Origin of the sequence: Erwinia sp. PsM31 (assembly GCF_030433775.1) — a bacterium.
GTDB classification, from domain to species: Bacteria; Pseudomonadota; Gammaproteobacteria; order Enterobacterales; family Enterobacteriaceae; genus Erwinia; species Erwinia aeris.
Genome location: NZ_JARUWZ010000029.1, coordinates 1 through 55,800, shown reverse-complemented (window position 1 = coordinate 55,800; position 55,800 = coordinate 1). Strand labels below are relative to the sequence as shown.

At 57.7% G+C, this 55,800-nt stretch carries 50 protein-coding genes, 1 tRNA gene, 1 other RNA gene and 1 pseudogene; 18 read left to right on the top strand and 35 right to left on the bottom strand.

All coding sequences use genetic code 11. From position 1 onward, the window contains the following. Nucleotides 1-110: 110 nt before the first annotated feature. From hemG to pepQ, 4 genes are read right to left on the bottom strand one after another with little or no spacing between them, the layout of a single operon-like run. Nucleotides 111-647: a menaquinone-dependent protoporphyrinogen IX dehydrogenase gene (gene hemG / locus QCD69_RS18560; protein WP_253457320.1), complete on the bottom strand. Its 537-nt coding sequence runs from the start codon at nt 645-647 to the stop codon at nt 111-113. 15 nt (nt 648-662) lie between these two features. After that, nucleotides 663-2,114, bottom strand: coding sequence for a Trk system potassium transporter TrkH (trkH, locus tag QCD69_RS18555; protein WP_125290673.1), 1,452 nt, complete (start codon nt 2,112-2,114; stop codon nt 663-665). 26 nt (nt 2,115-2,140) lie between these two features. Then, nucleotides 2,141-2,752, bottom strand: a complete 612-nt coding sequence (locus QCD69_RS18550; protein ID WP_301253063.1) for an IMPACT family protein — start codon at nt 2,750-2,752, stop codon at nt 2,141-2,143. After that, complete coding sequence (pepQ, locus tag QCD69_RS18545) at nt 2,752-4,083, bottom strand: Xaa-Pro dipeptidase (RefSeq protein WP_301253065.1); 1,332 nt, start codon at nt 4,081-4,083, stop codon at nt 2,752-2,754. Before pepQ ends, QCD69_RS18550 begins: the two co-directional genes overlap by 1 nt. Before the next feature lie 179 nt (nt 4,084-4,262). Between pepQ and fadB the strand changes: the two genes are divergently transcribed. Then, nucleotides 4,263-6,446: a fatty acid oxidation complex subunit alpha FadB gene (gene fadB, locus QCD69_RS18540; protein ID WP_301253061.1), complete on the top strand. Its 2,184-nt coding sequence runs from the start codon at nt 4,263-4,265 to the stop codon at nt 6,444-6,446. A gap of 10 nt (nt 6,447-6,456) precedes the next feature. After that, nucleotides 6,457-7,620, top strand: coding sequence for an acetyl-CoA C-acyltransferase FadA (gene fadA / locus QCD69_RS18535; RefSeq protein ID WP_301253060.1), 1,164 nt, complete (start codon nt 6,457-6,459; stop codon nt 7,618-7,620). Between the two features lie 45 nt (nt 7,621-7,665). On the opposite strand, the gene fre is transcribed toward fadA, so the two are convergent. Together fre and ubiD are read right to left on the bottom strand one after the other, a co-directional pair. Next, a complete protein-coding gene (gene fre / locus QCD69_RS18530) occupies nt 7,666-8,367 on the bottom strand; it encodes an NAD(P)H-flavin reductase (protein ID WP_301253058.1) in 702 nt (233 codons plus the stop codon). A gap of 21 nt (nt 8,368-8,388) precedes the next feature. Further along, nucleotides 8,389-9,891, bottom strand: coding sequence for a 4-hydroxy-3-polyprenylbenzoate decarboxylase (gene ubiD, locus QCD69_RS18525; RefSeq protein ID WP_253457306.1), 1,503 nt, complete (start codon nt 9,889-9,891; stop codon nt 8,389-8,391). 290 nt (nt 9,892-10,181) lie between these two features. On the opposite strand from ubiD, the gene rfaH reads away from it, so the two are divergent. Continuing rightward, nucleotides 10,182-10,670 carry a transcription/translation regulatory transformer protein RfaH gene (gene rfaH / locus QCD69_RS18520; protein ID WP_253457303.1) on the top strand — a complete coding sequence of 163 codons (489 nt, stop codon included), beginning with the start codon at nt 10,182-10,184 and terminating at the stop codon, nt 10,668-10,670. Nucleotides 10,671-10,672: 2 nt separating this feature from the next. Here rfaH and tatD read toward each other — a convergent pair whose 3' ends face one another. The 9 genes and pseudogenes from tatD to udp all read right to left on the bottom strand — a co-directional run bounded on the left by tatD (nt 10,673) and on the right by udp (nt 19,164). Continuing rightward, the gene (gene tatD / locus QCD69_RS18515; RefSeq protein ID WP_253457301.1) at nt 10,673-11,461 is read right to left on the bottom strand and encodes a 3'-5' ssDNA/RNA exonuclease TatD; all 789 of its coding nucleotides are present in this window, start codon (nt 11,459-11,461) and stop codon (nt 10,673-10,675) included. 65 nt (nt 11,462-11,526) lie between these two features. Further along, nucleotides 11,527-12,276, bottom strand: a complete 750-nt coding sequence (tatC, locus tag QCD69_RS18510; RefSeq protein ID WP_253457299.1) for a Sec-independent protein translocase subunit TatC — start codon at nt 12,274-12,276, stop codon at nt 11,527-11,529. 401 nt (nt 12,277-12,677) lie between these two features. After that, nucleotides 12,678-13,187: pseudogene (gene tatB, locus QCD69_RS18505) on the bottom strand (Sec-independent protein translocase protein TatB); the annotation flags it as partial. 3 nt (nt 13,188-13,190) lie between these two features. Next, nucleotides 13,191-13,436: a Sec-independent protein translocase subunit TatA gene (gene tatA / locus QCD69_RS18500; protein WP_125290683.1), complete on the bottom strand. Its 246-nt coding sequence runs from the start codon at nt 13,434-13,436 to the stop codon at nt 13,191-13,193. A gap of 99 nt (nt 13,437-13,535) precedes the next feature. Beyond that, nucleotides 13,536-15,173: a ubiquinone biosynthesis regulatory protein kinase UbiB gene (ubiB, locus tag QCD69_RS18495; RefSeq protein WP_253457296.1), complete on the bottom strand. Its 1,638-nt coding sequence runs from the start codon at nt 15,171-15,173 to the stop codon at nt 13,536-13,538. Beyond that, the gene (gene ubiJ, locus QCD69_RS18490) at nt 15,170-15,775 is read right to left on the bottom strand and encodes a ubiquinone biosynthesis protein UbiJ (RefSeq protein WP_301253056.1); all 606 of its coding nucleotides are present in this window, start codon (nt 15,773-15,775) and stop codon (nt 15,170-15,172) included. The genes ubiB and ubiJ overlap by 4 nt, the downstream gene beginning before the upstream one ends. Nucleotides 15,776-15,787: 12 nt before the next feature. Further along, a complete protein-coding gene (gene ubiE / locus QCD69_RS18485) occupies nt 15,788-16,543 on the bottom strand; it encodes a bifunctional demethylmenaquinone methyltransferase/2-methoxy-6-polyprenyl-1,4-benzoquinol methylase UbiE (protein WP_125290686.1) in 756 nt (251 codons plus the stop codon). Nucleotides 16,544-16,617: 74 nt separating this feature from the next. Continuing rightward, nucleotides 16,618-18,150: a DNA recombination protein RmuC gene (gene rmuC / locus QCD69_RS18480; protein WP_301253054.1), complete on the bottom strand. Its 1,533-nt coding sequence runs from the start codon at nt 18,148-18,150 to the stop codon at nt 16,618-16,620. Nucleotides 18,151-18,402: 252 nt separating this feature from the next. Further along, entirely contained in the window at nt 18,403-19,164 is a 762-nt protein-coding gene (gene udp, locus QCD69_RS18475; RefSeq protein ID WP_253457286.1) for a uridine phosphorylase, read from the bottom strand. Nucleotides 19,165-19,432: 268 nt separating this feature from the next. Between udp and QCD69_RS18470 the strand changes: the two genes are divergently transcribed. Beyond that, on the top strand, nt 19,433-20,260 hold the full coding sequence (locus QCD69_RS18470; RefSeq protein ID WP_253457283.1) for a dienelactone hydrolase family protein: 828 nt from the start codon (nt 19,433-19,435) through the stop codon (nt 20,258-20,260). Nucleotides 20,261-20,642: 382 nt separating this feature from the next. Here the strand turns inward: QCD69_RS18470 and metE are convergent, their stop codons facing one another. After that, on the bottom strand, nt 20,643-22,913 hold the full coding sequence (gene metE, locus QCD69_RS18465) for a 5-methyltetrahydropteroyltriglutamate--homocysteine S-methyltransferase (RefSeq protein ID WP_301253053.1): 2,271 nt from the start codon (nt 22,911-22,913) through the stop codon (nt 20,643-20,645). Nucleotides 22,914-23,048: 135 nt separating this feature from the next. Between metE and metR the strand changes: the two genes are divergently transcribed. Together metR and QCD69_RS18455 are read left to right on the top strand one after the other, a co-directional pair. Then, entirely contained in the window at nt 23,049-23,990 is a 942-nt protein-coding gene (gene metR, locus QCD69_RS18460) for an HTH-type transcriptional regulator MetR (RefSeq protein WP_253457277.1), read from the top strand. Nucleotides 23,991-24,148: 158 nt separating this feature from the next. Beyond that, on the top strand, nt 24,149-24,628 hold the full coding sequence (locus QCD69_RS18455; protein ID WP_301253051.1) for a DUF1456 family protein: 480 nt from the start codon (nt 24,149-24,151) through the stop codon (nt 24,626-24,628). Nucleotides 24,629-25,069: 441 nt separating this feature from the next. On the opposite strand, the gene QCD69_RS18450 is transcribed toward QCD69_RS18455, so the two are convergent. After that, a complete protein-coding gene (locus QCD69_RS18450; RefSeq protein ID WP_253457272.1) occupies nt 25,070-25,921 on the bottom strand; it encodes a carboxylate/amino acid/amine transporter in 852 nt (283 codons plus the stop codon). Nucleotides 25,922-26,250: 329 nt separating this feature from the next. Here QCD69_RS18450 and glpT point away from each other — a divergent pair, with 329 nt between their 5' ends. Both glpT and glpQ read left to right on the top strand, forming a co-directional pair. Next, complete coding sequence (gene glpT, locus QCD69_RS18445; protein WP_253457269.1) at nt 26,251-27,594, top strand: glycerol-3-phosphate transporter; 1,344 nt, start codon at nt 26,251-26,253, stop codon at nt 27,592-27,594. 14 nt (nt 27,595-27,608) lie between these two features. Then, nucleotides 27,609-28,637: a glycerophosphodiester phosphodiesterase gene (gene glpQ, locus QCD69_RS18440; protein WP_436830544.1), complete on the top strand. Its 1,029-nt coding sequence runs from the start codon at nt 27,609-27,611 to the stop codon at nt 28,635-28,637. A 40-nt stretch (nt 28,638-28,677) separates the two neighbouring features. Here glpQ and yigL read toward each other — a convergent pair whose 3' ends face one another. Next, entirely contained in the window at nt 28,678-29,478 is an 801-nt protein-coding gene (gene yigL, locus QCD69_RS18435) for a sugar/pyridoxal phosphate phosphatase YigL (protein WP_253457265.1), read from the bottom strand. A gap of 49 nt (nt 29,479-29,527) precedes the next feature. After that, nucleotides 29,528-30,508, bottom strand: a complete 981-nt coding sequence (gene pldB, locus QCD69_RS18430) for a lysophospholipase L2 (RefSeq protein ID WP_301253049.1) — start codon at nt 30,506-30,508, stop codon at nt 29,528-29,530. 103 nt (nt 30,509-30,611) lie between these two features. Here pldB and rhtB point away from each other — a divergent pair, with 103 nt between their 5' ends. Beyond that, on the top strand, nt 30,612-31,235 hold the full coding sequence (gene rhtB / locus QCD69_RS18425) for a homoserine/homoserine lactone efflux protein (RefSeq protein ID WP_125290699.1): 624 nt from the start codon (nt 30,612-30,614) through the stop codon (nt 31,233-31,235). Nucleotides 31,236-31,312: 77 nt separating this feature from the next. Here rhtB and recQ read toward each other — a convergent pair whose 3' ends face one another. Together recQ and pldA are read right to left on the bottom strand one after the other, a co-directional pair. After that, on the bottom strand, nt 31,313-33,139 hold the full coding sequence (gene recQ, locus QCD69_RS18420; RefSeq protein ID WP_253457261.1) for an ATP-dependent DNA helicase RecQ: 1,827 nt from the start codon (nt 33,137-33,139) through the stop codon (nt 31,313-31,315). A gap of 50 nt (nt 33,140-33,189) precedes the next feature. Continuing rightward, nucleotides 33,190-34,068, bottom strand: coding sequence for a phospholipase A (gene pldA / locus QCD69_RS18415; protein ID WP_253457259.1), 879 nt, complete (start codon nt 34,066-34,068; stop codon nt 33,190-33,192). A gap of 161 nt (nt 34,069-34,229) precedes the next feature. On the opposite strand from pldA, the gene QCD69_RS18410 reads away from it, so the two are divergent. The 4 genes from QCD69_RS18410 (at nt 34,230) to mdtI (ending at nt 36,670) form a co-directional block, all read left to right on the top strand. After that, nucleotides 34,230-34,703, top strand: a complete 474-nt coding sequence (locus tag QCD69_RS18410; RefSeq protein ID WP_125290702.1) for a thioesterase family protein — start codon at nt 34,230-34,232, stop codon at nt 34,701-34,703. Nucleotides 34,704-34,731: 28 nt separating this feature from the next. Further along, nucleotides 34,732-35,631 (top strand): EamA family transporter RarD, encoded by a 900-nt coding sequence (rarD, locus tag QCD69_RS18405; protein WP_253457257.1) that lies wholly within the window; start codon nt 34,732-34,734, stop codon nt 35,629-35,631. Nucleotides 35,632-36,003: 372 nt separating this feature from the next. After that, nucleotides 36,004-36,354, top strand: a complete 351-nt coding sequence (gene mdtJ / locus QCD69_RS18400) for a multidrug/spermidine efflux SMR transporter subunit MdtJ (protein ID WP_253457255.1) — start codon at nt 36,004-36,006, stop codon at nt 36,352-36,354. Beyond that, nucleotides 36,341-36,670 carry a multidrug/spermidine efflux SMR transporter subunit MdtI gene (gene mdtI / locus QCD69_RS18395; RefSeq protein WP_301253047.1) on the top strand — a complete coding sequence of 110 codons (330 nt, stop codon included), beginning with the start codon at nt 36,341-36,343 and terminating at the stop codon, nt 36,668-36,670. Before mdtJ ends, mdtI begins: the two co-directional genes overlap by 14 nt. A 37-nt stretch (nt 36,671-36,707) precedes the next feature. On the opposite strand, the gene corA is transcribed toward mdtI, so the two are convergent. From corA to QCD69_RS18355, 9 genes are all read right to left on the bottom strand, one after another. Beyond that, the gene (gene corA / locus QCD69_RS18390) at nt 36,708-37,661 is read right to left on the bottom strand and encodes a magnesium/cobalt transporter CorA (RefSeq protein ID WP_253457251.1); all 954 of its coding nucleotides are present in this window, start codon (nt 37,659-37,661) and stop codon (nt 36,708-36,710) included. Nucleotides 37,662-37,780: 119 nt separating this feature from the next. Then, the gene (gene ysgD, locus QCD69_RS22900; protein ID WP_367317867.1) at nt 37,781-37,837 is read right to left on the bottom strand and encodes a YsgD/CorL family protein; all 57 of its coding nucleotides are present in this window, start codon (nt 37,835-37,837) and stop codon (nt 37,781-37,783) included. A gap of 194 nt (nt 37,838-38,031) precedes the next feature. Beyond that, on the bottom strand, nt 38,032-40,194 hold the full coding sequence (gene uvrD / locus QCD69_RS18385; RefSeq protein WP_253457248.1) for a DNA helicase II: 2,163 nt from the start codon (nt 40,192-40,194) through the stop codon (nt 38,032-38,034). A 54-nt stretch (nt 40,195-40,248) separates the two neighbouring features. Further along, the gene (yigB, locus tag QCD69_RS18380; RefSeq protein WP_301253045.1) at nt 40,249-40,965 is read right to left on the bottom strand and encodes a 5-amino-6-(5-phospho-D-ribitylamino)uracil phosphatase YigB; all 717 of its coding nucleotides are present in this window, start codon (nt 40,963-40,965) and stop codon (nt 40,249-40,251) included. Next, nucleotides 40,965-41,870, bottom strand: a complete 906-nt coding sequence (gene xerC / locus QCD69_RS18375; RefSeq protein ID WP_253457242.1) for a tyrosine recombinase XerC — start codon at nt 41,868-41,870, stop codon at nt 40,965-40,967. The genes yigB and xerC overlap by 1 nt, the downstream gene beginning before the upstream one ends. Further along, the gene (locus tag QCD69_RS18370; RefSeq protein ID WP_253457239.1) at nt 41,867-42,568 is read right to left on the bottom strand and encodes a DUF484 domain-containing protein; all 702 of its coding nucleotides are present in this window, start codon (nt 42,566-42,568) and stop codon (nt 41,867-41,869) included. Before QCD69_RS18370 ends, xerC begins: the two co-directional genes overlap by 4 nt. Then, a complete protein-coding gene (dapF, locus tag QCD69_RS18365) occupies nt 42,565-43,389 on the bottom strand; it encodes a diaminopimelate epimerase (RefSeq protein ID WP_253457236.1) in 825 nt (274 codons plus the stop codon). Before dapF ends, QCD69_RS18370 begins: the two co-directional genes overlap by 4 nt. 27 nt (nt 43,390-43,416) lie before the next feature. Further along, entirely contained in the window at nt 43,417-43,626 is a 210-nt protein-coding gene (lptM, locus tag QCD69_RS18360; protein ID WP_253461191.1) for an LPS translocon maturation chaperone LptM, read from the bottom strand. Between the two features lie 156 nt (nt 43,627-43,782). Then, on the bottom strand, nt 43,783-44,103 hold the full coding sequence (locus QCD69_RS18355) for a cupin domain-containing protein (RefSeq protein WP_301253042.1): 321 nt from the start codon (nt 44,101-44,103) through the stop codon (nt 43,783-43,785). A gap of 264 nt (nt 44,104-44,367) precedes the next feature. Here QCD69_RS18355 and QCD69_RS18350 point away from each other — a divergent pair, with 264 nt between their 5' ends. Continuing rightward, the gene (locus tag QCD69_RS18350; protein ID WP_253457230.1) at nt 44,368-45,180 is read left to right on the top strand and encodes a helix-turn-helix domain-containing protein; all 813 of its coding nucleotides are present in this window, start codon (nt 44,368-44,370) and stop codon (nt 45,178-45,180) included. Nucleotides 45,181-45,191: 11 nt separating this feature from the next. Here the strand turns inward: QCD69_RS18350 and QCD69_RS18345 are convergent, their stop codons facing one another. The 3 genes from QCD69_RS18345 to QCD69_RS18335 form a co-directional block, all read right to left on the bottom strand. Beyond that, nucleotides 45,192-46,490 (bottom strand): BNR repeat-containing protein, encoded by a 1,299-nt coding sequence (locus QCD69_RS18345; RefSeq protein WP_301253041.1) that lies wholly within the window; start codon nt 46,488-46,490, stop codon nt 45,192-45,194. 3 nt (nt 46,491-46,493) lie between these two features. Beyond that, a complete protein-coding gene (locus QCD69_RS18340; protein ID WP_253457226.1) occupies nt 46,494-47,756 on the bottom strand; it encodes an MFS transporter in 1,263 nt (420 codons plus the stop codon). A gap of 168 nt (nt 47,757-47,924) precedes the next feature. Next, a complete protein-coding gene (locus QCD69_RS18335; RefSeq protein WP_253457223.1) occupies nt 47,925-50,474 on the bottom strand; it encodes a class I adenylate cyclase in 2,550 nt (849 codons plus the stop codon). 287 nt (nt 50,475-50,761) lie between these two features. Here QCD69_RS18335 and hemC point away from each other — a divergent pair, with 287 nt between their 5' ends. Genes hemC through hemY form a run of 4 tightly spaced genes read left to right on the top strand, consistent with a single transcriptional unit; the run spans nt 50,762 to nt 54,784 of the window. Continuing rightward, complete coding sequence (gene hemC / locus QCD69_RS18330; protein WP_125290718.1) at nt 50,762-51,703, top strand: hydroxymethylbilane synthase; 942 nt, start codon at nt 50,762-50,764, stop codon at nt 51,701-51,703. Then, nucleotides 51,700-52,440 carry a uroporphyrinogen-III synthase gene (hemD, locus tag QCD69_RS18325; RefSeq protein ID WP_253457220.1) on the top strand — a complete coding sequence of 247 codons (741 nt, stop codon included), beginning with the start codon at nt 51,700-51,702 and terminating at the stop codon, nt 52,438-52,440. The genes hemC and hemD overlap by 4 nt, the downstream gene beginning before the upstream one ends. 23 nt (nt 52,441-52,463) lie before the next feature. Beyond that, a complete protein-coding gene (gene hemX / locus QCD69_RS18320; protein WP_253457216.1) occupies nt 52,464-53,591 on the top strand; it encodes a uroporphyrinogen-III C-methyltransferase in 1,128 nt (375 codons plus the stop codon). Between the two features lie 2 nt (nt 53,592-53,593). Further along, entirely contained in the window at nt 53,594-54,784 is a 1,191-nt protein-coding gene (hemY, locus tag QCD69_RS18315) for a protoheme IX biogenesis protein HemY (RefSeq protein WP_253457214.1), read from the top strand. A gap of 667 nt (nt 54,785-55,451) precedes the next feature. Here hemY and QCD69_RS18310 read toward each other — a convergent pair. Together QCD69_RS18310 and QCD69_RS18305 are read right to left on the bottom strand one after the other, a co-directional pair. After that, nucleotides 55,452-55,565: non-coding RNA, RtT sRNA (locus QCD69_RS18310), on the bottom strand. Between the two features lie 35 nt (nt 55,566-55,600). Next, nucleotides 55,601-55,677, bottom strand: a tRNA-Pro gene (locus QCD69_RS18305). Between the last annotated feature and the right edge of the window lie 123 nt (nt 55,678-55,800).

The window sequence follows — 55,800 nt, the reverse complement described above, 5'->3', positions numbered from 1 at the left end:
GCCGTTGTGCCGTCTCAGTGGTTGCGCATTATAGGGAGTTCTTGACGGCTGACAAGCGTTTATTACAAATAAATGAACGACAGCCGTATTTTTCAACAAAGCGTCCGTTTTTACTTCACATTGCCTGATAAAGCGGCAAATTCATGGGCAAAACGCGTCACCTGCTCCCAGTCGGTATACTCCACTTCTTTACTGGCATCCGTTTCGCCGCCGGTCATCCGCATAATCAGCTGAATCATAAAGCGGTCGAAGAAGCCGTAACGCGGATAGCGCAGCGCGCCCGCGAACACGGCGCAGCAGTCTGGCTGCCACGGCGAGTTCAGTAGGAACTTACGCGTGTAGGCGTTTGTCTGCGGCGTACGCTTCTCCGGCTTGCGCGCGGTAAGGTTAACCGAGAAGAATCCCGAAGGCCTTTTGGTAAGCTCGTTCAGATGCTGCTTAACAAACTTGTCGACCTTAGGATGGAAGTGGCCATAGCGAATAGAAGCGCCGATAAGTACCCTGTCGTACCTGGCCCATTCGATGTTATCCGCCTGAAGGATATTGATCGTATCGCATTCCTGATGCGCTTTGAGCTGGTTAGCTATATAAGCCGCGATTTCACGAGTCTGCCCGTCACGGCTGGAATAAAGAATAAGTGCTTTCATAAGATCCAACTTTTGTTATTCGCGCCAGAAGGTTGGCGTAAACAGAACCAACAGCGTGAAGACTTCAAGACGACCAAACAGCATTGTCAGAATCAAAATCCATTTCGCCGTATCATTCATAGTAGTGAAGTTATCCGCTACTACCCCTAAGCCCGGCCCCAGATTGTTCAGCGTTGCGGCGACGGCGGCAAAGGCTGAAAAATCGTCCACGCCCGTGGCGATAATGGCCAGCATGCTCAGCAGGAACACCAGCGCGTAGGCGGAGAAGAATCCCCATACCGCTTCCAGTATTCTTTCCGGCAGCGCCCGCTGCCCCAGCTTAATAGTGTAAACGGCATTGGGATGCACCAGCCGCTTCAGTTCGCGCGACCCTTGTTTGAACAGCAGCAGGATGCGGATCACCTTCAGGCCGCCGCCGGTCGATCCCGCACAGCCGCCGATAAAAGCAGAGCAAAGCAGCAGTACCGGTAAGAAGAGCGGCCAACGGGCGATGCTGTCGGTAGTGAAGCCTGCCGTCGTCGCCATGGAAACCACCTGGAAAAAAGCCTGGTTCAGCGTCTGCAGCCCGCTTTGATAGACATTGTGCGCCCAAAGCACCAGCGTGCAGATGATAACCAGCGTGAACTGCACCCCGATAAACATACGGAATTCCGGGTCGCGCCAGTAAACACGCAGATTACGTCCGCTGAGCAGCGTGAAGTGCAGGCCGTAGTTACAGCCGGAAATCAGCAGGAAAATGGCAATAATGCTGTTAATGGTTGGGCTGTGAAAATAGCCGATACTGGCGTCATGTGTGGAAAAGCCGCCGATAGCTATAGTAGAAAAGCTGTGGCCGATGGCGTCAAACAGCGGCATCCCGGCCAGCCAGAGCGCCAGTGCGCAAATGACGGTTAACAGCACGTAGATCAGCCAGAGCGTTTTTGCCGTTTCGGCAATTCTGGGCCGCATCTTGTTATCTTTCAGCGGGCCTGGCATCTCCGCACGGTAAAGCTGCATCCCGCCGACGCCCAGTATAGGCAGGATAGCCACTGCCAGCACGATGATCCCCATCCCGCCCAGCCATTGCAGCATTTGCCGGTAGAACAGAATGGCTTTGGGCAGGGAATCCAGCCCCACCAGCGTCGTGGCGCCCGTGGTGGTCAGGCCGGAGAAAGATTCAAAGAACGCGTCGGTTAACGACAGGTTAGGATGTTCGGCAAAGATAAAGGGCATCGCCCCGACGCTGCCCAGCACCGTCCAGAACAGCACGACGATCAAAAAGCCTTCTCGCGGCTTCAGCTCGCTTTTCTGCTTGCGGTTCGGCCACCACAGCAGCGAGCCGATCAGTAACGCCATAAAGAAGGTTTGCGTAAAGGCTCGTCCGGCGCCGTCACGGTAGATTAGCGCCACCAGGCCCGGCACGATCATGGTGCCCGAAAACAAAATGACCAGTAAACCCACGATGCGGGTGATGGCACGAAAATGCATGTAGCCTTTCCTTTCCTGACAAGGTGTTAGTCGGTCGGGGCCAGATGGAGCGCCCCTCTGCTGAAATCGGTGAGATTGCGCGTGAAGCCTGCGACCTGCGCATGGGGCAGCGCCAGCGTCAGCGAGATGCGCTGTAAAAACTCGCTGTGCAGCAGCTGACCGTTAAAACGGGCGACCATCCTTTCTATTTCCGCCAGCTGCGCATAGTCGCAAACCAGCGTAAAGGTCAGCATGGGCACCTTCCGCGCACGAGGCAGCAATTTTAATGCCTGCTGCACGCCGCCGCCGTAAGCCTTAACCAGCCCGCCGGTGCCCAGCTGTATGCCGCCGTAATAGCGCACCACTACCGCCGTTATCTCGCCCACGCCGCTGCCCATCAGCTGGGCCAGCATCGGTTTGCCCGCCGTGCCGGAAGGCTCGCCGTCATCCGAGAAACCCAGCTGCTGCGAATCGTCAGGCGCGCCCGCTACCCAGGCCCAGCAGTGATGCCGGGCGGCAGGATGCTCGCCTTTCACCTGCTGCACAAAAGCGCGCGCCGCCTCCACGCCTTCGGTATGCGCCAGCAGCGTGATAAAGCGGCTTTTTTTTATTTCCTCGCTGAAGCTGAAGGTTTCAGCGGGGATCTCCCAGGCGTCCATTAATCCAGCTTCAGATCCCGGGTCATGTTTTCCACGCCCTGTTCATGGATCACCACGTTATCTTCGATTCGGATCCCGCCATAAGGCTTCAGTGCCTCAATGCGCGCCCAGTCGAAGTGCTGGCTGAACTTGCCTTCGCGCCATGGCGCGAGCAGCGACTCGATAAAGTAGATGCCGGGTTCAATCGTCAGTACCATGCGCGGTTCAAGGATGCGCGTGCAGCGTAAAAAGGGATACTGCTGCGGCGCGGCCAGATGGGTGCCGCTGTCATCCTGCATAAAACCGGCGACGTCATGCACCTGTAGGCCAAGCGGATGACCCACGCCGTGCGGCATAAACGGCCCGGTAAGGTTTTCCGCCACCATCGCCTCTTCGCTCAGCCCTTTGACCAGCTGATGTTTCAGCAGCAGTTTCGCCAGCCGCTGATGCATCTGCTGATGGTAGTCGGTATAGCGCACGCCCGCCTTCAGCGTGGCAATCAGCGCCAGCTCTTCTTCATTCATATCCTGAATAAGCGTCGCATAGTCGCTGGCGGGATCGTAAGCGTAGCTGCGCGTCAGATCCGCTGCATAACCGTTATATTCCGTGCCTGCATCCAGCAGAAAGCTGCGCGGCTGTTCCGGCGGCAATTGATCAAGCTTAGTGTAGTGCAGCACGGCGGCATGTTCGTTCAGCGCGACGATATTGCCGTAAGGCACGTCGATATCGCGATGGCCGGTAGCGCTGAGGTAAGCAATATTAATATCGAACTCGCTCATGCCGGAAAGAAAGGCTTCCTTCGCTGCGCGATGACCGATCACCGCCGTCTTTTGCGCTTCGCGCAGGCAGTAAAGTTCGTAATCGGTTTTATAAGAGCGATGATAATGCAGAAAGTCGATCACCCCTTTTGGGTTGATCGCGGCGGCGTTGATGCCAAGCTGGGCGGCACGCTGCGGCACCGGGCCGATATAGGCAACGTTTTCACGGTTTGTCGGCAACAGCTGGCCGATTTCATCCGCTTTTTTCAGCGCCGTAATCTCCATGCCGTCCGTCCAGAAGCTTTGCGGCAGCGGCTCGACGTTGTGCCAGTAATCCACCGGCGAATAAAACCAGAGCTTCGGCTTGTTCACGCCGTCGACCCACAGCCAGCAGTTGGGCACGGTGGTCACCGGCAGCCAGGCTTTAAACTGCGGGTTTACTTTGAAAGGGTAGTCGTGGTCATCCAGAAAAACCGTCAGCAGTTCGCCGGAATGGATCAGCATGGCATCCAGCTTAAAGCGGGCCAGCACCTGCTGCGCGCGCGCCTGTAGCGTCTTCAGATGCTCATGATAAAGGGCGCTCAACGAGTCCATCACTTTACCTCCGTTAATCACGTAATCAGGCGCATCTTAGCACGGCGAGATCGTTTTGCCGCGCCTGTGATCTTGTTTGCAAATAAGCAAACTCTCGTTTGCAAATAATTAACATCAACTCCACACTCTCGATCATCTGGTATGACCAGATCCCTTTAGCGCGGCAGCAGGAGAGAAGAATGCTTTACCAAGGCGACACCCTGACCCTGAACTGGCTGGAAAATGGTATTGCTGAACTGGTTTTTGATGCGCCCGGTTCAGTTAACAAACTGGATACGCAAACCGTCGCCAGCCTGGGCGAGGCGATAGCCGTGCTGGAGCGGCAGCCGGATCTGCAGGCGGTTCTGCTCAGTTCGCGCAAACCGGCGTTTATCGTCGGCGCGGATATTACCGAATTTTTATCGCTGTTCGCCGCCCCGGAGGAACAGCTGACGCAGTGGCTGCATTACGCCAACGCTATCTTTAATCGGCTTGAGGATCTGCCGGTGCCGACCTTGTCGGCCGTACAGGGCTATGCGCTGGGCGGCGGCTGTGAATGTATCCTGGCAACGGACTTCCGTATCGCCACGCCGGACGCGCGTATTGGCCTGCCGGAAACGAAGCTGGGGATCATGCCCGGCTTTGGCGGCTCGGTGCGCCTGCCGCGTCTGCTGGGCGCCGACAGCGCGCTGGAAATTATCGCCGCCGGAAAAGATGTCGATGCGCAAAAAGCGCTGGCGCTGGGCCTGGTGGATGCCGTTGTGGCGGCTGATAAGCTGCGCGATGCGGGCATCGCCATCCTGCGCGAGGCCATTAGCGGCAAACAGCCGTGGCGCGAACGTCGCGAGCCGAAGCTGCAACCGCTGAAGCTCAGTAAAATTGAGGCGATGATGAGCTTCACTACTGCCAAAGGCGTGGTGCTGCAAACCGCGGGCAAACACTACCCTGCTCCGCTGACGGCGGTAAAAACGATTGAGGCCGCTGCTGCGCTGGGCCGTGATGAAGCTTTGCTGCTGGAAACGCAGGCTTTTGTCCCGCTGGCCCGTTCCGACGAGGCGCGTGCGCTGGTCGGCCTGTTCCTTAACGATCGCGCGCTGAAGGCGAAAGCGAAAAAGCTGGCGCAGAATAGCGCGCTACCGAAGCAGGCTGCCGTATTGGGCGCGGGCATTATGGGCGGCGGCATCGCTTATCAGGCGGCCAGCAAAGGCGTACCGGTATTAATGAAGGATATCAATCCGGCCTCGCTGGAACTCGGTATGACCGAAGCGGCCGGGCTGCTGAATAAGCAGCTGACGCGAGGGAAAATTGACGCGATGCAGCTGGCGGGCATCATCGGCGCTATCCATCCAACCCTGAGCTATGAAGGATTTGAACGTGCCGATATGGTCGTCGAGGCCGTGGTGGAAAACCCGCGCGTTAAGGCGGCGGTGCTGGCGGAGACGGAACAGCATCTTCATCAGGATGCCGTTCTGGCTTCCAATACCTCGACTATTCCCATCAGCCAGCTTGCTGATGCGCTGCAGCGCCCGGAAAACTTCTGCGGAATGCACTTTTTTAATCCGGTGCACCGCATGCCGCTGGTTGAAGTGATCCGGGGTGCAAAAACCTCGGACGCCACGCTGGCGAAAGTGGTGGCCTGGGCCGACCAAATGGGCAAGACGCCCATCGTGGTGAACGACTGTCCCGGTTTTTTCGTCAACCGCGTGCTGTTCCCCTATTTTGCCGGCTTCAGCCTGCTGCTGCGCGACGGTGCGGATTATCGTCAGATAGATAAAGTCATGGAAAAGCATTTCGGCTGGCCGATGGGGCCTGCCTGGCTGCTGGACGTGGTTGGCATTGATACCGCGCATCACGCGCAGAGCGTAATGGCTGACGGTTTCCCGAACCGTATGAAAAAGGATTACCGTGATGCCATCGACGTGCTGTTCGAGGCGAAACGGTTCGGACAAAAAAATCAGGCCGGGTTTTATCGCTGGGAGAAGGACAGCAAAGGCAAACAGAAGAAAATTGTCGATCCCGAAGTCGATAAACTGCTGCAAAGCGTCAGCCAGCCGCAGCGCGTTTTCAGCGATGAAGAAATTGTGGCCCGAATGATGATCCCGATGGTTAACGAAGTGGTGCTCTGCCTGGAAGAAAACATTATCGCCACGCCGGCCGAAGCGGATATGGCGCTGGTTTACGGGCTGGGCTTCCCGCCGTTTCGCGGCGGCGTTTTCCGCTATCTGGATACGCAGGGCAGCGCCCGCTTTGCCAGCCAGGCGGCCTTCTTTGCCGCGCTCGGCCCGCTTTATCAGCTGCCGGCCAGCCTGCAGGAAAAAGCGCAGCATAAAACACAGTGGTATCCGCAGGTTCAACCGGCCGATGACGTCCTGAAAACGGCGTAAGGAAAGAGAAATGGAAAAAGTCGTAATTGTTGATGCCATCCGCACGCCGATGGGCCGCTCCAAAGGCGGCGCTTTTCGCCATGTCCGGGCGGAAGATCTCTCGGCGCATCTGATGCGCTCGCTGCTGAGCCGCAACCCGGCGCTGGCGGCGGCAAGCCTGGATGATATTTACTGGGGCTGCGTGCAGCAAACGCTGGAGCAGGGTTTTAACATCGCCCGTAATGCCGCCCTGCTGGCGGAAATCCCGCATCGGGTGCCCGCTACCACCGTCAACCGCCTTTGCGGCTCCTCGATGCAGGCGATGCACGATGCCGCGCGCGCCATCATGGTTGGCGACGCCAGCGCCTGCCTGGTGGGCGGCGTGGAGCATATGGGCCACGTGCCGATGAGCCACGGCGTTGATTTTCATCCCGGCCTGGGCAAAACCGTGGCGAAAGCCGCCGGGATGATGGGCCTGACGGCGGAAATGCTGGCGCGTATGCACCAGATCGGTCGGGAAAGGCAGGATGAATTTGCCGCCCGCTCGCACCAGCGCGCCTGGGCCGCCACGCAGGCGGGCCACTTTGCTGCGGAGATCGTCGCGACCAGCGGCCATGACGGCGACGGCGTGCTCAAGCGCTATGATTTTGATGAAGTGATCCGTCCCGATACCACCACAGCGGGTCTGGCCGCGCTGAAGCCCGCCTTCGATCCGGTTAACGGCACGGTAACGGCGGGCAGCTCCTCGGCGCTCTCCGACGGCGCGGCGGCGATGCTGCTGATGAGCGAATCACGCGCTCGTGAGCTGGGCCTGAAAGCGCGGGCGCGGATCCGCTCGATGGCGGTTGTCGGCTGCGATCCGTCGATTATGGGCTTTGGCCCGGTGCCCGCCTCCCGGCTGGCGCTGAAGAAAGCAGGACTGAACGTCAGCGATATCGATCTGTTTGAGATGAACGAAGCGTTCGCCGCGCAGGTGCTGCCGTGTATTAAGGAGCTGGGATTGATGGAGGAGCTGGATAACAAAATCAATCTGAACGGCGGCGCTATCGCGCTGGGTCATCCGCTGGGCTGTTCCGGCGCGCGGATCGCCACGACGTTGTTGAACCTGATGGAGCGACGCGACGCACAGTTTGGTCTGGCGACCATGTGTATCGGTTTGGGACAGGGCATCGCTACCGTACTGGAAAGGGTTTGATGCAGCCGCCCGTGACGGGCGGCTTTTTTACGCAATCGTTCCGGCTCAGATAAAGGCGAAGGCGTCGCCAAACATCTGTTCCGCTTTCGCCTCGCGCTCGGCACAGAAGCGTTCGCGCGCGATTTTCGCCATTTCAAAACGGCCCGCGATATAGATCTCGTACTCGGCCAGGCTGCGGTGGTCGTTCATAACCGCCGTCAGCACGGTGCCGCTACGCCCTTCCCAGCCCGGCTCAGGCTGTTCCACCACCGGGATCACCTTCAGGTGCGGGTGCTTCACCGCCAGCGCTTCCAGTTCGTCCATATCGTAGAGGTGCTTCAGTTCACGGCCGCCCCAGTAAATTTCGATATGACGCTCCGGCCGCTGCGCCAGCGCGGTCAGCAGGATCGAACGGGCGTAGGAGAAGCCCGTGCCGCCCGCAATCAGGATCAGCGGACGGTCGCTCTCTTCACGCAGCCACGCGTCGCCGTGCGGAATATCCACGGTAATGCTGCGCTGCTCCTGGATCCGTTCCATCACCGCCATCGCGTAGAGATTGAGTTCCGAAGCGCCAATATGCAGCTCAATAATCTCTTTTTCCATCGGCGTGGAAGCCAGCGAGAACGGGCGTTTGTCGCGCTCGTCCATCACTACCATCAGATACTGACCGGCCCGGAAGCTGAAATCAGCTTCCGGCACCATACGGACTCGGTAAACGGTATCGGTTATCGCCTCTACCGAGATCACTTTACAGCTTAACGTTGTCATGCGTTCCCTCTGTCGGGTCGATTATTTGCCGGGCGCGTTTTTGCGCGTGGGCGACTCACTGAAGATGCCTAACTCGTCCCATATGGCATCAATGCGCGCGGTGACGGCGGGATCTTTGCGAATAGGGCGGCCCCATTCGCGCTGGGTTTCTCCGGGCCACTTGTTGGTGGCGTCCAGGCCCATTTTCGAGCCTAACCCGGAAACCGGCGAAGCGAAATCCAGATAGTCGATAGGCGTGTTCTCTACCAGCACCGTATCCCTGGCCGGATCCATCCGGGTCGTAATAGCCCAGATAACGTCGTTCCAGTCGCGCGCGTTCACATCGTCGTCACATACGATAACAAACTTAGTGTACATAAACTGGCGCAAAAATGACCAAACGCCCATCATCACCCGCTTGGCATGGCCTGCGTACTGCTTTTTCATCGTAACGATCGCCAGACGATAGGAACAACCTTCCGGCGGCAGATAAAAATCGACGATTTCCGGGAACTGCTTTTGCAGGATCGGCACGAAGACTTCATTCAGCGCCACGCCAAGCACGGCTGGCTCATCCGGCGGACGCCCGGTATAGGTGGAATGATAGATGGCGTCGCGGCGCTGCGTAATGTGCGTTACGGTAAACACCGGGAAGTTATCGACTTCATTATAGTAGCCGGTATGGTCGCCATACGGCCCTTCCGGCGCCACTTCGCCCGCCTCGATATAGCCTTCCAGCACGATTTCCGCGCTGGCCGGCACTTCCAGATCGTTGGAGACGCACTTCACGACTTCGGTTTTGGTGCCGCGCAGCAGTCCCGCAAAAGCATATTCAGAAAGCGTATCGGGAACCGGCGTGACCGCGCCCAAAATGGTGGCGGGATCGGCGCCCAGCGCGACGGAGACCGGGAAGCGCTCGCCGGGATGCTGCTGCGTCCACTCCTGGAAATCCAGCGCGCCGCCGCGATGCGACAGCCAGCGCATAATGAGTTTGTTCTTACCAATAACCTGCTGGCGATAGATGCCCAGGTTCTGCCGCTCTTTGTGCGGGCCGCGCGTAACCGTCAGGCCCCAGGTGATCAGCGGCGCGGCATCTTCCGGCCAGCACTTCATCACCGGAATGCGGCTCAGATCGACTTCATCGCCCTGCCAGATTTGCTGCTGGCACGGCGCGTCGCGCAGGCGCTTCGTCGGCATATTCAGCACCTGCTTCCACTGCGGCATTTTGTCGAAAAAGTCGCGAAAACCGCGCGGCGGTTCCGGCTCTTTCAAAAAGGCGAGCAGGCGGCCCACTTCACGCAGCGCCTTCACGTCTTCCTGGCCCATGCCCAGCGCAACGCGATCCGGCGTGCCGAAAAGGTTGCACAGCACCGGCATATTATAGCCTTTGGGGTTTTCAAACAGCAGCGCCGGCCCGCCAGCTCGCAGGGTGCGATCGGCAATTTCGGTCATTTCAAGATCGGGATCGATCTCTTGCTTAATGCGTTTTAATTCCCCGCGCTGCTCCAGCAGGGAAAGGAAGTCGCGTAGGTCGTGGTATTTCATGACTTCTCATCAATACGGTCAGTGAATCGGCCATTATAGGGAGGATTAAGCTCTCGTGCTTAGTTTTTCGCGGCAGGAGGTCGGCGCGCTCACGCTGCGACCGCCAAAAATTTTTTCTTCCGGCATCCCGACTCATCAACCGATCCGCTGATAACTACAGTTAATAAGCTTTATGCTTAACGCTGTCCGTTCATTCATCGCGATTTCAGGCGCCTTCTGGCCTGCATGTTGCTATAACTATCACGCTATTTTTGTTATTCTTAGCGACCCTGTAATTGCAAAGTGACGTTATGGAATCCTGGTATTTACTTTATTGCAAACGTGGCCAGCTTACCCGCGCGAAAGAACATCTTGAGCGCCAGGCGGTGCATTGTCTCAGCCCCATGATTGCCTTAGAGAAACTGGTGCGCGGCAAGCGTACTCAGGTAAATGAGCCGCTGTTCCCGAACTACCTTTTTATTGAGTTCGATCCGGAAGCGATTCATACCACGACCATCAGCGCCACGCGCGGCGTCAGCCATTTCGTTCGCTTCGGCAATCTGCCCGCGACCGTGCCGCAGGACGTGATCGAAGCGCTGCAAACGCAGGCGACGGTAACGCTGCCCGCACCGACGCTACCGCAGCCCGGCGACAGAGTATTGATTACCGCTGGCGCTTTCGAAGGCCTGAAGGCAATTTTTACCGAGCCGGACGGCGAGGCGCGTTCTATGCTGCTGCTTAACCTGCTGAATAAGCAGATCGTCCGCAGCCTGGACAATCGGCAGTTCCAGAAACTCTGAGGCTACTGTGCGTTCAGACGGAAAAGCGCTCGCGCATTGCTGTCGCACTGCTGCCCCAGCGTAGCCGCCTCTTCGCCGCGCAGTAGCGCGACCTGTTCCACGATATGCGGCAAAAAGCACGGCTCGTTACGTCGCGATGCAGGGCGGGGACGCATGTCGCGCGGCAGCAAATAAGGCGCGTCCGTTTCCAGCAGCAGCCTGTCAGCAGGAATAAGCGGCATCAGCTCGCGCAGCTCAAGTCCGCGACGTTCATCGCACACCCATCCCGTAATGCCGATATAAAGCCCGGCAGCCAGACAGGCTTCCAGCTCCGCTTTCGTGCCGGTAAAACAGTGTACGACCGCGCCGGGCAGCTTTGGCAGCCAGGGCGTCAGGATAGCGAGAAAGCGATCGTGCGCTTCGCGGCAGTGCAGAAAAACGGGCAGCTGCAGATCGGCCGCCAGCTCAAGCTGAGCATTAAAGGCGTAAGCCTGCTGTTCCGGCCCGCAGATGTTGCGGTTGAAATCCAGCCCGCACTCGCCAATCGCCGCCACTTCCGGGCTTTCCGCCAGCCTTCTTAAGGTGGCGGCCGTTTCCGCCGACCATTCGCTGGCGTGATGCGGATGAACGCCTGCCGTAGACCAGCAGTAGCCGGAACGACGTTTCGCCAGGCTCTGCGCCTGCTGGCTTTCCAGCGCGTTGGTGCCGGTAATCAGAATGCCGGTGACGCCCGCATCAACGGCGCGTTTTACAACCTTGTCGCGATCTTTGGCGAACTGCGTGCTGGTCAGATTGACCCCAATATCAAACATAGCGTGTTCCAAACAGTAACCGCCCTTACGGGCGGTTATTTTTTAATGTGGGCAGGCCTTCGCGGCTACTCCGTCTCCTGGTCACTCTCTTCCCGCCGTAATCCGGTATAGAAACGGGAGAAGAACACGCCGACCTCAAACAGGCAGTACATCGGAATGGCCAGCAGCGTCTGGGAAAGCACATCCGGCGGCGTCAACAGCATACCTACGATAAAAGCGCCGACCAGAACATAAGGCCGCTTCGCCTTCAGTTCCTCCGGCGTGGTCACACCGGTCCAGCACAGCAGCACGATAGCAATCGGCACCTCGAAAGAGACGCCAAACGCCATAAACAACGCCATTACGAAATCGAGATAGTTATTGATATCGGTAGCGATCTGCACGCCGTGCGGCGCGGTTTTAGCGAAGAACCCAAAGGCCAACGGGAAGACAACAAAGTAGGCGAAAGCCATCCCTATATAGAATAGGAATGAACTGGAAATCAGCAGCGGCACCACCAGCCTGCGTTCGTGGCGGTAAAGCGCGGGCGCGATAAAGGCCCAGATTTGGTAAAGGATCACCGGTACCGCAAGGAAGACGGAAACGATCATGGTCAGCTTGACCGGCGCGAAAAAAGGCGAAGCCACGTCGGTCGCGATCATGCTGGCGCCCGCTGGCATCTGCTCGATCAGCGGCGCGGAAACCAGCTGATAAATATCGTTGGAAAAGTACGCCAGGCAAAGGAAAATCGCTACCACGGCGATAATGCAGTTCAGCAGGCGCTTACGCAGCTCAATCAGATGGCTGATAAGCGGTTGGGTATCTTCAACAGCCATGTTTAGCGTTCATCCGGTTGGGTGGTGGAAACAGGCGCACGGCTGGAAAGCGTCGGCGCTTCGTCTTTAACGGCCTTTGGCTTTTCAGGCGCGGCGGCAGGCGCCGTATTCGACGCGGCGTCCGGCTTTCCGGCGGCGGTTTCATAAGGTGCGCTGGCAGCGGCAGGCGCTTCAGCAGCCCTGGCCGTCGCGGATTTTGCTACGGCCGCATCGCTTGCAGCAGACGAAGCAGGTTCAGCGACCTGGGCTACCCCGCTTGCGGCAGGTTCGGCAACGTGAACCGCAGCGGACGGTGCTACAGCCGCATCGCTTGCGACAGGCGAAACAGTTTCAGCAACCTGGGCTACACCGCTTGCGGCAGGTTCAGCAACGCGAACCGTAGCAGGGTGCGCTGCTGCCATATCGCTCGCCGCAGGCGAAACATGCACGACTGGCGTATGCTGTTCCTGCTGCACCGCAGGCTGTGGCGCTGCACTGGTTGCTGCCTCTGGCGCCTGCGCCGGGGCGCTGGCCTGATGATCGGCCGCAGCAGGCGTCACGCCTTCATGAGAATCCTCGGCGTTTTTCACCAGCGGATTGTGGATAGTGTTAGCTTCGTCGTCCGCTTTTTCGTTCTCGCCCAGATAGGTACGCTTCATGGATTCCGCCGACTGCTTCAGCTCTTCCATCGAGGCTTTCAGCTCCGGCGACAGGCTGTTTTTACTGGCCTCTTCCACCTTCTTCAGGCTGTCCTGCAGCTCCTGGAGTTTCAGCTCCTGCGCCAGTTCGTTTTGCACATTAGCCGCCAGCGAGCGCAGCGCGCGGATCCAGCCGACCACGGTTTTTACCGCAACCGGCAAACGCTGCGGACCCAGCACTACCAGCCCGATAATAAACACCAGAATCAGTTCACTAAAACCTATGTCGAACACGGCTTACACCTTGTCGTTCTTAACGTCTTCTTTCTTCGCTTCTGCGTGCTGTTTGTCGGCCAGAGTGGCTTTAAAATCAGCATCGTCGGCATGTGTTTTTGGCTTTTCGTCATCGTCGCTCATGGCTTTTTTAAAGCCTTTGATTGATGAACCGAGATCGGAACCCAGCCCGCGCAGTTTCTTCGTGCCGAAGAGCAGCACAACGATTACGGCAATAATTAACAATTGCCAGATACTAATACCGCCCATAATTTTGCCTCAGATGTCAGTTAATGCAGGTTTCGCAGTATATAAGCCGGGCTGACCGCGCGCAAAGCGCTGCCAGCCCCTCTTTACCTTTCATGACAGTCAGTCGGTTTTACGCCAGCCGACCAGCCAGCTTACCAGACCGCCAGCGACCATAACCGCCGACAGCAAATCCCACTGCGGTCTGGTCAGCAGAATAGCCGTGCCGCTCAGCAGCAGCGTGGCGCCAATACCGAACAGATAGCGCGACTGATGATGCCGCACCCGGTCGTTGCGCAGATCGTAAGAAAGCTTATCGACGCTGTGCTGCAGATGCTTGTGCCGCTTCAGGCTTTCGTAAACCAGCTCCGGCAGCTCCGGCAGTTTTTCCGCCCAGAACGGCGCTTTTTCTTTCAGCGCGCGCACGATAGCCGGAATGCCAATCTGATCTTTGATCCAGTCTTCCAGGAACGGCTTGGCGGTTTTCCACAGGTCTAGCTGCGGATAAAGCTGTCGTCCGACGCCTTCCACATACAGTAGAGTTTTCTGTAACAGCACCAGCTGAGGCTGCACTTCCATGTTGAAGCGGCGCGCCGTATTAAAGAGGTTCAGCAGCACGTGACCGAAGGAGATTTCCGCCAGCGGCTTTTCAAAAATCGGTTCGCAAACGGTACGAATAGCGAACTCGAAATCCTCTACGTTGGTATCCGCCGGCACCCAGCCGGAATCAACGTGCAGCTCGGCAACCTTGCGGTAATCGCGATTGAAGAAGGCGATAAAGTTCTCCGCCAGATACCGCTTATCTTCTTTATTCAGCGAGCCAACGATACCGCAGTCGATACCGATATATTGCGGATCTTCAGGATGCTCATAGCTGACAAAAATGTTGCCCGGATGCATATCGGCGTGGAAAAAGCTGTCGCGGAACACCTGGGTAAAGAAGACCTGCACGCCGCGCTCGGCCAGCAGCTTCATGTTGACGCCGCGCTGTTCGAGCTGCACCACATCGGAGATTGGAATGCCGTAAATGCGCTCCATCACCAGCATGGTTTCGCTACAGTAGTCGGAATAGATTTCCGGCACGTAAAGCATGTTGCTGCCTTCGAAATTACGGCGCAGCTGAATGGCGTTAGCCGCTTCGCGCAGCAGGTTCAGTTCGTCTATCAGCGTTTTTTCGTAATCGGCCACCACTTCCTGCGGACGCAGGCGGCGCCCGTCCGGTAACAGGCGAGGCACCCAGGCCGCCATGCGGTTGATCAGCTTCATATCGGCTTTGATCACCGGCAGGATATCCGGACGAATAACCTTAATGACCACTTCCCTGCCGTTTTCCTTCAGCGTGGCGGTGTGTACCTGCGCGATGGAAGCGGAAGCAAGCGGCGTGATCACAAAGTCATCAAACAGGGTTTCCACCTTGCAGCCAAGCGACATCTCAATCTGTTTTTTCGCCTGTACGCCATCGAAAGGCGCGACCTTGTCCTGCAGCATCGCCAGCTGATCGGCGATATGCGGCGGAAAAAGATCGCGTCGCGTGGACATCATCTGACCAAATTTGATCCACACCGGGCCAAGCTGCTCCATGGCTAACCTGATACGCTCGCCAAGCTGACGCTCTTTGTGCAAATTAGGCATCCAGAACAGCGTCCGGCGCCACAGGCGCAGCGGCAGCGCCAGCCGGGTTTTCGGGATTAGCTCATCCAGTCCATAGCTCAAAAAGATACGGATAATAAAATAGAGACGACGTATTTCTCCGAGGGTCATTTGCCCTCCAGTTGTTTAAGGCGGGTTTCCAGCGCAGCCAGCTCGCGAGCGGCGGCGTCGACTTCTTCAGCAAACCAGGCAAGCTCCAGGCCGCCCGGCGCCAGGCGCCACTCTTCCGTCAGCGCCTGACCCAGATAGCTCTGTTTACGATCAAGATTGCCGCGCACCAGCTGCAACCCGCGACGGGCGGCCTGGCTGATGCCCTGAGCGGCAATATCGCCAATCCAGGGCGCGAGATATTCGGCAGGGTCAAGCTCGGCCAGATCGATCAGCGCGGAGAACTGCTGGACGACCTGTAGATCGCCCTCAACCTCCAGCTCGCCGCTGCGGATCAGGCTGGTTAACTGCTGACGATCGCGCAGCTTGCGCAGCGTCGCCAGACGGGTTTTCACCTTGCAGTCCGGCGTGTCGCACCAGTCGACCAGCACATCGACCTGTTGGTCGCTGAAGATAAAGATCAGCGGCTGCTTAAGCTCGGCCAGCTCAATGGCCAGGCTGCGGCCGTTAAGACGCTGACGCGCGGCTTTCAGGCCGCGATCGCGATAAAGGATCTGATTGAGCGCCGTTTCCAGCCCTGCGGTTAACAGCGGCGTTAAGGTCATTCGCTATCCTGTTCAGAACTTGAATCCGCGGTGCAGCGCAACGATGCCACCGGTAAGATTGTGATAGGTAGTATTCTCGAAGCCGACATCATCCATCATCTGCTTTAACGTATCCTGATCCGGATGCATTCGGATAGATTCGGCCAGATAGCGGTAGCTTTCGGAATCTTTCGCCACCAGCTCGCCGATACGCGGCAGCACGTGGAATGAGTAGGCGTCATACGCCTTGCTTAGCGGCTCCAGCAGCGGTTTGGAAAACTCCAGCACCAGCAGGCGTCCGCCCGGCTTCAGCACGCGGAACATCGAGGCCAGCGCCTTCTCTTTTTCGGTGACGTTACGCAGGCCGAAAGCGATAGTGATGCAGTCGAAATGATTGTCCGGGAACGGCAGCGCTTCGGCGTTAGCCTGCACATAGTTCACGTTGCCGATGATCCCGTTGTTACGCAGTTTCTCACGGCCTACTTTCAGCATGGAGCTGTTGATATCCGCCAGCACCACTTCACCCGTTTCACCTACCAGGCGAGAGAATTTAGCGGTCAGATCGCCGGTACCGCCGGCCAGATCCAGGACGCGCTGTCCGCGACGCACGCCGCTGCAATCGATAGTAAAACGTTTCCAGACACGGTGGATGCCGAACGACATCAGATCGTTCATCAGGTCATATTTGGCCGCAACGGAATGGAAAACATCAGCCACCATTTCAGCTTTGTCGCTTTTCGCTACCGTGCGAAAGCCGAAGTGCGTGGTATCCTTTGATTCATCTGCCATTTGTTTTGCCTGCTCTGCAATCAGTTATCTGCCAAGTGTATCAGAGTCCCGCAGGCCAGGCACAGCCTTGCGGGTTATTCATTAACTCGGGCCGCGCCTGGCCCGGTTTGCGTCGCCAGATACGCGACATCTTCCTCATCTTCGTTCTCTTGCTCGTCAGCCTCATCCGGCATCGCCTGCGCGACCAGGCGGGGATTAATAGGCCGCTTGATGGCCACGCCCAGCTGCCGAAAACTTTCCGTCTGCGCGATCAGGTTGCCCCGCCCTTCCGCCAGCTTCTTCATGGCCTGACGATAGCTTTCGCTGGCCTTATCGAGGCTTTGCCCCATTGCCGACATGTCGTCGACAAACAGGCGCATTTTGTCATAGAGCTTAGCCGCTCTGTCGGCGATGCGCTGGGCATGACGGCTTTGGTGCTCGTAGCGCCACAGGTTATTGATGGTGCGTAGCGCCACCAGCAGCGTGGTGGGGCTGACCAGCATGATGTTTTGACCCAGCGCCTCGTTGATCAGTTCCGGCTGACGGTCAATAGCGACCAGAAAAGCGGGTTCGACCGGAATAAACATCAGCACGTAGTCCAGCGATCGCAGGCCGGGCAGCTGCTGATAATCTTTGCGGCTCAGCAGGCGGATATGGCTGCGAATGGCCGCAACGTGCTCGCCGATGGCCGTTTCGCGCGTGGCTTCATCTTCGCCGTTGAAATAGCGTTCGTAAGCCACCAGCGTCATCTTCGCGTCGATCACCACGTCTTTGCCCTGCGGCAGACGCACAATCACGTCCGGCTGCATACGGGCGTTATGCTCCAGCTGAATATTGACCTGGGTTTCATATTCGTGCCCTTCCCGCAGGCCGGAGGCTTCCAGCACGCGGCTGAGCACGACTTCGCCCCAGTTTCCCTGCATTTTATTGTCGCCCTTCAGGGCCTTGGTCAGGTTAATCGCTTCCTGCGCCATTTGGGCATTGAGCTGTTGCAGATTGCGGATTTCATGAGAAAGCGTATGGCGCTCGCGCGCCTCCTGGCCGAAGCCTTCCTGGACCTGGCGACGAAACCCTTCCAGCTGTTCGCGCAGCGGCGAGAGCAGCCCGTCCAGGCTCTGGCGGTTCTGCTCATCGACGCGGCGGTTGCTGTGTTCGAAAATACGGTTGGCAAGGTGTTCAAACTGCGCGTTCAGCCGCTGTTCGCTGTTGACCAGCAGGCGCTGCTTCTCTTCCGCCGCCATTCTGCTCTCTTCAAGCCGAATGGTGACCTCGCGCAGTTCCGCCTCCTGGGCGCTGTTGATCTCCAGCTGGGTGCGCAGTTCGCGCGCCAGCTGTTCGGCCTCGCCGCGCCAGTGGTCAAGCTGGGTGAGTTTCTCCTGGGTAGCGGCGAGCGTGCCGTGCAGCTGACGCAGCTCCAGCTCCTGCTGTTTTTGCGCCTGCTGCTGCTGGCTCTGTTGCTGCGTCAGGCGATCGCGCTCCTGCTTCAGCTGCTCGCTGGCCTGTTGCAGCAGCCTGCGCTCCGTTTCCTGGTGCGCCGCGCGCTGCTGGCTGTGATACCAGGCGATAAGCCAGCCGACCAGCGCGCCCGCCAGGCCTGAGCCAATGCCGTAACCGATTATTGCATCCACGCGCCTTCTCCCGTCCAGGCTTCTCTGGCAGAAAAGGTAAGGGCAGGCCGTGGCAATGTCGAGTTAAAAAGCGCGATGTAACGGGATCGAGGAGGTTTTCATCAGGATGTCAGAGACGGCTCGAAAAATTTGCCGTGGGTAGCGCAAGGGCGAAACCATTAAGGGAGCCGCGCTCCCTTAATGAAGGCTGAAGAAGTTAGCGAAACTGGTCTCAACGGCCAGGCCAGAGGTTGGCGAGGCCGATCTCAACGTCTAGATCAGACGGCGCGCCGCCTCAACTACGATACGCACCGCATCGCTTTCGGTTTTCTTCATGGTTTCCGCATCGGGAATTTCCTGCTGGGTGCGGTTCACGATCACGCCCGCCACCATGCCGGCACGCAGACCCTGGCTGGCGCACATGGTCAGCAGCGTGGCGGATTCCATTTCGTAGTTCAGCACGCCCATTTGCTGCCACTCTTTCATGGAGTTCTGGAAACGGCTTACTACGCGGCCAGAAAAGGTGTCGTAACGCTCCTGTCCCGGATAAAAAGTGTCGGAAGACGCGGTGACGCCGATATGCGTGGTCGCGCCAAGCGCTTTCGCCGCTTCGACCAGCGCGGTGGTGCAGGTAAAATCGGCCACGGCCGGGAATTCCAGCGGCGCAAAGTGCAGACTCGCGCCGTCCAGACGCACGGAGCCGGTGGTTACCAGCACGTCGCCCACGCTGATGTCAGGCTGGATAGCGCCAGTTGTACCTACGCGCAGAAAAGTACGGATGCCCAGCTGCGCCAACTCTTCTACCGCGATGGAGGTGGAAGGGCCGCCGATACCGGTTGAACAGACGATAACGGCCTTGCCGTCAATGTCGGCGCGCCAGGTGGTGAATTCGCGGTGCGACGCCAGATGAACCGGATTATCCATCAGCGCGGCAATCTTTTTAACGCGCTCGGGGTCGCCTGGCACAATGGCAAGGGTGGCGCCCTGAAGATCGGCTTTGGTTAAACCCAGGTGAAAAACGTCTGACTGTGCCATGACAAGATCCTGTAATTAAAAGGCGATGAAGCGCTTACAGTAGCGCAAAGCTGTGTGAATTTATGTGAGTAAATTCACTCTGAGTAATGAAAGTTACATTTGGAGTCTATTGAATCGTGACGGTAATCACACAAAAAAGCCTTCCCGCACGAATCGCGCTGTCGGAAACCGATAACGCCGTCGAAGATGACAGGCTGACCTTCACCCGATCGAAACGTAATCCTGGCTATAGTTAGCTGATTGCGCTACTGCATGTATGGAGAGGACAATGAAAAGCGACGATAATCCGACTCAAACATTGAGCAATAAGGGATTCGCTCCTGCGGTTTCACCTGCCGCATCGACCACCATCATTACCGACAGCGCCGACATCGTTTCCGGCGAAACGTCAATTCCAACGCAGGGCGAGAATATGCCTGCTTTCCACGCCAGACCGCGTCAGGCCGATGGCCCGCTACCGGTGGTGCTGGTCGTGCAGGAAATTTTTGGCGTGCACGAGCATATTCGCGATATCTGCCGTCGCCTGGCGACCGAAGGCTATCTGGCCGTCGCGCCCGAACTCTATTTTCGCGAGGGCGATCCCGCCGAGTACGATGATATTCCCACGCTGTTTAAAGAGCTGGTCAGCAAGGTGCCGGATAGCCAGGTGCTGGCGGATCTGGATCACGTAGCCAACTGGGCATCGCGCCACGGCGGCGATATGCGCAATATGGCCATTACCGGCTTTTGCTGGGGCGGCCGGATAACCTGGCTCTACGCCGCGCACAATCCTCAGCTGAAAGCGGGCGTTGCCTGGTATGGCAAGCTGACAGGCGATAAAACCTTGCAGCAGCAGAAGCACCCGGTTGACGTCGCAGTTGACCTGAACGCGCCGGTATTGGGGCTGTACGGCGCGCAGGATGACGGCATTCCGTTGGCGAGCGTGGAAACCATGCGTCAGGCGCTGCGGGCGGCGAACGCCAAATCGGAAATCGTGGTTTATCCCGAGGCCGGGCACGCGTTTAACGCCGATTATCGTCCCAGCTATCACGAAGAGTCGGCCAAAGACGGCTGGCAGCGAATGCTGGCCTGGTTCAGGCAGCACGGCGTCAGCTAACGCTCAGGCCCGCCTCAATCGGCGGGCTGAGGTTGCTGACAAACTCAAACTTAGGCCGCTTGCAGATTGATGAAAAGCGGCAGAGGCAGATCGGAACACGGACACGCCGTAGATACGTCCATGTAGGCTCGTTTCGCGCGTCCATGCGCGAAAACGGTCCGCTTATCCGCTCAGCCTCTGCCACTGTGAAACAGCTGGGTTGCTGTAAGAAACACCAGGATGCATCCGCTATTTAGGTTTGTCAGCAGTCTGAGCCCGCCTCAATCGGCGGGCTTTTTTTATGCCACCCTCGCTGCGGGCACAGCGCCAGCTTCATCGCTCGTACATTCCAAACGCCGCTAAATGTCATTAATAAAAGAGAGGCCCACGGGCAACACCACCATCAGACAGCGGCTTTGCGAAGATTGCGGGCCGCCTCCACCATATTAGCCAGCGCCTGACGGGTTTCCGGCCAGCCGCGCGTTTTCAGGCCGCAGTCCGGGTTCACCCACAAACGCTCCACCGGAATACGCTTCGCCGCTTTCAGCAGCAGCGCCTCTATCCATGCCACGCTTGGCACGTTTGGCGAGTGAATGTCGTAAACGCCCGGGCCGATTTCGTTCGGATAGTCAAATTCCTCGAACGATTCCAGCAGTTCCATATCAGAACGTGAGGTTTCGATGGTGATCACATCCGCATCCAGCGCGGCGATAGAATCCATGATGTCGTTGAATTCGCAATAGCACATATGGGTGTGGATTTGGGTAGCATCCTGCGCCACGGCGGCGTTCAGGCGGAACGCGTCTACGGCCCACTCCAGATAGACAGCCCACTCTGACCGCCGCAGCGGCAGGCCTTCACGCAGCGCCGGCTCATCAATCTGGATAATGCCGATACCGGCTTTTTCCAGATCGGCCACTTCGTCCCGCAGCGCCAGCGCGATCTGCTTAGCGATGGTTTCACGCGACACGTCTTCACGAGGGAAGGACCAGCAAAGAATGGTTACCGGGCCGGTCAGCATCCCTTTTACCGGCTTGTCGGTCAGCGACTGCGCGTATTTCGCCCACTCGACGGTGATCGCTTCCGGCCGACTGACGTCACCGATAATCACCGGCGGCTTCACGCAGCGGGAGCCGTAGCTCTGTACCCAGCCGTTTTGCGTAAAGGCAAAGCCGTCCAGGTTTTCGCCGAAGTATTCCACCATGTCGTTGCGCTCCGCCTCGCCGTGAACCAGCACGTCCAGCCCCAGCCGCTCCTGCTCCACGATCGCCTGTTTGATATGTTCAGCAATGCCGGTGCGGTAGCTCTTTCCGTCCAGACGCCCCTGTTTGAAATCCAGGCGCAGGCCACGGATTTCGGTGGTCTGCGGGAAAGAGCCGATAGTGGTGGTCGGCCAGGCCGGCAGCTGAAAGCGCTGGCGCTGGGCTTCGGCACGCGCCTTATAGCTGCTGTGGCGCTCGCTGTCTTTCGCGGTGATAGCGGCCAGCCGTTTGCTGACGGCCTCGTTATGCACGCGCGCAGAGTCCCGGCGGGCGCGGATGGGCGCGCTCCAGGCTTCCAGCGACCGCGCGTCATTGTGGTTTAACGCATGGCTCAACAGCGCCAGCTCCTGGCATTTCTGTAGCGCAAAGGCGAACCAGCTTTTTACTTCTTCATCCAGGCGGGTTTCGGTACTTAAATCGATGGGGCTGTGCAGCAACGAGCAGGAAGAGCCGATCCATAGCCGCTGACGCTTGCCGACCAGCGGCTGTAAACGCTCAAACCAGCTGCTGAGATCGGCGCGCCACACGTTACGGCCGTTGATTACGCCGACGGAAAGCAACCAGTCGGCCGGCACTTTAGCGTTCAGCGCGGCGATATCGTCCTTGCCGTGTACCAAATCAACATGCAGACCCTGAACCGGCAGCTTAACGATAGCGTCCAGGTTGGTGCCGACGCTGTCAAAGTAGGTGGTCAGCAGCAGTTTAGTTTGCCCTTGCAGCGCCTCGTAAGCCGGTTTAAAGGCGTTGAGCCACGCCTGCGGCAGCTCCAGCACCAGCGCAGGCTCGTCGATCTGCACCCATTCGATATCGCGCTTCGCCAGCTCGCTCAGCACCTGCTGGTAAACCGGCAGAATTTCGGTTAAAAGGCTCAGACGGTCGAACGGCTCGCCCTTGACTTTACCCAGCCACAGATAGGTCACCGGGCCAAGCAGCACGGGCTTCACTTTATGGCCCAGCGCCAGCGCTTCGTCCACTTCGTCCAGGATCTGCGTCCAGCTAAGCTTAAACTGCTGCCCCCGGGTAAATTCCGGCACCATATAGTGATAGTTAGTGTTAAACCATTTGGTCATTTCAGCCGCCGCCGCAGGTTCGCCGGTCGGCGCACGGCCACGGCCCAGACGGAACAACGTATCCAGATCGACAGAGCCATCTTTATTTTGATGACGGGCAGGCACGTTGCCCAGCAGCAGGCTGGTAGTCAGCACATGATCGTACCAGGCGAAATCGCCGACCGGTACATAGTCTACCCCAGCCTGTTTCTGCTGTTCCCAGTGGCGGGCGCGCAGTTCGCGGCCTACCGCCAGCAGCGCTTCCTGCGTGCTGTTGCCCGCCCAGTAGCTTTCCTGTGCTTTTTTCAGTTCGCGACGCAGGCCAACGCGGGGGAAGCCGAGCGTATGGTTCAGAATAGTCATCAATGCGTTCCTCAGTTACCGCCCGCTGTCGTGGCAATCGGGCTTTTAGACGTCCAGATGTTTACACATCTATAATCCGCAGGTACTGTATTCACCACAAGCGCAAATTGTTCATTGTCGATGTGAAGGACTCTCATGATCGAACTCAAACACCTGCGGACGCTGCAAGCGCTGCGCAACAGCGGTTCGCTGGCCGCCGCCGCCGCTCAGCTTCATCAGACACAGTCGGCCCTGTCCCATCAGTTCAGCGATCTGGAGCAGCGCCTGGGCTTCCGCCTGTTTGTGCGTAAAAGCCAGCCGCTGCGCTTTACGCCGCAGGGCGAAATCTTGCTGCAGCTTGCCGAGCAGGTGCTGCCGCAGATCCAGCACGCTTTACAGGCCTGCCACGAACCGCATCAGGCCACGCTGCGTATCGCTATCGAGTGCCACAGCTGTATTCAATGGCTGACGCCAGCGTTGAGCAACTTCCGTCAGAGCTGGCCGCAGGTGGTGATGGATTTTAAATCCGGGGTGACTTTCGATCCCCAGCCCGCGCTTCAACAGGGGGAGCTGGACGTGGTGCTCACCTCCGATATTTTGCCGCGCAGCGGGCTGTTCTATTCGCCGATGTTTGATTTTGAAGTTCGCCTGGTGCTGGCGCCCGACCATCCGCTGGCGCAGGTTGATCATATTTCACCGGAAGATCTGGCCAGCGAAGTGCTGATGATTTATCCGGTGCAGCGGCAGCGCCTGGATATCTGGCGGCATTTCTTGCAGCCCGCAGGCGTCAGCCCGGCGTTAAAAAGCGTGGATAATACGCTGCTGCTGATCCAGATGGTGTCCGCGGGCATGGGCATCGCCGCCCTGCCGCACTGGGTTGTGGAAAGCTTTGAGCATCAGGGGCTGGTGGTGACCAAAACGCTCGGCCAGGGTTTATGGAGCCGTTTATATGCCGCCGTGCGCGACGGCGAGCAGCGTCAGGCAGTAGTCGAAGCTTTTATCCGCTCCGCCCGCCAGCACGCCTGCGAGCATCTGCCGCTGGTCAGGGACGCTTCCGCGCCGGGCACGCCGCTGCCGACCTCTTTGCATCATTCCTGAGCGGCCAGTACGGGCGATCGCTTTTGCGCGGTGGCCCTTTTAGCGCAGCCGCGCCCTTATAACGCGCTGGCCGCCTGCCTTTTTGCTGACGGTATTCCTTTATCCAGCGCCATTTGTCTCTATAATGCGGCCAACGATCCTGAACCAATGAGATTTTTATGACCAATAATGACGTTTTGCGCAGCGTGCGCTACATGCTGAGCCTGAGCGATGCTCAGATGGTTGGCATCCTGGCGCTGGCGGAAAGTGAAGTCAGCGAAGCGGAAATGCAAAGCTTCCTGAAAAAAGAAGACGAAGCGGGCTTTCGCGCCTGTCCTGACGTGGTAATGGGCTATTTCCTGAACGGGCTGATTTTTCAGCGCCGTGGCAAAAGCGAAGATGCGCCTGAGCCTTCTGTCGAACGCAAGATGACGAATAATATTATTATTAAAAAACTGCGCATCGCTTTCGATTTAAAAACCACGGATATTATTGACGTGCTTAAGCTGGCGGACTTCGCCGTGGGCCAGTCTGAAATTGGCGCTATTTTCCGGAAGCCAGGGCATAAAAATTACCGTGAATGCGGCGATCAGATTTTAAGGAATTTCCTGAAGGGAATGACAATGAAATTACGCCCTGCCCCTGTTAAAAAAGCTTAAATATTAGTGCAGCCTTCGGGCTGCCTGCTATTTAAAACGCTATCAAAAAATGCATTATTTATATTTGCTTCCTGCCTTTACGGGGTAAGTCACCCCTCATAATATCCGCCTGATATTTACACGTTGTAAATACAGCGAACCATGAAAGTGGATATATTATGAGAGCGCCGTTATCAGCGAAGCAGGTAAAAACCACGACACTACCAAAACTATTTTCGACACGCTTTTTTCTAAAGTTTATAGGCTGCTTTCCCCGTCAGCGCTGAGTTATAGCACCGGGCAGGTAACGACAGCGGGGGAAGATAGCGGTAGCCGTATTGGCAAAACCAGTAAAACGAATGTGAATCTGCTGGTCAGTAAATCACGGCCGCGCCTGGTTCACTAACGAGCCAGGCAAAGGCGTTAAGCAGGGCGTGTCGCGCCCTGCTTTTTATCGTCGTGCTATTTTTTGATCACCCAGTGTCGATGTACCCATAGCGAAGCGAAAATTACCGCTGCGCCAACGATAAAGCTCGGCCAGTGCGGCTGCTGCTGCCAGATTGCAAGGTTAACCAGCAATCCGGCGGGCACGTGCATATTATTCATAATGCCCAGCGTGCCGGCATCAACCTGCGTCGCGCCGTAGTTCCACATAAAATAACCCAGCCCGGAAGCCGCCACGCCCAGCCAGATCAGGATGCTCCACTGTAGCGTGGTGGTCGGCAGCTTCTGCGGATTGCCCCACAGGCACCAGGCGATAATCGCGACGAGCGCCGCGCCCATATAAAACCAGGAAAAGGCGGCGTGCTGCGGCATCGGACGCGTTTCCTGCAGGCGCTTGTAACCCACCATGCCAACGGCAAAGCAAAGGTTGGCAAGCTGCACCAGCAGCAGGCCAAACCAGAAGTGGTCGCTGACCTTGTCGTAGCGAATAATCGCCGCGCCCGCCACCGCCAGCAGCGCGCTCAGTGCATAGCCGGGGCGCACGCCTCTTCCGCTCATCAGGTCATAAATCAGGGTGATATAGAGCGGCGTCATCACCGTAAACAGCAGCAGCTCGGAAACGCTGAGGTAGAGGTAAGCCTCAAAGCTGAACAGATACATAATACCCAGCTGCAGCGCGCCTACGCCCATATAGAGCAGCAGCGTTGATGGCCGATAGCCGCGCCAGCGCAGAAACGGCAGGAAAACCACGGCGGCCAGCAGCAGACGGATCAGCACGGAAAAGACGCTGTCGACCTGGCCTGCCAGATATTCGCCGATCAGGCTGAACGAAAAGGCCCACAGGATAGTGGTGATTATCAGTAAGATCACGATAAAAACTCGCTGGTGAAAAGTGGGCACAGTGTAGCGAAATCAACGTGGACGCGGGGAAATATCTGGTTGACATCTGATTGCAAAATGTACGCTCCTGTTTTTATCCTGCCGTTTGAGTGAGCCTGCTCACACTCCTTGCCGGCATGGCTAAAAGCATTCAGAGAAGCGTGCCGCATAATTCGTTTGATTGTCATAAAAATGTAACCTTTGGGTTCTTCTTCACAGCGAGGCCGCGCGTTTTCTTTTAGGCTCCTTCCGCTACGGATCGCGTTTATCTGTTGCTGCACGACGAAAAAAACGAATATAAATTGCCATTGGAGGCTGTTATGTTATCTGTTTTTAAACCTGCGTCGCATCGAACGCGCGTTGACACCAGCGAAATCGATCCGCTTTATCGTAAATTACGCTGGCAGATATTTTTTGGTATTTTCTTCGGCTATGCTGCCTATTATCTGGTGCGGAAAAACTTTGCGCTGGCGATGCCTTCGCTGATCGAGCAGGGTTTTTCTCGGGGGGATTTAGGCTTTGCCCTTTCAGGTATTTCCATCGCCTACGGATTTTCTAAATTTATTATGGGATCCGTTTCCGATCGCTCGAATCCACGCTACTTTTTGCCCGCCGGTTTAATTCTGGCGGCGGCGGTCATGTTGTTTATGGGATTCGTTCCCTGGGCCACCTCCAGCATTACCGTGATGTTCGTGCTGCTGTTTTTATGCGGCTGGTTCCAGGGCATGGGCTGGCCGCCCTGTGGACGCACTATGGTGCACTGGTGGTCGCACAAGGAGCGCGGCGGTATCGTTTCCGTCTGGAACTGCGCGCACAACGTCGGCGGCGGCCTGCCTCCGCTGCTGTTTCTGCTGGGCATGTACTGGTTTAACGACTGGAAAGCGTCGCTTTATATGCCCGCTTTCGCCGCCATTCTGGTGGCCGTCATCGCCTTTGCGTTAATGCGCGACACGCCGCAATCCTGCGGTCTGCCGCCGATTGAAGAGTATAAAAACGACTATCCGCCTGACTATGATAAAAGCCAGGAAGAGGAGCTGACCGCCAGGCAAATTTTTATGCAGTACGTACTGCCCAACCGGCTGCTCTGGTATATCGCGCTGGCCAACGTATTTGTCTATCTGCTGCGCTACGGCATTCTCGACTGGTCGCCGACTTATTTAAAAGAGGTGAAGCACTTTACGCTGGATAAATCCTCCTGGGCCTACTTTCTTTATGAGTACGCCGGCATTCCCGGCACGCTGCTGTGCGGCTGGATGTCCGATAAGGTCTTCAGGGGCAATCGTGGCGCGACCGGCGTCTTTTTTATGGTGCTGGTGACGATCGCCACCGTGGTTTACTGGCTGAATCCTCCCGGCAATCCGGGCGTGGATATTACCTGCATGATTGTAATCGGCTTTCTGATTTATGGGCCAGTAATGCTGATTGGGCTGCACGCCCTGGAGCTGGCGCCGAAGAAAGCTGCGGGAACGGCGGCGGGCTTCACCGGGCTGTTCGGCTATCTTGGCGGCTCGGTGGCCGCCAGCGCTATTGTCGGCTACACCGTAGATTACTTCGGCTGGGACGGCGGCTTTATCGTGATGATCGGCGGCGGCGTGCTGGCCGTTATCCTGCTGGTTATCACCATGCTGAACGAACACAGGCACAAAAAAGAGGCAACGCAATGAAAAAGCTGATAGCTATGCTGCTGCTGGGCGCTTCGTTCGGCGCAGTAGCCGCGGAAACACACAAGATTGTAATTGCCCATCGTGGCGCGAGCGGCTACCTGCCGGAACACACGCTGCCCGCCAAAGCGATGGCTTACGCGCAGGGATCCGACTTCCTTGAGCAGGATCTGGTGATGACCCGCGACGATCGGCTGGTGGTGCTGCACGATCACTACCTGGATCGCGTAACGGACGTGGCGGAACGCTATCCCGACCGCGCCAGAAAGGATGGACGTTACTATGCCATCGACTTTACGCTGGCCGAAATCAAGGGGCTGAAGTTTACGGAAGGCTTTACGCTAAAAGACGGTAAGAAAGTGCAGACTTATCCGCAGCGTTTCCCGATGGGCAAATCGGACTTCCACGTGCATACCTTTGCCGAAGAAATTGAATTTATTCAGGGCCTGAACCACTCGACGGGCAAAAATATCGGCATCTACACCGAAATTAAAGCGCCGTGGTTTCACCGCCAGGAAGGCAAAGATATCTCCGCCAGGGTACTGGATGTGCTTAAGCAGTACGGCTATAGCTCGAAAAGCGACAACGTCTATCTGCAATGCTTTGACCATAACGAACTCAAACGCATTAAAACGGAGCTGGAGCCGCAAAGAGGCATGGACGTCAAACTGGTGCAGCTGATCACCGAAACGGACTCAAAAGAGACGCAGGAGCAGCAAGACGGGAAATGGGTGAACTACAGCTATGACTGGATGCTGCAACCGGGCGCGATGAAAACGCTGGCCCGTTACGTCGACGGCATCGGCCCTGATTATCATATGCTGATTGCCAACGGCTCGACCAAAGGCGCGGTTCACTTTACGCCGATGGTGAAGGAGGCGCATCAGAATGGCCTGGTCGTGCATCCCTATACCGTGCGGGCCGACCAGCTGCCCGGCTGGGTGGATAACGTGGACGAGCTGTACGATGCGCTCTATAACCAGGCGGGCGTGGACGGCCTGTTTACCGATTTTCCGGATAAGGCCGTGCGCTTCCTGAAGCGGTAAGCGTTGCCGCCTCTGTAACCAGAGGCGGCTTTTACCGGCTTCAGACGTTGTAGAGCTTGCGCAGATAGTTCGGCACCGCGTTATCCGCATTGCTGCCAATCACTTCCAGTTCCGGCAGCAGATCCTTCAGGCGCTGATGCGAGTTGCTCATGATGCAGCCTTTGCCCGCCATGTTCAGCATCTCTTTGTCGTTCATGCCGTCACCAAAAGAGATGCAGTCCGCCAGCGTAAAGCCCAGTAGTCGGGATACCGCGTCCAGCGCGTGACCTTTGGAAACGCCGCCCGCCATCACTTCCAGACAGGTCGGCAGCGAGAAGCTGACGTTAACCCGATCGCCCCAGCGCGCCATCAGCGCCTCTTCCAGCGGGATCAGCAGTTCCGGCTTAGCGCAGGTAAAGAACACTTTGCTGATGCCGTCGGTTGGCAGCGAATCCGGCTGATAGGTCTGGTAGTTAAAATTGGACTCGCGGAAAAAATCCATCTCTTCCGGGCGGTGGCGGTTAAGGAACCACTCTTCATCGCGGTAGACGTTGGTATAGATATCCTGGTGGCTGTGATGCAAAGCAAAAAGCTCACGGGCAATGTCTTCTTCCAGGTTATGGCTGAAGATCAGCTCGCCTGCGGTATTGTGCACGCGCGCGCCGTTCGAGGTGATCATATAGGCATCAATACCCAGGCTGTCACGCATCTGCCCGACATCAATGTGATGGCGACCGGTGGCGAACACAAAATGGACGCCCTTTTGCGTCAGCAGCTGGAGCGTTTCACGGGCGAAAGCGGATAAACGGTGATCCGGCGACAGCAGCGTGCCGTCGAGATCGGAAGCAACAATCGGGTACATAAAACCTCTGTTAATGGTGAGCTACGGTTGCTATATCTGAGCAGTAAAATCAGGGATGCCGGGCAAAAAACGCCGTAATGGCCTCCAGCGCCTCGGCGCGCATGCTGTCTTTTTCAAACAAGATCTCATGACGCGCGCCTGCGATAATCAGCGGGCCCTCGCAGGGGTTTCCCGCCGCTTTCATGGCCTGGCAAAAGAGATCCTGAGCGCGGTTATCCACCACCTTATCCGCGCTGGCCTGTAACAGCAGCAGCGGCGTCTTTATCTCTTTTGCCTGAGCCAGAATGTTTTTGCCGGCCAGAACGCCTTCTCTGACCCAGTGATAAGTCGGCCCGCCGACGCGCAGCCCCGGATCGTCGGCGTAAAAGCGCAGGTTGCGCCGGTAGCGCTCGCGGCTGTGGGTCAGCTGGTTCATCCCGAACGGCCTGGGCTGCCACTGGCCGGTGCCGATCGCGTAACCGTCGCGCACCACGGGACGCTTTTCCGCCCAGTTCAGAATACAGTGCGTCATCCACAGCGGCATCGGCAGGAAGATCCCGAACATCGGCGCGGCCAGCGCCACGGCGTTAAAGGCCTGCGGCTGCCTGGCCAGCATCAGCGTCAGGATCGCGCCGCCCATTGAGTGCGCCAGCGCATAGCGATGCTGATAGTGACGGCTGAGGATCGCTTTCAGATAGAGCGTCTCCAGATCTTCAACATAGTGGTCGAACAGCTCCACATGGCCGCGATGGCTATCCTGCAGCAGCCTGCCGGAACGGCCCTGCCCGCGATGATCGACAATAATCACATCATAGCCGCAGTGAAACAGGTCGTAGGCCAGCTCCGGATATTTTACGTAGCTTTCGATACGTCCGGGGCAAATCAGGATAACGCGGTTGTGTTGCGATGACGTGAAGCGAACGTAGCGAATGGGCACGTTTTCCACGCCGATAAACTCGTCTTCTTCCCTCCGCCGCCAGAAATCCAGCAGCGGGCCGGTGGCGAAAGCGGCAAAAGCTTTTTCACGATTTCGCCAGCCATGCTTTTTCATTGACCCGACCTCCGCTTTTTTCACATTCCGCCCGGCGCCGTAGCCTGCGCAGCCGCAATGGCGTATTGTGTCATACTTCTGTGCTATCAGGGAGTCTGACCCAATGACCATGCAGTGGTGGCTGGCCTATCTGTTAACGACCAGCATCTTAAGCCTTTCGCCGGGTTCCGGCGCAATCAATACCATGAGTACCGGCATCAGCCACGGCTATCGCGGCGCGGCGGCCTCTATTTCCGGCCTGCAGGTTGGGCTGGCGGTGCATATTCTGCTGGTTGGCATCGGCCTGGGCGCGCTGTTTTCCCAATCCGTGCTGGCTTTTGAAGTGCTGAAATGGGCGGGCGCGGCTTACCTGATCTGGCTGGGCATCCAGCAGTGGCGCTCGGCAGGCGCGATAGATCTTCAGGCGGTCGCCAAAGCGATGCCGCGCCGCAGGCTGTTTAAGCGTGCGGTGCTGGTGAACCTGACCAACCCAAAAAGCATTGTTTTTCTGGCGGCGCTCTTTCCGCAGTTTATCATCCCGCACCAGCCGCAGGCGATGCAGTATCTGGTGCTGGGCGTGACGACGGTGGTGGTCGATATCATCGTGATGATCGGCTACGCCACGCTGGCGCAGCGGATTGCGGCCTGGATTAAAGGGCCAAAACAGATGAAGCTGTTAAACCGCCTGTTTGGCGGCATGTTTATGGCGGTCGGCGCGCTGCTGGCTTCCGCCCGGCGTATTGCCTGATGCATTAAAGGCTGGCATGGAGGACGCGCCGTCCATGCCAGCCCGCGTCTTCCCCGTTCTCCGGCCGCACGCCCGGCCTACTCTTCGCCGTCGACGTGCTCGCGGATCATCACCATAAACGGCTTGCCGAAGCGCTCCAGCTTGCGCTGACCAACGCCGTTGACGCTCAGCATTTCTGAGGCGGTCAGCGGCATCTGCTCGGCCATTTCTATCAGCGTGGCGTCGTTAAACACCACGTAAGGCGGAATGTTCTCTTCATCGGCAATGGCTTTACGCAGCTTACGCAGCTTGGCGAACAGCTTGCGATCGTAGTTGCCGCCAAACGATTTCTGATTGCTGTTGCGCGGCTTGACGCTGACCATGCGCGGCACCGCCAGCAGCAGCGGCACTTCGCCACGCAGCAGGGGACGCGCCGCTTCCGTTAACTGAAGCGCGGAATGCATCGCAATATTTTGTGTCGCAAAGCCCAGATGAATAAGTTGACGGATCACGCTTATCCAGTGCTCGTGGCTCTGATCGCGGCCAATGCCGTAAACCGGCAGCTTGTCGTGCTGCATATCGCGAATACGCTGATTGTTGGCACCGCGCAGCACCTCCACCACGTAGCCCATACCAAACCGCTGGCCGACACGATAAATGCAGGAAAGCGCCTTTTGCGCCTCTACCGTGCCGTCGTAACGACGCGGCGGATCGAGACAGATATCGCAGTTGTCGCAGGGCTGCTGCCGCCCTTCGCCAAAGTAGTTCAGCAGCACCAGACGGCGGCAGGTCTGCGCTTCCGCAAAAGCGCCCATCGCGTTCAGCTTGTGGCGTTCAATATCCTGCAACGGCCCCGGCGCTTTCTCTTCCAGACAGCGGCGCAGCCAGGCCATATCGGCCGGATCGTACAGCATCAGCGCTTCCGCCGGCAGGCCATCACGACCGGCACGGCCCGTTTCCTGATAGTAGGATTCGATATTGCGTGGGATATCAAAGTGCACCACAAAGCGCACGTTGGGCTTGTTGATGCCCATGCCGAAGGCGACCGTGGCGACGACGATCTGGAGATCGTCACGCTGGAAGGCTTCCTGCACGCGGGCGCGATGCACGTTATCCATTCCGGCATGATAGGCGCCGACGCTCAGGCCACGGCTTTGCAAACGCGCGGCGGTGTCTTCCACCTTCGCGCGGCTGTTGCAGTAGATGATGCCGCATTTGCCGCGCTGATCCTGCACGTAGCGGATCAGCTGATCCGTCGGCTTGAATTTTTCCACCAGCGTATAGCGGATATTGGGACGGTCGAAGCTGCTGACCTGGATCAGCGGATCGTCAAGCTGGAGCAGGCGCGCGATATCGTTACGGGTGGTTTCGTCGGCGGTGGCGGTCAGCGCCATCACCGGCACGTCCGGCAGCCGCTGACGCAGCTGGCCCAGCGCGCCGTATTCCGGACGGAAATCGTGGCCCCATTGCGAAATACAGTGGGCCTCGTCTACGGCCAGCATCGCCGGATTCCAGTGCGCCAGATTATCCAGGAAGTTATCCATCATCAGGCGTTCAGGCGCGATATAAAGCAGCTTGATCCGGCCCGTGCGGCAGCCGGCGAAGACCTCCTGCTGCTCTTCCCGCGTCTGCGTTGAGTTCAGACAGGCGGCGGCCACGCCGTTAGCCAGCAGCTGGTCGACCTGATCCTTCATCAACGAGATCAGCGGCGACACCACCAGCGTCAGCCCTTCGCGCACCAGCGCCGGGATCTGATAGCAAAGCGATTTGCCGCCGCCGGTCGGCATGACCACCAGACAGTCGCGCCCTTTCAGCGACGCCTGAATAATAGTTTGCTGCCCCGGACGAAATTGCTGATAGCCGAAGGTTTCCTGCAAAACCTGTTGCGTCAGCATCTCCTGATTGATCACTGCAGCCGTAGACACGTGTACTCCAACTTGATGGCGGGCGACGCGTGATGGCCGCCCGGAAAGCATTAAAACAGGTCGTTCAGAATGACGCCGACGCCGACCCTGGTCTGACGATGGTTATAGTCAATCAATGATTCACCATAGCCGCTAAAGACTTGCGTATAGAAACGGACATGTTCGGTAATCGGGTAGCTCCAGCCTGCCTGCGCGCCGCCGAAACCGCTGTTCCAGTTGTAGTTGCCCTGGAGGCTGAAGACGCTTTCGCCCAGCTGATAGCCGACCGTCATGCGATAATACCCCATGTACTTAGTGATATCAGGGTTATCGTCATCATTTTCACCTTCCGGAAGGCGATACCAGGGTTTGGCTTCCACCATCCAGTTGCCGTTCTGCGCCATCAGGCGAGCGTAAACGCGGTTCCAGCTGCGGGAGGTCGGCTCCGATCGGCCATTGGACTGGTGATTCAGGCCCAGCTCCACGTCGCGCAACGTCCAGCCGGCGAAGCTGTAGTCGGTGGCCCAGCCCAGGAAAATCTGCGGCTGATAATCCGTTTCACGGAACGGCGACGAGGCGCCACGGTTAGAGAGCTGCCACCAGGAGGACTGAGTATAAGAGGCGGCAAGCACCGAGTTGTCACCTAAAATGCCCCGCCAGAGAGGAAAGGCCAGGCTCAGCTGGAATTTTACCTCATCGTGCTTCGCCTTATTCGACCAGTTATAGGAATCAATCGCCTCTTTGTTGATGTTGCTGGTATCGGTGTACAGCAGATAGTTGCTTTCATAAGGAAAAAGCACAAAAGGGTTGTCATGCTTTTCCAGAAGATTAGCAATAATACTGCCACGCACCGCGGGCTGGTCATGCACCTCTGTGACCTGAGCCTCTTGCGCCAGGGTCAGACAGGGAAAAAGGAGCGCTGCAGCCAGCGGGCCTTTCAGCATCGACATAAGATTCTCCAGAACTGATAAGGGTGATGGATAAAAAGCACGCCATTCTACACAGAATTGCTGGTCGGCATTAGTGCTGTTTTTGTAAAGTAAACGACCCGTTAACAACGGATAAAAATAGTCAATCTGATAAGCGACTTACGTTGTAAAGGAATTTTGCTATGACTTCATCTGCGCCGCTCGATCGGCAGGCCGCTCGCCGCCTGATTGGCGACATCTTTGTTTATGATATGCCGTTTAACCGCACGCTTGGCCTCACGCTGGATCGGCTGGAGCCGGATTATGCGGAGCTGAGCTTCGCAAACCAGCCGCAGCTGGTGGGCAACATCGCACAAAAGATTCTGCACGGCGGCGTGATTGCGGCCGTACTGGACGTGGCGGCCGGTCTGGTCTGCGTCAGCAGCTCGCTGACCCGCCAGGAAACCATTACGGAAGAAGAGCTGCGGCAGCGCCTGTCGCGCATGGGCACTATCGATCTGCGGGTCGACTACCTGCGGCCCGGCCGGGGCGAACGCTTTATCGCGACCAGTAGCCTGCTGCGCGGCGGCAATAAGGTCGCGGTGGCACGGGTTGAGCTGCATAATGACGCTGGTCTTTATATTGCCAGCACTACGGCAACCTATCTTGTAGGTTGATTTCCCAACATTAACGGAGTGATGTTACATGGATGCGCAGCAAACTCGTCAGGGCATTTTTTATGCCCTCGGCGCTTATTTTATCTGGGGCATAGCACCTGCCTATTTCAAGCTTCTTCAGCAGGTCGCACCGGGCGAAATCATCACCCATCGGGTGATCTGGTCGTTCTTTTTTATGCTGCTGTTGCTGAGCGTCAGCCGCAGCTGGGGCAACGTAAAAGCGATTTTTAAAACGCCGAAGAAGGTGCTGCTGCTGGCGGTTTCCGCCACGCTGGTGTGCAGCAACTGGCTGATCTTTATCTGGGCGGTGAATAACCAGCATATTCTCGAAGCCAGCCTGGGCTATTTTATCAACCCGCTGTTAAACGTGCTGGTAGGGATGCTGTTTCTGGGCGAACGCTTCCGGCGTCTGCAATGGCTGGCGGTGGCGCTGGCCGTCTGCGGCGTGATTATCCAACTCTGGAAATTTGGGTCGGTGCCGGTCATTGCGCTGGGTCTGGCGGTGACCTTTTCGCTGTACGGCCTGATGCGCAAAAAAATCGCCGTCGACGCGCAGACCGGTATGATGATTGAAACCAGCTGGCTGTTGCCCTTCGCCGCTATTTATCTTTTCGGCATTGCGGACAGCAGCACCAGCCATCTGACGCAGAATCCCTCGTCGTTAAACCTGCTGCTGATCGCTGCTGGCGTGATAACCACCGTGCCGCTGATGCTGTTTACCGCCGCCTGCACGCGCCTGCGCCTCTCTACCGTTGGGTTTTTCCAGTATCTTGGCCCAACGCTGATGTTCCTGCTGGCGGTGATCTTTTACGGTGAGAAAATGACGCCGGATAAAGTGGTGACGTTCAGCTTTATCTGGGCGGCGCTGGCCTTATTTATTTTCGATGCGCTTATAACGTTAAAACGCAGGCGGCCCGCCGAGGTCTGACCGTTAATTGCTTTCCCCGGTTTTCCTGGCCGGGGAAAGTAACACTTAAGTAAAAACTTTATAACCTGACGTACCCATCGTAAATCAGTGCAAATCTTTTGGCACAGTACGTCAGGATAATGCCAGAATAGACGCGTGTTTAACTACTGAGGACAATATTCACTCCACCAGGATGAGAAGCAATAGCGTGGATGAGTTGTAAATCTATGGACAGTTTGTTCATTTCCCTGATACTTCCTGCATTTCCCCCCCTCCGGCTTGCCTGCCGTCCCGTCGCTGACCAGCACTGGCGTTTCGCGCTGTAGCGCACTCTTTACGGATTTTCTGCCGCGCATCGATTGCGCTCATTATTTCAGTTTCCGGAGAGAGAAAATGTTTTATTGGTTATTATTGGCGCTTGCCATCGTTTTTGAAATTGTTGGCACGCTGGCCATGAAATGGGCCAGCCTTAACGGCCACGCTGCCGGTTATTTTTTTATGCTGGCAATGATCGCCCTTTCTTATATTACTTTGTGTTTCGCCGTTAAAAAAATTGCGCTGGGCGTGGCCTATGCTATTTGGGAAGGCGTCGGCGTGCTGTGTATTACGCTGTTCAGCGTCATGCTGTTTGACGAGGCGCTGCCCCTGATGAAAGTGGCCGGACTGGCGACGCTGGTGACCGGTATTGCCCTGGTGAAGTCGGGGACGATAAGCCGCAAGGAGGCCAGCCATGCTGCCGCTTAACGGGACGCATATTGCCTGGCTGGTGCTCGCCGTGGTGCTGGAAATTTTAGCCAATATTTTTCTTAAATATTCGAACGGCTTTCGCCGCCCGCTGTATGGCCTGTCGTCGATTGTTGCCGTGCTGGCGGCCTTTAGCGCGCTGGCGCAGGCAGTTAAAGGTATCGATCTGTCGGTAGCCTATGCGCTGTGGGGAGGCTTCGGCATCGTCGCTACGGCGACGGCGGGCTGGATACTGTTCGGTCAGCGTCTGAACCGTCGCGGCTGGTTCGGCCTGCTCGTACTGCTGGTCGGCATGGTGTTGATCAAGCTTGCCTGAGAGTGGAGAGCGTCCTCGAACGCTCTCTTATCGTCTGCTACAGCCAGTTTTTACGCTTGAAATAGGCGTAAGGCGCCAGGCCCGCCAGGATCATCAGGCAGATAGCGCCCGGATAGCCGAAGCTCCACTTCAGCTCCGGCATAAACTCAAAGTTCATGCCGTAGCTGGAAGCCACCAGCGTTGGCGGCAGAAACACGACCGATACCACCGAGAAGATTTTGATAATGCGGTTCTGCTCGATATTGATAAAGCCCATCGCCGCCTGCATCAGGAAGTTGACCTTCTGGAACAGCGATTCGTTATGCGGCAGCAGCGATTCGATATCGCGCAGGATCTCGCGCGCCTGCTCCAGCTGATTGCCCGGCAGACGCGCCTTGCGCACCAGGAAGTTTAACGCGCGCTGGGTATCCATCAGGCACAGGCGCACCTTCCAGCCAATATCTTCCAGCTCGGCCAGCGTGGAGAGCGCGGCATCGAACTCATCGCCCTGCTGGCCTTCCATAATCACGCGGCTGAGCTTTTCCAGATCGCTGTAAATGTTTTCGATTTCGTCCGCCAGCTGTTCGATTTTGGTTTCAAACAGATCCAGCAGCAGCTCATACGCGTTGCCGTCGGTCAGAACCTGGTTACGCGCGCGCATACGATAAAGACGGAACGCGGGCAGTTCGCGCTCGCGCAGCGTATAGAGGCGGCCGTCGCGGATGGTAAAGGCTACGGTGGAGTTGCCCGCGTGATCTTCTGCATCTTCGTAGAAGAAAAAGGAGTGGATATGCAGACCGTCTTCATCTTCAAAAAAGCGTGCGGAGGCCTCGATATCTTCCAGCTCGGGACGGGTCGCCAGGCTTTGGCCCAGCTCGTTCTGCACGCGATCGCGCTCATTTTCTTCTGGTTCGATCAGATCGACCCAGACCGAACTGGACAGTTCGTCCGTGGTTTCTTCCAGCTCCAGGCGGGCAAGGCGGCTTTGATCAAGTTTAAATGCGCTCAGCATAGCTGTACTCCCAATTCGTCATAGCGTGGGACGCGCCTGAACACGGGGAATCTGACTCAGAGCGAAGCGGGATGCGGGTCGCCAACAACCACGAAGGCTATCGGCAGAGGAGGATAGCCTTAGGAGTTGTACCTGTTTTCCAGGTCAATGAGCCAGTATCTACTGGGTGTGTCCAAGGCGAATGTCCTCTGAGGGTGATAGTGCGCGCATGTTACGCTGTGCTGAAAATGGCGTCAACAGCCAGCCGGGAGAAACGAAGCGGCAGGCACGGGCATCCCCGCCGACTGCCGGAGAAAGCGCGCGGGCGGCGTTGAAGCAGCGAAGGGGAAAACCGTAAAGGCGGCGCGGGGTTAGGCGCGCCGCAGCGGGATCAAACCGTTTCTAACTTCGCGTAGGCGGCCACCAGCCATTTGATGCCCTGGCCCTGGAAAGCAACCTGTAACCGACTGTGATCGCCGCTGCCTTCCAGATTGACGATGGTGCCCTCGCCGAATTTAGCGTGGCGCACGCGCTGGCCGAGCGCAAAGCCGCTGTCGTTTTGCGTAACTGGCGTGCCCATTCGCTGATGGTTGACCGGACGGCTGACGCTGGCGCGCAGGCGCACTTCCTCCACGCACTCTTCCGGCAGCTCGCCGACAAAACGCGATGGCCGGTGATACACCTCTTTGCCATACAGCCGACGCGTTTCCGCATAGGTCAGCGTCAGCTTCTGCATGGCGCGCGTGACGCCCACATAGGCCAGGCGACGCTCTTCCTCCAGCCTGCCGCCCTCTTCCAGCGACATCTGGCTTGGGAACATGCCTTCTTCCATCCCCACGATAAAGACCTGACGGAACTCCAGGCCTTTGGCCGCGTGCATGGTCATCAGCTGCACCGCATCCTGCCATTTATCCGCCTGACCTTCGCCCGCTTCCAGCGCCGCGTGGGAAAGAAAAGCCTGTAGCGGCATCAGGTCTTCGTCTTCATCCTGATAGCTGTACTGCCGCGTGGCGTTGACCAGTTCCTCAAGGTTTTCGATACGCGCCTGGCCCTTTTCGCCTTTTTCCTGCTCGTACATCAGCCACAGGCCGGAATCTTTGATCACCCGGTCGGTCTGCACGTGCAGCGGCATTTCGCTGGTTTCCTGCGCCAGCGAGTCCACCAGCTCGGTGAAGCGCTGCAGCGCCGAAGCGGCACGACCGGCCAGCGCTTTTTCCTGAAGCAGGACGCGGGCGGTCTGCCACAGCGTCAGCTGGCGCTCACGCGCCGTTTGCCGCACCACGTCCAGCGTGCGATCGCCGATACCGCGAGTCGGCGTGTTGACCACGCGCTCGAAAGCGGCGTCGTCGTTACGGTTGGCGATCAGCCGTAGATAGGCCAGCGAGTCTTTGATTTCCTGACGCTCGAAGAAGCGCATTCCGCCGTAGATGCGGTAAGGCATACTGGTTTGCAGCAGCGCTTCTTCCAGCACGCGCGACTGGGCGTTGCTGCGATAGAGAATGGCGCAGTCGTTCAGCGCGCCGCCGTTTTCCATCCACACCTTGATGCGGTTCACCACGAAGCGGGCTTCATCCAGCTCGTTGAACGCACAGTAAATAGAGATCGGCTCGCCGTCGCTGCCGTCCGTCCACAGCTCTTTCCCCAGACGACCGTTATTGTTGGCGATCAGGGCGTTGGCCGCCTTCAGAATATTGTTGGTGGAGCGGTAGTTCTGCTCCAGACGGATGGTCTGCGCGCCGTGAAAATCATTAAGGAAGCGCTGGATGTTCTCAACCTGCGCGCCGCGCCAGCCGTAGATCGACTGATCGTCGTCGCCTACGATGATCACTTTTCCGCTGTCGCCCGCCAGCATCCGGATCCAGGCGTACTGGATATTGTTGGTATCCTGAAATTCGTCCACCAGGATATTGGTGAAGCGCTCGCGGTAGTGGTTAAGGATATGCGGTTTATTCAGCCACAGCTCGTGCGCGCGCAGCAGCAGCTCGGCGAAATCCACCAGCCCGGCGCGATCGCAGGCTTCCTGGTAGGCCTGATAGATGCGCAGCCACGTCTGCTCAACGGGATTGCCGTAGCTCTCAATGTGCTTTGGCCGCAGCCCTTCATCTTTTTTGCCGTTGATGTACCACATGGCCTGGCGGGCGGGCCACTGCTTCTCATCCAGATTCATCGCTTTGATCAGGCGTTTTAATAAGCGCATCTGATCTTCGCTGTCGAGGATTTGAAAATCCTGCGGCAGGTTGGCGTCCAGGTGGTGCGCGCGCAGCAGGCGGTGCGCCAGGCCGTGGAAGGTGCCGATCCACATGCCGCCCTGGCTGGTGCCGATCAGCTGCTCAATGCGGTGGCGCATCTCGGCGGCGGCCTTGTTGGTAAAGGTCACGGCCATGATGGAGTAAGGCGAACAGTTTTCAACCCCCAGCAGCCAGGCGATGCGGTGAACCAGCACGCGAGTCTTGCCGCTGCCCGCCCCCGCAAGCACCAGCAAATTGCTGCGCGGCGCGGCTACGGCCTCGCGTTGTTTGTCATTCAAGCCGTCGAGAAGGTCAGAAACGTCCATAAGCACCGTCAGGTTAGGGGAAGCTGTTGCTCCACTGGATATTTAACCAGCGTATTATAACAACGCGGTCAGGGATGCCAACTGCGAAATTTCCAGCGTGGGCAGCAGGCGGCTGTCGCTGGCCTGCATCAGGTTGTGATGATGCAGGTTGATCCAGCACGCCTGCATCCCGCAGCGCACCGCGCCAGCCACGTCCGTCGTGAGATCGTCGCCCACGTGCAGAATGCTGTGTAAAGGCAGGTTAAGCTTTTCTGCCGCCAGGTGATACATATCGTGATAAGGCTTGGCGCGGCCGTGCGGCCCGGCTCGCAGAATAAATTTAAAGTATTTATCCAGCCCGAACAGGTGCGGCTCGGCGTTGCCGTTGGTGATCGCCACCAGCGGGATTTTCGCCGCCAGTGCGGCCAGCGTGCGGTGCGTTTCGGCCGGCACCTCGATCTGGCTGCGCCAGTGGGCGAAATGCGCCATCACCGCGCGCGAGCCTTTTTCCGCTTCCGACGCGTCAAGGCCGCTATTCAGCATTGCCAGCTCCACCGCGCGGCGACGCCATTCGCTGACGTCGTGATAAATGTCCGGCTCCTGCTCAAGCAGGCTGTCACGCAGCTGCTGATACTGTAAGGGACTGAACTCGTTCAGCGCCGGATGATAGGCCTGCAAAAACGCGTGGGTTTCTTTAGCGGTGCGGCTGATTACCGGCCGATTGTCGTACAGCGTATCGTCCAGATCGAAGGTCATGGCCGCGATCGGCCGCAGCGAACGGTAAAAATGCATCAGGTTTTTCCTCGTTTGGCACGGGGATGCGCGGCATCGTAAACCGAGGCCAGATGTTGAAAATCAAGGTGGGTATAGATTTGGGTCGTGGTGAGATTGGCGTGGCCCAGCAGCTCCTGTACCGCGCGCAAATCGCCGCTCGACTCCAGCATATGCGTCGCAAAGGAGTGACGCAGCTTGTGCGGATGAATATGGCTGGACAGCCCCTGCTTCACGCCCCACTCCGCAAAACGCTTTTGCACATTGCGGGTGGAAATGCGCTTGCCCTGTTTTGACAGAAACAGCGCGTTATCGGATGGCGCGAACAGCTCGCGCAGCGCCAGCCAGCGCTCCGTCCATTCCACCGCCATGCGGCCAATCGGCAGACGGCGCTCTTTGCTGCCCTTGCCGGAAACCCATACTTCGCCGGAAGCCAGATCGAGATGGGAAATATCGATGCCGACCAGTTCAGAAAGGCGCAGCCCGGCGCCGTACATGACTTCCAGCATGGCGCGATCGCGCACCGCCAGCGGATCGTTCAGATCGATATCCAGCAGGCGGTTAACCTCGTCCACATCGATATTTTTCGGCAGATGCCGTGAAGCGCGCGGCGTGGCGACGCCCTTGGCCGGATTGGCTTTCAGCTTGCCCTGGCTGATTTGCCAGTCCAGAAAGCTGCGCAGCGCGGAAAGGCGTAGCGCCAGGCTGGCGGGCTTAAGGCCGCCACGGCGGCTGCGTGCGGCCAGCGCGCGTACCTGGGCGGCGTCCAGCTTCTCCCAGGCGGCAAGCTTCATCTCATCCAGCAGGATAATACAGGCGCTCAGCTGCCGCTCGTAGCTAATCTGCGTGAGCGGGCTGAGCTGGCGCTCGACTTTCAGGTAGCGCAGGAAGCCCTCTACGGCTGGCTGTAGAGGAGACGCGTTCATGCCCTTTCCACCCAGCGCTGCAGCAGTTCCGGCAGCATATGCGAGAGGTGCTGCAACAGCACCGTGCCCATGCCGGACTGATAGTGCTGGCTGTCGCGGCTGCTGAAGATCAGCACGCCCAGCTCGCCGCGCTCGCCCAGCAGCGACATCGCCACCGAGCCGACCGCTTTGGCCTGCGGCAGCAACAGCAGCAGTTCCGGGCCGTTAAGGCTGCCCAGATAGTGCTGCTGCTTGCCCAGACGCTGAATACGTACCGGCTCGAACGCCTGCCGCGACAGCGCCAGCTGCGTAAAGTCGGACGGTGCGCCAATCCGCCACTTTTCGCTGAACAGCCGCACGTTGGCGCCCGCCAGCCCCAGCTCGCGCGCCCAGCGATGCAGGCGGTTCAGCATCTCGTGCAGGCTGTCGGCCGCCGCCAGCCGCGTTTGCAAGGTCAGCAGCTGTTCGAACAGCCGATGATTGGCGCTGGCCTGCTCCATCAGCAGCGTTATTTCCTCTTCCAGCTGCGCAATCTGGTGGCGCTGGCGGCTGAGCTGCCACTCCACCAGCGAAACCGTGCCGCGTACCGGATGCGGCACAATCATTTGCTCGACCTGGCGAGCGTTGCGGATAAAGAAATCCGGGTTTTGCAGCAGGTAATCGCTCACCGCGCGATCGTCCAACAGGATATCGCTGGCGGCCTCGCTGACATGTTTCATAGATGAATAAATCCGTCGTAAACGTGAGTGGCCGGGCCGGTCATATAGAGCGGATGTCCCGGCCCTTTCCAGGCGATATGCAGGCTGCCGCCGGGCAGATCGACGCGAACCTTTTCCGCCAGCAGGGTTTGCTGAATGCCGACCGCTACCGCCGCACAGGCGCCGCTGCCGCACGCCTGCGTTTCGCCCGCGCCGCGCTCGTAGACGCGCAGGCGGATATGCTCGCGGCTGACTACTTCCATAAAGCCGACGTTAACGCGTTCGGGAAAACGCTCGTGGCTTTCCAGCACCGGCCCTAAGCTTTCCACTCGCGCCGTTTTCACGCTGTCGACCTGTAATACGCAGTGCGGATTGCCCATCGATACCACGCCGCACATCACCGTTTGCTCCGCCGCGCGCATCAGATAGAGGCTTTCCGCCTTGTTAGCGCGAAAAGGCACCTGCTGCGGCTCAAAATTTGGCTCGCCCATGTTGACGCACACCAGCTCATCCGGCGTGACGCTCAGCACCATGCGCCCGGTCTGCGTGCTGACGCGGATCTCGCTTTTATTGGTCAGCCCTTTCAGACGCACAAAGCGGGCGAAGCAGCGCGCGCCGTTGCCGCACTGTGCCACTTCGCTGCCGTCGGCGTTGAAAATGCGGTAGTGAAAATCCAGGTCGGGATCGTAAGGCGGTTCCACGATCAGCAGCTGATCGAAGCCGATCCCCAGATGCCGATCCGCCAGTCGCCGGATCAGTTCAGGAGAAAAATAGACGTTTTGCGTCACGGCATCGACCACCATAAAGTCATTGCCCAGACCGTGCATTTTGGAGAACTGCATGTTTGGCTCCAGCGAGTGCGTCATGAGTTACTGAGCCGATTGCTGTTCCGCATCGGTAGTCGTTGACTGCTGCTGCGCGCCGGACGCCGTACCGCTGGCGGTTTTTGGCGGTGTCGTCGCGCCGGCGTTTTTTGGCGGCTGCTCCTGCTTTGGAAAATAGAGAGGGCCTTTCAGTCCGCATCCCGCCAGGCTGACCACGGCCAGCGCCAGCGCCATCCGGCAAATCATCTTCTTCATGCTTGTTCTGCTCATCATTGCTGCCTGTTGGTAGACTATCATCGCAGGTGAAGTGCTAAAAGCAACAGGAAAAAGGCGAAGGTTGCAGAAAGGAAAGCGGTAAAAGGCACGGCATCCTGTTTGCCGTGCCGGGCAAAAAGCAGCGGCGGCGATGGGCTACAAAAAGTCTTCGCGCTGTGGCGTAAAGAGATCGATCAGCACGCCGCTTTCCAGGCAGACGCATCCATGCGGTATATTCGGCTGCTTATATAAGCTGTCGCCCGCTCTCACCTCGCGCTGTTCCTTACCGATAGTGAACAGAAAGACGCCGGAACGCACCCAGGTTAGCTGTTCATGAGGATGGCTGTGCATCGGGCCAATCGCGCCCTGCTCAAAACTGACCTCCACGCACATCAGCTTGCCGCCGTGCGCCAGCACGCGACGGGCGACGCCTTCACCCGCTCTTTCCTGCCGTGAATCTTTATAAAAGAAAAACATGCGTGTTCTCCTTACAATAAAATTGGCCGCTATTCTGCTCCGGCAGCGGCAATTTTCCAGGCAACGCAAAACCAACTGTGACGGCTATCATGCCGATTTGTACAAAAGCGCAAACGGATGAGTTGGGATGGCGTAATAGTTATTCCCGCCGCGAGGCGGGTTAATTTTTTACCATTTTGTGATGGGCGGCAATTACAGGGCGGGCAGCCTGGCTGAAGATGACCATTTATTTGCAAACGACGCCCGCGATAAGGATATAAAGCCATGACGATTACGCTTCCACGCGAGACGCATTTCCGCCATCCCGATGAAAAAGTTATTTTTCATTTCTGGCGGCCGGAAAAGAGCCTGTGTCAGGAGCACCGGCATGAGTATTGCGAACTGTTTCTGGTGGAAAAAGGCAGCGGCATCCACGTTATTAATGAAAAACCCTACTTATTAACCGCAGGCACATTGTGTTATCTCAACCGTCACGATTATCACCTTTTCGAAGAGATGAAAAATATCAGGCAGGTGAATTTACTTTATCTGGCGCCCGATCGTTTTAACGTCCTAAAAAATATTGAGCACTTATTGATTCAGCCGGGTGAAAGCCGCGTCTGGCAGATAAATATACGGGTAATAAAGCAGATCATGGCCAGATTAATGGCGCATTCGGCCACAAAGTACGAAAACAAGCTGCTTGGCGAAAGCCATAAGGAAGCTATTTTTCTGGAAACGCTGCATACGCTGAACCAGTGGCGCTATAAAACCCAGGATTTCGCCTCCAGCGACGATCGCATCAGCCAGATTATTATCTGGCTGAATAGTCATCTGGCCGAGCCGCTGGATATGGAGCGCCTCTGCCAGACGTTTGCGATTTCCCGCCGCACGCTGCAACGGGGGTTTGTCGACTATACGGGCGTCTCGCCGCAGCAATATCTGACCACCACCAGGCTGCTCCAGGCAAGATATCACCTGCAATACAGTGATATGACCATCTCCGAAGCGGGAAAGCGGGTCGGCTTTAACGAGGTCAGCTATTTTTCCCGCCTGTTTCGCAAGCAGTTTGGCCTGTCGCCCGGCCAGTGCCGTTAAGCCCAAAGCAGTTAGCCCTGCGCTTCGACCAGTTCCAGCCTGCCCGGCGCCACCGTCGCCGGATAAGGTTCGTCGCGGCAGATCGGCAGCGCCTCCCAGCGCAGCCAGTAGCGATGCTGCGGGCTATAGTCGCTGTTTTGCGCCGCCAGCAGCTGCACCTCGGCCTGCGGATGCAGCTGCTGGCGCGGCCGCAATAGCGTTTCCGGCAGCGTTACGCGGGCGGGGAGCGTTGCCGTCACGGTTAAGGATGCTTCATCAATCAGCCAGCGCCCTGCGCCGCTCCACAGCGAACGCCACGCCACTTCCAGCTGGCCTTCGGCGGTCACGCGCGGCGGCTGCAAAACCAGATCCGGCGGGATAGAGCCAGGCCCGTTGAAGTCCCAGCGAAAACGCCACTGGCTGAGCTGGCTTCTCTGCCAGTTTCCCGTGCCGTCCGGCCTGGCGAGATAAGCCTGCGAGCAGCCGTTCTGGTCGTAGCGGTGATAAATCAGCAGCGGCCTTCCCTGACTGTCAAAGCCGATTTCCTGCACCATATTAATCAGCCCTTCGCCAACCCCGGCGCTATCAACAATTTCGCCTCGTTCCCGCGAGATGGGCAGCGTCAGGTGCTGTCCGGCAGAGGTTTCCCAGCGTTGCAGGTCGCGGCTTCGCGCATAGGATAAATTGTTGTTGGTTTCACAGTGCGGGGTTTCGCGCCACATCCAGACCAGATGCCACCAGCCATCCGGCCCGGCTACCGGCGGCCGCGCGTAGCCGTTGCGTAAGCCTTCGCCGTCCAGCAGCGGCGTGTCCAACAGGCGCGACCACTGCCGCCGCGCCGTATTATATACGTTATAGATATCGTCGCCGTTGCCGCTACAGCCGTCGCGATAGCGGAACAGTAAACGTCCCTGCGCGTCTTTAAAAAACAGCGGGTAAGTTGTGCGCGCTTCGCGTGCGCCGGTCATCGCTCTGACCACGCGCAGCGAATAAATATCCAGCGGGCGTTCAGAGCGAAAATAGATCAGCGGATCGACATGCATATTGCCGGAAAGGTGCAGGTAGCCTTCGCTGTCTATGGCCATCGTCAGGTAGTTATGTGAATCGTAATCGGTGACGTTGGCGTCACGGTTGCGCGACGCCAGCCAGAAGCCTTCCGGCTGAAAAGTTTCCCATGTCGCTACGCCTGCACGACGGCATCCCACGGTGATGCGATGCGCGGCGTCGTACCAGGCGGCAAACAGCGTCCCCTCATGATGCAGCAGGCAATAGAGCACGTTAAAATCTGCGCAGGCCTCACCCACGGCAGAGACATGAACCTCTGTACTCATCTTTCATTCTCCTTGATTATTTTTACGGCGCAGGAAATAAACGGCCAGCACGATGGCACCGGCGGGATGAAGCATCGCGCCGATATAGATCGGTACGGCATAGCCAAAGGCATCAATAATGGTGCCGACAAAGCCGTTGAAGAGAATGGCGCTGATGCCGCCGAGCGCGCTCATGATGCCGATAGCGGTAGCGATGGCCGCGCGCGGCACCAGCCCGCCCATCATGATGGTCACCATGCTCAGCCAGGCGGTGCACATAAAATTAATCACGGTCATAATGCCTACCGCCAGCCAGATGTTTTGTACCGTGGGCAGTAAAAAAATCAGCGGCGCCAGACAGGTTACCGTCCAGATCAGATTCAGCCGCGCCCGGGTTGGCTCGACGCCGCGCGCCACCAGCCGATCGGAGATCCGGCACACCAGCAGCACGCCAAACACCGCCGCCAGCGGCGGAAACCACATCAGCTCGCCGACGCGTGCCAGGCTCAGCCCCAGCTTTTCCTGCATAAAGCCGATCTGCCAGTATTGATAAAAGAACCAGAAAGGATCGGTCAGCAGCCGCGCGATAATCAGCGTCCAGACGGGCGCGGAAGCCAGCACCAATTTATAGCGTTGCAGCGTGGAGACGCGGTCGTCCTCTTTTTCCGGCAGCGGCTCCGCCGACGTCGGCTGGCGACGGCTGGCCAGAAACCACAGCAGGCCGACCACGATGCCCGCCGCGGCCGGAATAAAGAATGCCCAGCGCCAGCCGCCCGCCAGCGTGACCCAGGCAATAAAAGGCGGCGCAACGATCAGGCCCAGCGACTGAATAATATTGGTCAGCTGAAAAGCGAAAGCGCGCTGCTCCGCTCTAAACCAGGTAAATATCGCCAGCGTCAAGGCGGGCACGACGCCGGACTCCGCTATGCCAAGAATAAAGCGGCCAATCAGCATCCCGGTCAGCGAATGCGCCAGGCCGGTGATCAGCGTGGCTATCGACATTAGCAGCATTAAAAAGGTCAGCACGCAGCGGCTGCCGAATTTATCCACCAGCGCGCCCGAGAAAAAATACATCACGATATAGGGCAGCATAAAAGCGGTAATCAGCAGCGAATACTCTTTATTGCCCACGCCCATTTCATGCATCAGCGTGGTTTTAAGAATGGAAACGATTTGCCGATCGAAAGAGAAGAAAAACAGAATGCAGCCGAGCAAGAGCAGAAGCAGAGAAATAAAAAGGCCGAACTTATTTCCTTCCCTGGTGAGTAATGCCTGTCCTTTTTCCATATATCCCTCGCGGTAATGCCTTTAAATGAGAATACGGCGCGAGTATAAAATGGATGATATCGGGCAAGAGCGCGGGATGATTTACTCTGTGAATAGCATCATGGCGATTTGTACTTCAGCGCCAGAACGGCGGAAGAAATGGCATTTGCCCGCAGATGGCGGGCAGTATCAATGCATCTGATAACGCGGCGTGTAGTCGCTGGGATCGTTGTCTGAATCGGTCGCGCACAGCTGCGTCAGCGTCTGGCTGCGGAAAGGGATAACCTGAAAACGATCGTCCACCTGCACAATCTGATAGAACTGCGGCAGGTTAAAGTTGATAAAGCTGGAGCCGTAGGTAAAGCGATCGTGCGAGGAGGAGTAGAAGCGGCTGACGTCGCGTACCAGCTCCTCTTTGCTGCCCTCGCAGTGATGATAGATCTCCACCCGATTGGTCTCATCCAGGATGTAGATATTAAAGCCGCGATCGTCTTTCGTATCCTCAAAGAAAAACTGGATGATGCCTTCGCTGGCGTAGCCGTTGACTACCGACGGCAGCCGCGTCTGATCGGTTTCCACCTTGATCGACAGGCCGTGCAGCTTGTTGTTGGAGATGGCGCCATAAAACTCCACGGCGTTTTCCAGCTTTTGCACCGAGACGCTCAGCCGCTCAAAGAACAGTCCCCAGGTTTGTCCGGCCACGCGCACGGCTTTAAACCGACCGGGTTCCTGGCGCGTGCTGGAGAGGCGCAGCTCGATACACTCCGACACCAGCTGCTGCACGCGAGTGCGGATCAGGCCGCGCAGATGCTGGCTGTAACAAAAGACCTCGACGTTATCCGGCGGCGCCGCATCCTGATGCATTTTACCCAGGATGGTTTTCAGCGCCTCGATCATCGCCTGCTCGCCGTTGAAATGCAGCGTACGGACTTCATTCCACGAGTTGCGGTAAAGCAGATCGATGCTGCCGATCAGGCATTGTTGCTGCTGCCCAAAGCTGAACACATCCAGCTTGCGGAAGTCAAAATGCACCACCTGATTGCGGAAGGCCGCCGTAGGATCGTGTTCCAGGTTAACGATGATTGCCAGATGGCGGATCTCGCACGGGCTGTAAAGCGCCTTTGCCGTCGGCGCGGGCAGCCGCAGCGGGAAATGGTGCGACACGTCCGTCACCAGCTCCTGTAACCTGGCCAGATCGCAAATCTCATTGCCTTTAATATGCAGTCGCGTTTTGCTGGTCAGCAGGCCGTTGAACCACGCCCACGCCACCAGCTTGTTCAGGTAGCGGTTATATTCCAGCGGCTGATGGCTGATGATGGACTGCATATCCGGCGACTGATTATAAAGATACCAGCCGGCGCGGTTGGCGCGGCCGTGCGGCACGTGAATAAAGGTCAGATGCGGCTCGGAAAGATCGGGCGAAATCTGTGGATTGACCAGCGTCACCTTGCCCGGCAGCGCCTCGAAAGCGGCGTAGAGTTTGCGCGTCAGCACGCCGATATCCTGCGGGCTGGCGCTGACGCTCAGATTATTGCGGCGGGCAAAGCGGATCAGGTTGCGGTAGCTCTGCATCATCGCGTCCAGCAGCTCGTTGTGCGCTTCACGTACGCGGCCGATTTTCCACTCGGCGCGGCTGTCCAGCATTGTGAGCCGCTCTTTGTCCCAGCCCCATTCACTGACCAGCTGGCTGAGAATTTCGCGCCGCCAGCCCGGATCGCTGTCGACGGAAAGTTTTTCGCGCACCTTCAGATAGAAGCAGCGGCGTACCAAATCCAGACGCGCATGATCGTCAATGCTGGTGAGATAGTGCGTGACGCGTTCCAGCATCATGCAGTAGGGATCCAGACCATAAGAGACGATTTCGCCGTCGTGCAGGCGCTGTTTGATATCCATCGCCAGCAGCCGGGTGCCCGGATACTCCCAGGAGTAGGCTTCCAGCAGCAGCGTCTTCAGCACCGCCTTATAGGGCGAGTCGATGCTTTTATAGAGCTGCCACAGGCTCGCGCCGAAATACTCCTCGGCGGAAAGCGTGCTCAGACCGCCCAAATCAAGCCACTCGTTCGGGGTCAGCACGCCTTTTTGATACAGCGACATCACGTAGTCGTCGTAATGCTCTTCTTCTTCGCCCGGCACCATATTCCACAGAATGCGTTTGCCGGCCATGCGTACCGCGGTGCGATAGAATTCGTCCAGCAGCAGGATATGCTGCGTGGAACCGCAGTCTTCGCCGCCCAGGCTGCCGCTTTCGTTATGACGGAAGCGGTTTTCGTCGATCAGAAAGAAGCTGGCATCGACGCCCATACCGGCGCACCATTTTTGCAGCAGCGTGCATTTCTTTTGCAGCGCCAGCCGCTCTTCGTTATCCAGCCAGGATTGATGGCAGACCCAGATATCCAGGTCGGAAGTGGCGTTCTGGCCGACGGAAGAAGTGCTGCCCATGGAGTAAACGCCGGTGATCGGCATCTCGCCCTGCGGCGTCAGCGCGGCGAGGGATCCAGATTTGCCTTCTAAATCATAAAGATAATTTTTTTGGCTTTCATCAGGCGTGTAGAAGCTGATGCCATGTGGAACGTTACCTGCAAGGTAACCCGGCATCAACGGATGATGATAATGTAATAAGGTCGGCAGCAGACTGTAAACCTGTTGAAAAGCAGGTCCCATGGCCGCCAGCGCGCGATCGACGCGTAGCTGGTTGATGGCATCCAGTCTCTGTTTCAGTGTCTCAATGTAGAGGTACAAGACGTCTCGCCTGATTATCCCAGTGCCTGCAAAAAACCCCGTTCCCGACATCCGCCGCTTGCTTTAAAAATAGTCGTGCGAATAATTGCTGGAAACGTGATCAATCTAACACCTGGTCGGTTGACCGTAAAGAAAGTTGCGCTACCAAACAGTTTAGCACGTTTTACCATCACCCCGACCGAAAAAGCCCGCATACCGCCCGCGCCTGCCGTTTCAGGCGGCGGAAACTGTCAGCCTTCCCGTATCAATGATAGGATAATCAGTGAACGATAAAAACGGTAACCAGCATGTCAGACAAAATTTTAAGAATAGCTACCCGCCAGAGTCCACTTGCGCTGTGGCAGGCGCACTATGTTCAGCAGCGCCTGATGGCCTGTCATCCGGGGCTGAGCGTTGAGCTGGTGCCCATGGTCACCAAAGGCGACATCATTTTAGATACGCCGCTGGCCAAGGTCGGCGGCAAGGGCCTGTTCGTGAAAGAGCTGGAACAGGCGCTGCTGGACGGCCGTGCGGATATCGCCGTTCACTCCATGAAGGATGTGCCGGTCGAGTTTCCCCAGGGCCTGGGGCTGGTCACGATTTGCGAGCGCGAAGATCCGCTGGACGCCTTTGTTTCCCATCGCTTTGATTCCGTGGACGCGCTGCCTCAGGGCGCGGTGGTCGGCACCAGCAGCCTGCGCCGCCAGTGTCAGCTGAGCGCGCGCCGTCCGGATCTGGTTATCCGCTCGCTGCGCGGTAACGTCGGCACCCGCTTAAGCAAGCTGGATGCGGGCGAATACGACGCCATTATCCTTGCCGTCGCCGGACTGAAGCGTCTGGGCATGGGCGATCGCATTCGCCATGCCATGCCTGCGGAAGAGTCGCTGCCTGCGGTCGGCCAGGGCGCGGTCGGGATCGAATGCCGTCTTGACGACGCGCAGACCATCACGCTGCTCGCCGCGCTGAATGATGAAGACACCGCGGTGCGCGTCAAGGCCGAGCGGGCGATGAATACCCGGCTGGAAGGCGGCTGTCAGGTGCCGATCGGCAGCTTTGCCGAGCTGGAAGGCGACGAGCTGTGGCTGCGCGGCCTGGTCGGCTCGCCGGACGGGCGCGCTATGATCCGTGGCGAGCGCCGTGGCCCGCGCGAAGACGCCGAAAAGATGGGCATCTCGCTGGCGGAAGAGCTGCTGAATAATGGCGCGCGCGAAATTCTGGCGGAAGTGTATAAAGGAAATCCGCCCAGATGAGCATCCTGGTAACCCGTCCGACACCGGCGGCCGAAGAGTTGGTCAGCCGTTTACGTACCGCTGGCCGGGTTGCCTGGGCGATGCCGCTGATTGAATTTACGCCGGGCACCGGTCTGGACGATCTCCCGAACCAGCTGACGTCGTTGCAAAGCGGCGATCTGGTTTTTCTTCTGTCGCAGCATGCGATCCATTACGCTCATCCCGCCTTAGTGCGAGCCGGCGTGTCGTGGCCCGCTTCACTGCACTACTATGCTATAGGCCGCACTACCGCGCTCGCCTTGCATACCGTCAGCGGACACGATGTCGTCTGGCCGCACGAGCGCGAAACCAGTGAGATCTTAATCCAGCTTCCTGCCTTACAGCAGGTAGCCGGCAAACGCGCGCTGATCCTGCGCGGCAACGGCGGGCGGGAATTACTGGCGGAAACCTTGCAACAGCGCGGCGCTGATGTACAGTTTGTTGAATGCTATCAACGCTGTGCGAAAATTTATCAGGGCGCCATTGAAGGCCGCCGCTGGCGTGACCGGCAGGTGGATACGCTGGTGGTTACCAGCGGCGAAATGCTACAGCAGCTTTATTCGCTGTTCCCGGAGATCGATCGCGAGGAATGGCTTCTGCACTGTCGGCTGATTGTCGTCAGTGAACGCCTGGCTACCCGTGCCGCAGAACTGGGCTGGCGCGATATCAGGGTGGCCGAGGGTGCCGATAACGACGCCTTACTGCGCGCGTTACAATAAACTTAAATATGGGATGTGCCACAATGACGGAACAAAAAGAGTCCTCTGCCATGGTTGAAGCAACCACCCCGGAGGAAGCGACCTTAACGCCAAAGCAACAGCCCGACCGTAAGCCACGCAATGCCGCTACGGCGCTGGCCGTGCTGGCGATTGCGATTGCGCTGGCTACGGGCGCAGGCCTCTATTTCCACGCCCGCACTCAGGCTCAGCAGCAGGCCGCGACCAACCAGGCGCTGGCTGACCAGCTTGCCAGTTTGCAGCAGGACGCCGCTGGCGAAAAACAGAATCTGGTGCGTCAGCTGGCCACGCAGAGCAGCGCGCTGGATACCGCACGCGCTCAGCAGGCGGCCACGAGCAAGCAGCTGGAAGAGCTGAAAGAGAAAGTGGCGACTATCTCCGGCAATGACGCACACACCTGGCTGCTGGCGCAGGCGGATTACCTGGTCAAGCTGGCCGGGCGCAAACTGTGGAGCGATCAGGATGTGACCACGGCCGCCGCGCTGCTGAAAAGCGCCGATGCCAGCCTGGCCGATATGAACGATCCCAGCCTGATCGACGCGCGTCGCGCGTTAACCCAGGATATCAGTTCGCTCTCCGCCGTCAGTCAGGTCGACTACGACGGCATTATCCTCAAGCTGAACCAGCTCTCCAACGGCGTGGATAATCTGCGCCTGGCCGATAACGACAGCGACGACGCGCCGATGGACGCCGACAGCGGTGAGCTTTCCTCTTCGCTGCGCGAGTGGCGACAGAACCTGGTGAAAAGCTGGCATAACTTTATGGATGATTTCATCACCATCCGCCGCCGCGACACCACCGCTGAGCCGCTGCTGGCCCCTAATCAGGATATTTACCTGCGGGAAAACATCCGTTCGCGCCTGCTGATTGCCGCTCAGGCCGTACCGCGTCATCAGGATCAGGTTTATAAGCAGTCTATTGATACGGTCTCTGCCTGGGTACGCGCCTGGTTCGACACTAACGATGCGGCCACCAAAGCCTTCCTGAGCCAGCTGGACGAGCTGAGCCAGCAGAGCGTGTCGATGGACGTGCCGGATACGCTGCAAAGCCAGCCGATGCTGGATAAGCTGATGCAAACGCGCGTGCGCAACCTGCTGGCCCAGCCGGGTGTCCAACAGCAGCAGGGAGAATGAGCATGCTTAAAGTACTGATTATTTTTGTCTTGCTGATGGTCGGCGTCGTGCTTGGCCCGATGCTGGCGGGCCATCAGGGTTACGTGCTGATCCAGACCGACAACTGGAATATTGAAACCAGCGTCACAGGGCTGGCGATCGTGCTGATCCTTTCGCTGCTGGTGATCCTGTTCGTCGAGTGGATCCTGCGCCGTTTATTCCGCACCGGCGCCAAAACCCGCGGCTGGTTTAAGGGACGCAAGCGCAGCCGGGCGCGTAAGCAGACTAACGCCGCGCTGATCAAACTGGCGGAAGGCGATCATCGTCAGGTTGAAAAGCTGCTGTCGCGCAATGCGGATCACGCTGAACAGCCGATGGTTAACTATTTGCTGGCGGCGGAAGCCGCTCAGCAGCGTAACGATGAGGCGCGCGCTAATCAGCATCTGGAACGCGCTACCGAGCTGGCCGGCAACGATCAGCTGCCGGTGGAAATTACGCGCGTGCGTTTACAGCTGGCGCGTAATGAAGATCATGCCGCGCGTAACGGCGTTGATCGCCTGCTGGAGGTCGCGCCTCGCCATCCGGAAGTGCTGCGTCTGGCCGAGCAGGCCTACGTTCGCACCGGCGCATGGAGCGCCTTGCTGGATATCCTGCCCGCTATGGAAAAAGCGCACGTTGCCGATGAAACGCACCGTCTGGCGCTACAGCAGCAGGCCTGGCTGGGCCTGATGAATCAGGCGATGGCCGATCAGGGCAGCGAAGGCCTGAAGCGCTGGTGGCATGACCAGAGTCGTAAAACGCGTCAGGAAACGGCATTGCAGGTGGCGATGGCGGATCATCTGATCGTTTGTGACGATCATGACAGCGCGCAGACCATCGTGCTGGACGGCCTGAAGCGCGGTTACGATGAGCGACTGGTGCTGCTGATGCCGCGCCTGAAAACCGGCAATCCTGAACAGCTTGAAAAAGCGCTCCGCCAGCAGATCAAGCAGCACGGCGCTACGCCGCTGCTGCACAGTACGCTGGGTCAGCTGTTGATGAAGCACGGCGAGTGGGAGCAGGCGAGCGAAGCTTTCCGTGAGGCGCTGAAGCAGCGTCCTGACGCGTTTGACTACGCCTGGCTGGCCGACACGCTGGATCGTCAGCACAAGCCGGAAGAAGCCGCGCAAATGCGTCGCGACGGTTTGCTGCTAACGCTGAAAAACAATCCCTGATCCAGGCTGGATTAACGAGCCGGGCGCCCTGCCCGGCTTTTTTTTACCTGTAGCCCGATAAAAAAACACCCGCCGATTTGGCGGGTGTAAATAAACAGGCCGAAAGACCGGCTGGTACCTGACTCAACGTTTTGCCCTGAACCTCCGTTAAGGCCTGACGGCGATAGCGGCAGATGGACAACAGGTACCCTAATGGCTCTGCATCATTCCCGGGTTTATGAAGCTTACGCGAACATAAGAGATGGAATGAGCATTCTACAGGGGGATTGTAGCATATACCGTGCCAGGTCTTCAGCTACGCCTGTGAACAATGCTTATTTCTATTAAATTCAGCCTGTTATCCTGAAAATATTCTTATATTACTTTTCAGGGGCCGTCGCTAAAAAACAACAGAGGCCGTTTACAGCGTCGTCAGTCAGCGACAGCTTATGTACAGGCGGGTAAACCTTTTAAATAACAATGAGATGAATGTCGTCTTTCAGAGACAAAGCAGAGAAGCCCTCGCCGGAAGCGCTGTTTACTGTAAAACGCACGAAAGCCGGGACGTTATGAAGGCGGGAAGCAACGTTGTCTCGCTGCGCTCGGCGCAAACCTCCTTCGGAGGTTCTCATCCTCTGGAAGCTACAGAGACAAAAAAGCCAGCTCGAGAGCTGGCTTTTTCTTAAAGTGGTCGGCGAGAGAGGATTATTCCCCTGCGGGCCGTTGCTGTAGCAACGTTGTCTCGCTGCGCTCGGCGCAAACCTCCTTCGGAGCTTCTCATCCTCTGGAAGCTACAGAGACAAAAAAGCCAGCTCGAGAGCTGGCCTTTTCTTAAAGTGGTCGGCGAGAGAGGATTCGAACCTCCGACCCACTGGTCCCAAACCAGTTGCGCTACCAAGCTGCGCTACTCGCCGAATACTGCTTTTACTGCGGCTTAAATCGCTTTAAGCGAAAACCCTGCCTCGGCAAGGTTTCAGGAATATGGTCGGCGAGAGAGGATTCGAACCTCCGACCCACTGGTCCCAAACCAGTTGCGC

Bases quoted from the DNA above. Each gene is read 5' to 3' on its own strand.
- hemG (WP_253457320.1), bottom strand. From the start codon at position 647: ATGAAAGCACTTATTCTTTATTCCAGCCGTGACGGGCAGACTCGTGAA.
- trkH (WP_125290673.1), bottom strand. From the start codon at position 2,114: ATGCATTTTCGTGCCATCACCCGCATCGTGGGTTTACTGGTCATTTTG.
- QCD69_RS18550 (WP_301253063.1), bottom strand. From the start codon at position 2,752: ATGGACGCCTGGGAGATCCCCGCTGAAACCTTCAGCTTCAGCGAGGAA.
- pepQ (WP_301253065.1), bottom strand. From the start codon at position 4,083: ATGGACTCGTTGAGCGCCCTTTATCATGAGCATCTGAAGACGCTACAG.
- fadB (WP_301253061.1), top strand. From the start codon at position 4,263: ATGCTTTACCAAGGCGACACCCTGACCCTGAACTGGCTGGAAAATGGT.
- fadA (WP_301253060.1), top strand. From the start codon at position 6,457: ATGGAAAAAGTCGTAATTGTTGATGCCATCCGCACGCCGATGGGCCGC.
- fre (WP_301253058.1), bottom strand. From the start codon at position 8,367: ATGACAACGTTAAGCTGTAAAGTGATCTCGGTAGAGGCGATAACCGAT.
- ubiD (WP_253457306.1), bottom strand. From the start codon at position 9,891: ATGAAATACCACGACCTACGCGACTTCCTTTCCCTGCTGGAGCAGCGC.
- rfaH (WP_253457303.1), top strand. From the start codon at position 10,182: ATGGAATCCTGGTATTTACTTTATTGCAAACGTGGCCAGCTTACCCGC.
- tatD (WP_253457301.1), bottom strand. From the start codon at position 11,461: ATGTTTGATATTGGGGTCAATCTGACCAGCACGCAGTTCGCCAAAGAT.
- tatC (WP_253457299.1), bottom strand. From the start codon at position 12,276: ATGGCTGTTGAAGATACCCAACCGCTTATCAGCCATCTGATTGAGCTG.
- tatA (WP_125290683.1), bottom strand. From the start codon at position 13,436: ATGGGCGGTATTAGTATCTGGCAATTGTTAATTATTGCCGTAATCGTT.
- ubiB (WP_253457296.1), bottom strand. From the start codon at position 15,173: ATGACCCTCGGAGAAATACGTCGTCTCTATTTTATTATCCGTATCTTT.
- ubiJ (WP_301253056.1), bottom strand. From the start codon at position 15,775: ATGACCTTAACGCCGCTGTTAACCGCAGGGCTGGAAACGGCGCTCAAT.
- ubiE (WP_125290686.1), bottom strand. From the start codon at position 16,543: ATGGCAGATGAATCAAAGGATACCACGCACTTCGGCTTTCGCACGGTA.
- udp (WP_253457286.1), bottom strand. From the start codon at position 19,164: ATGGCACAGTCAGACGTTTTTCACCTGGGTTTAACCAAAGCCGATCTT.
- QCD69_RS18470 (WP_253457283.1), top strand. From the start codon at position 19,433: ATGAAAAGCGACGATAATCCGACTCAAACATTGAGCAATAAGGGATTC.
- metE (WP_301253053.1), bottom strand. From the start codon at position 22,913: ATGACTATTCTGAACCATACGCTCGGCTTCCCCCGCGTTGGCCTGCGT.
- metR (WP_253457277.1), top strand. From the start codon at position 23,049: ATGATCGAACTCAAACACCTGCGGACGCTGCAAGCGCTGCGCAACAGC.
- QCD69_RS18455 (WP_301253051.1), top strand. From the start codon at position 24,149: ATGACCAATAATGACGTTTTGCGCAGCGTGCGCTACATGCTGAGCCTG.
- glpT (WP_253457269.1), top strand. From the start codon at position 26,251: ATGTTATCTGTTTTTAAACCTGCGTCGCATCGAACGCGCGTTGACACC.
- glpQ (WP_436830544.1), top strand. From the start codon at position 27,609: ATGCTGCTGCTGGGCGCTTCGTTCGGCGCAGTAGCCGCGGAAACACAC.
- yigL (WP_253457265.1), bottom strand. From the start codon at position 29,478: ATGTACCCGATTGTTGCTTCCGATCTCGACGGCACGCTGCTGTCGCCG.
- pldB (WP_301253049.1), bottom strand. From the start codon at position 30,508: ATGAAAAAGCATGGCTGGCGAAATCGTGAAAAAGCTTTTGCCGCTTTC.
- rhtB (WP_125290699.1), top strand. From the start codon at position 30,612: ATGACCATGCAGTGGTGGCTGGCCTATCTGTTAACGACCAGCATCTTA.
- pldA (WP_253457259.1), bottom strand. From the start codon at position 34,068: ATGTCGATGCTGAAAGGCCCGCTGGCTGCAGCGCTCCTTTTTCCCTGT.
- QCD69_RS18410 (WP_125290702.1), top strand. From the start codon at position 34,230: ATGACTTCATCTGCGCCGCTCGATCGGCAGGCCGCTCGCCGCCTGATT.
- rarD (WP_253457257.1), top strand. From the start codon at position 34,732: ATGGATGCGCAGCAAACTCGTCAGGGCATTTTTTATGCCCTCGGCGCT.
- mdtJ (WP_253457255.1), top strand. From the start codon at position 36,004: ATGTTTTATTGGTTATTATTGGCGCTTGCCATCGTTTTTGAAATTGTT.
- mdtI (WP_301253047.1), top strand. From the start codon at position 36,341: ATGCTGCCGCTTAACGGGACGCATATTGCCTGGCTGGTGCTCGCCGTG.
- corA (WP_253457251.1), bottom strand. From the start codon at position 37,661: ATGCTGAGCGCATTTAAACTTGATCAAAGCCGCCTTGCCCGCCTGGAG.
- uvrD (WP_253457248.1), bottom strand. From the start codon at position 40,194: ATGGACGTTTCTGACCTTCTCGACGGCTTGAATGACAAACAACGCGAG.
- yigB (WP_301253045.1), bottom strand. From the start codon at position 40,965: ATGCATTTTTACCGTTCGCTGCGGCCGATCGCGGCCATGACCTTCGAT.
- xerC (WP_253457242.1), bottom strand. From the start codon at position 41,870: ATGAACGCGTCTCCTCTACAGCCAGCCGTAGAGGGCTTCCTGCGCTAC.
- QCD69_RS18370 (WP_253457239.1), bottom strand. From the start codon at position 42,568: ATGAAACATGTCAGCGAGGCCGCCAGCGATATCCTGTTGGACGATCGC.
- dapF (WP_253457236.1), bottom strand. From the start codon at position 43,389: ATGCAGTTCTCCAAAATGCACGGTCTGGGCAATGACTTTATGGTGGTC.
- lptM (WP_253461191.1), bottom strand. From the start codon at position 43,626: ATGAAGAAGATGATTTGCCGGATGGCGCTGGCGCTGGCCGTGGTCAGC.
- QCD69_RS18355 (WP_301253042.1), bottom strand. From the start codon at position 44,103: ATGTTTTTCTTTTATAAAGATTCACGGCAGGAAAGAGCGGGTGAAGGC.
- QCD69_RS18350 (WP_253457230.1), top strand. From the start codon at position 44,368: ATGACGATTACGCTTCCACGCGAGACGCATTTCCGCCATCCCGATGAA.
- QCD69_RS18345 (WP_301253041.1), bottom strand. From the start codon at position 46,490: ATGAGTACAGAGGTTCATGTCTCTGCCGTGGGTGAGGCCTGCGCAGAT.
- QCD69_RS18340 (WP_253457226.1), bottom strand. From the start codon at position 47,756: ATGGAAAAAGGACAGGCATTACTCACCAGGGAAGGAAATAAGTTCGGC.
- hemC (WP_125290718.1), top strand. From the start codon at position 50,762: ATGTCAGACAAAATTTTAAGAATAGCTACCCGCCAGAGTCCACTTGCG.
- hemD (WP_253457220.1), top strand. From the start codon at position 51,700: ATGAGCATCCTGGTAACCCGTCCGACACCGGCGGCCGAAGAGTTGGTC.
- hemX (WP_253457216.1), top strand. From the start codon at position 52,464: ATGACGGAACAAAAAGAGTCCTCTGCCATGGTTGAAGCAACCACCCCG.
- hemY (WP_253457214.1), top strand. From the start codon at position 53,594: ATGCTTAAAGTACTGATTATTTTTGTCTTGCTGATGGTCGGCGTCGTG.